38 protein-coding genes are annotated in these 54998 nt (G+C 69.1%); 22 read left to right on the top strand and 16 right to left on the bottom strand.

The features are described 5' to 3' along the window. A partial coding sequence (locus tag ACJ8AT_RS35890) for a PhzF family phenazine biosynthesis protein (protein WP_407742475.1) occupies positions 1-251 on the bottom strand: 251 nt, incomplete at its 3' end. Between ACJ8AT_RS35890 and ACJ8AT_RS35895 the strand changes: the two genes are divergently transcribed. Next, complete coding sequence (locus ACJ8AT_RS35895) at positions 250-1650, top strand: PLP-dependent aminotransferase family protein (RefSeq protein WP_407742476.1); 1401 nt, start codon at positions 250-252, stop codon at positions 1648-1650. The two genes, ACJ8AT_RS35890 and ACJ8AT_RS35895, sit on opposite strands and share 2 nt — an antisense overlap. 55 nt (positions 1651-1705) lie before the next feature. Here ACJ8AT_RS35895 and ACJ8AT_RS35900 read toward each other — a convergent pair whose 3' ends face one another. Together ACJ8AT_RS35900 and aspS are read right to left on the bottom strand one after the other, a co-directional pair. Continuing rightward, positions 1706-2491, bottom strand: a complete 786-nt coding sequence (locus tag ACJ8AT_RS35900; RefSeq protein WP_407742477.1) for a hypothetical protein — start codon at positions 2489-2491, stop codon at positions 1706-1708. A gap of 131 nt (positions 2492-2622) precedes the next feature. Continuing rightward, positions 2623-4446 (bottom strand): aspartate--tRNA ligase, encoded by a 1824-nt coding sequence (gene aspS, locus ACJ8AT_RS35905; protein WP_407742478.1) that lies wholly within the window; start codon positions 4444-4446, stop codon positions 2623-2625. A gap of 64 nt (positions 4447-4510) precedes the next feature. On the opposite strand from aspS, the gene ACJ8AT_RS35910 reads away from it, so the two are divergent. The 4 genes from ACJ8AT_RS35910 to ACJ8AT_RS35925 all read left to right on the top strand — a co-directional run bounded on the left by ACJ8AT_RS35910 (position 4511) and on the right by ACJ8AT_RS35925 (position 8080). After that, positions 4511-5590, top strand: coding sequence for a hypothetical protein (locus ACJ8AT_RS35910; protein WP_407742479.1), 1080 nt, complete (start codon positions 4511-4513; stop codon positions 5588-5590). 32 nt (positions 5591-5622) lie between these two features. Further along, positions 5623-6891, top strand: a complete 1269-nt coding sequence (locus ACJ8AT_RS35915; RefSeq protein WP_407742480.1) for a hypothetical protein — start codon at positions 5623-5625, stop codon at positions 6889-6891. An 11-nt stretch (positions 6892-6902) separates the two neighbouring features. Then, on the top strand, positions 6903-7649 hold the full coding sequence (locus ACJ8AT_RS35920) for a hypothetical protein (protein ID WP_407742481.1): 747 nt from the start codon (positions 6903-6905) through the stop codon (positions 7647-7649). 209 nt (positions 7650-7858) lie between these two features. Then, positions 7859-8080: a YHS domain-containing protein gene (locus ACJ8AT_RS35925; RefSeq protein WP_407742512.1), complete on the top strand. Its 222-nt coding sequence runs from the start codon at positions 7859-7861 to the stop codon at positions 8078-8080. A gap of 4 nt (positions 8081-8084) precedes the next feature. Here the strand turns inward: ACJ8AT_RS35925 and ACJ8AT_RS35930 are convergent, their stop codons facing one another. Next, complete coding sequence (locus ACJ8AT_RS35930; RefSeq protein WP_407742482.1) at positions 8085-8906, bottom strand: alpha/beta fold hydrolase; 822 nt, start codon at positions 8904-8906, stop codon at positions 8085-8087. A 270-nt stretch (positions 8907-9176) separates the two neighbouring features. Here ACJ8AT_RS35930 and ACJ8AT_RS35935 point away from each other — a divergent pair, with 270 nt between their 5' ends. Beyond that, on the top strand, positions 9177-10124 hold the full coding sequence (locus ACJ8AT_RS35935) for a threonine/serine dehydratase (protein WP_407742483.1): 948 nt from the start codon (positions 9177-9179) through the stop codon (positions 10122-10124). A gap of 38 nt (positions 10125-10162) precedes the next feature. Here the strand turns inward: ACJ8AT_RS35935 and recJ are convergent, their stop codons facing one another. Continuing rightward, positions 10163-11875 (bottom strand): single-stranded-DNA-specific exonuclease RecJ, encoded by a 1713-nt coding sequence (recJ, locus tag ACJ8AT_RS35940; RefSeq protein WP_407742484.1) that lies wholly within the window; start codon positions 11873-11875, stop codon positions 10163-10165. A gap of 227 nt (positions 11876-12102) precedes the next feature. On the opposite strand from recJ, the gene ACJ8AT_RS35945 reads away from it, so the two are divergent. From ACJ8AT_RS35945 to ACJ8AT_RS35960, 4 genes are all read left to right on the top strand, one after another. Further along, positions 12103-12678, top strand: a complete 576-nt coding sequence (locus ACJ8AT_RS35945) for an outer membrane beta-barrel protein (protein WP_407742485.1) — start codon at positions 12103-12105, stop codon at positions 12676-12678. Positions 12679-12879: 201 nt separating this feature from the next. Beyond that, on the top strand, positions 12880-13575 hold the full coding sequence (locus ACJ8AT_RS35950; RefSeq protein ID WP_407742486.1) for a LysM peptidoglycan-binding domain-containing protein: 696 nt from the start codon (positions 12880-12882) through the stop codon (positions 13573-13575). A 119-nt stretch (positions 13576-13694) separates the two neighbouring features. After that, a complete protein-coding gene (locus tag ACJ8AT_RS35955) occupies positions 13695-14609 on the top strand; it encodes an MYXO-CTERM-anchored inactivated metalloprotease (protein ID WP_407742487.1) in 915 nt (304 codons plus the stop codon). 11 nt (positions 14610-14620) lie between these two features. Further along, on the top strand, positions 14621-15403 hold the full coding sequence (locus tag ACJ8AT_RS35960) for an AAC(3) family N-acetyltransferase (protein ID WP_407742488.1): 783 nt from the start codon (positions 14621-14623) through the stop codon (positions 15401-15403). Positions 15404-15452: 49 nt separating this feature from the next. Here the strand turns inward: ACJ8AT_RS35960 and ACJ8AT_RS35965 are convergent, their stop codons facing one another. Beyond that, a complete protein-coding gene (locus ACJ8AT_RS35965) occupies positions 15453-18008 on the bottom strand; it encodes a DUF5916 domain-containing protein (RefSeq protein ID WP_407742489.1) in 2556 nt (851 codons plus the stop codon). Positions 18009-18159: 151 nt separating this feature from the next. On the opposite strand from ACJ8AT_RS35965, the gene ACJ8AT_RS35970 reads away from it, so the two are divergent. From ACJ8AT_RS35970 to ACJ8AT_RS35995, 6 genes are read left to right on the top strand one after another with little or no spacing between them, the layout of a single operon-like run. After that, the gene (locus tag ACJ8AT_RS35970) at positions 18160-23244 is read left to right on the top strand and encodes an amino acid adenylation domain-containing protein (RefSeq protein ID WP_407742490.1); all 5085 of its coding nucleotides are present in this window, start codon (positions 18160-18162) and stop codon (positions 23242-23244) included. Next, positions 23241-26225: a type I polyketide synthase gene (locus tag ACJ8AT_RS35975; RefSeq protein ID WP_407742491.1), complete on the top strand. Its 2985-nt coding sequence runs from the start codon at positions 23241-23243 to the stop codon at positions 26223-26225. The genes ACJ8AT_RS35970 and ACJ8AT_RS35975 overlap by 4 nt, the downstream gene beginning before the upstream one ends. A gap of 5 nt (positions 26226-26230) precedes the next feature. Then, positions 26231-26443: an MbtH family protein gene (locus tag ACJ8AT_RS35980; protein ID WP_407742492.1), complete on the top strand. Its 213-nt coding sequence runs from the start codon at positions 26231-26233 to the stop codon at positions 26441-26443. Beyond that, positions 26440-27741 carry an MFS transporter gene (locus ACJ8AT_RS35985; RefSeq protein ID WP_407742493.1) on the top strand — a complete coding sequence of 434 codons (1302 nt, stop codon included), beginning with the start codon at positions 26440-26442 and terminating at the stop codon, positions 27739-27741. The genes ACJ8AT_RS35980 and ACJ8AT_RS35985 overlap by 4 nt, the downstream gene beginning before the upstream one ends. Further along, on the top strand, positions 27734-28561 hold the full coding sequence (locus ACJ8AT_RS35990; protein ID WP_407742494.1) for a thioesterase II family protein: 828 nt from the start codon (positions 27734-27736) through the stop codon (positions 28559-28561). The genes ACJ8AT_RS35985 and ACJ8AT_RS35990 overlap by 8 nt, the downstream gene beginning before the upstream one ends. Next, the gene (locus ACJ8AT_RS35995) at positions 28558-30291 is read left to right on the top strand and encodes an acyl-CoA dehydrogenase family protein (protein WP_407742495.1); all 1734 of its coding nucleotides are present in this window, start codon (positions 28558-28560) and stop codon (positions 30289-30291) included. Before ACJ8AT_RS35990 ends, ACJ8AT_RS35995 begins: the two co-directional genes overlap by 4 nt. A gap of 80 nt (positions 30292-30371) precedes the next feature. Here the strand turns inward: ACJ8AT_RS35995 and ACJ8AT_RS36000 are convergent, their stop codons facing one another. Next, a complete protein-coding gene (locus tag ACJ8AT_RS36000) occupies positions 30372-31118 on the bottom strand; it encodes a hypothetical protein (protein WP_407742496.1) in 747 nt (248 codons plus the stop codon). A gap of 107 nt (positions 31119-31225) precedes the next feature. On the opposite strand from ACJ8AT_RS36000, the gene ACJ8AT_RS36005 reads away from it, so the two are divergent. Continuing rightward, positions 31226-31786 carry a sugar O-acetyltransferase gene (locus tag ACJ8AT_RS36005; protein ID WP_407742497.1) on the top strand — a complete coding sequence of 187 codons (561 nt, stop codon included), beginning with the start codon at positions 31226-31228 and terminating at the stop codon, positions 31784-31786. 6 nt (positions 31787-31792) lie between these two features. Here ACJ8AT_RS36005 and ACJ8AT_RS36010 read toward each other — a convergent pair whose 3' ends face one another. Further along, positions 31793-33055, bottom strand: a complete 1263-nt coding sequence (locus tag ACJ8AT_RS36010; RefSeq protein WP_407742498.1) for an RNA polymerase sigma factor — start codon at positions 33053-33055, stop codon at positions 31793-31795. Then, positions 33055-33450 (bottom strand): YciI family protein, encoded by a 396-nt coding sequence (locus ACJ8AT_RS36015; RefSeq protein WP_407742499.1) that lies wholly within the window; start codon positions 33448-33450, stop codon positions 33055-33057. Before ACJ8AT_RS36015 ends, ACJ8AT_RS36010 begins: the two co-directional genes overlap by 1 nt. Before the next feature lie 294 nt (positions 33451-33744). Here ACJ8AT_RS36015 and ACJ8AT_RS36020 point away from each other — a divergent pair, with 294 nt between their 5' ends. Continuing rightward, entirely contained in the window at positions 33745-34923 is a 1179-nt protein-coding gene (locus ACJ8AT_RS36020) for a hypothetical protein (RefSeq protein WP_407742500.1), read from the top strand. 125 nt (positions 34924-35048) lie between these two features. Next, positions 35049-36113 carry a hypothetical protein gene (locus ACJ8AT_RS36025; RefSeq protein ID WP_407742501.1) on the top strand — a complete coding sequence of 355 codons (1065 nt, stop codon included), beginning with the start codon at positions 35049-35051 and terminating at the stop codon, positions 36111-36113. Between the two features lie 3 nt (positions 36114-36116). On the opposite strand, the gene ACJ8AT_RS36030 is transcribed toward ACJ8AT_RS36025, so the two are convergent. The 3 genes from ACJ8AT_RS36030 to ACJ8AT_RS36040 are packed head-to-tail and all read right to left on the bottom strand — an operon-like array spanning position 36117 to position 40857. After that, complete coding sequence (locus tag ACJ8AT_RS36030; RefSeq protein WP_407742502.1) at positions 36117-39377, bottom strand: hypothetical protein; 3261 nt, start codon at positions 39375-39377, stop codon at positions 36117-36119. A gap of 32 nt (positions 39378-39409) precedes the next feature. Next, positions 39410-40015 carry a hypothetical protein gene (locus tag ACJ8AT_RS36035; RefSeq protein WP_407742503.1) on the bottom strand — a complete coding sequence of 202 codons (606 nt, stop codon included), beginning with the start codon at positions 40013-40015 and terminating at the stop codon, positions 39410-39412. A 53-nt stretch (positions 40016-40068) separates the two neighbouring features. Further along, a complete protein-coding gene (locus tag ACJ8AT_RS36040; RefSeq protein ID WP_407742504.1) occupies positions 40069-40857 on the bottom strand; it encodes a glutaminyl-peptide cyclotransferase in 789 nt (262 codons plus the stop codon). Between the two features lie 207 nt (positions 40858-41064). Between ACJ8AT_RS36040 and ACJ8AT_RS36045 the strand changes: the two genes are divergently transcribed. Both ACJ8AT_RS36045 and ACJ8AT_RS36050 read left to right on the top strand, forming a co-directional pair. Beyond that, positions 41065-41562, top strand: a complete 498-nt coding sequence (locus ACJ8AT_RS36045) for an RNA polymerase sigma factor (RefSeq protein WP_407742505.1) — start codon at positions 41065-41067, stop codon at positions 41560-41562. Continuing rightward, the gene (locus ACJ8AT_RS36050) at positions 41559-42113 is read left to right on the top strand and encodes a hypothetical protein (RefSeq protein ID WP_407742506.1); all 555 of its coding nucleotides are present in this window, start codon (positions 41559-41561) and stop codon (positions 42111-42113) included. The genes ACJ8AT_RS36045 and ACJ8AT_RS36050 overlap by 4 nt, the downstream gene beginning before the upstream one ends. A 22-nt stretch (positions 42114-42135) precedes the next feature. On the opposite strand, the gene ACJ8AT_RS36055 is transcribed toward ACJ8AT_RS36050, so the two are convergent. Further along, entirely contained in the window at positions 42136-42588 is a 453-nt protein-coding gene (locus ACJ8AT_RS36055; protein ID WP_407742507.1) for a DUF2267 domain-containing protein, read from the bottom strand. A 608-nt stretch (positions 42589-43196) separates the two neighbouring features. Here ACJ8AT_RS36055 and ACJ8AT_RS36060 point away from each other — a divergent pair. Next, positions 43197-43655, top strand: a complete 459-nt coding sequence (locus ACJ8AT_RS36060; protein WP_407742508.1) for an immunity 26/phosphotriesterase HocA family protein — start codon at positions 43197-43199, stop codon at positions 43653-43655. A gap of 6 nt (positions 43656-43661) precedes the next feature. Here ACJ8AT_RS36060 and pbpC read toward each other — a convergent pair whose 3' ends face one another. From pbpC to ACJ8AT_RS36075, 3 genes are all read right to left on the bottom strand, one after another. Beyond that, positions 43662-46001 carry a penicillin-binding protein 1C gene (gene pbpC, locus ACJ8AT_RS36065; protein ID WP_407742509.1) on the bottom strand — a complete coding sequence of 780 codons (2340 nt, stop codon included), beginning with the start codon at positions 45999-46001 and terminating at the stop codon, positions 43662-43664. Between the two features lie 55 nt (positions 46002-46056). Further along, the gene (locus tag ACJ8AT_RS36070; protein WP_407742510.1) at positions 46057-51804 is read right to left on the bottom strand and encodes an alpha-2-macroglobulin; all 5748 of its coding nucleotides are present in this window, start codon (positions 51802-51804) and stop codon (positions 46057-46059) included. Further along, the coding region (locus tag ACJ8AT_RS36075; protein ID WP_407742511.1) for a hypothetical protein at positions 51801-54998 on the bottom strand (3198 nt) is incomplete at its 5' end. The genes ACJ8AT_RS36070 and ACJ8AT_RS36075, both read right to left, overlap by 4 nt.

The raw sequence follows: 54998 nt of genomic DNA on the forward strand, positions 1-54998 counted from the left end.
ACCGCCGCGGCGATCCGCTGCATGGCCCCCGTGTCCAGGCCCGCGGCGTCCAGCACCACCCCCGCGCGGTTGCCGGCTCCAGGGGTCCGGGTAAAGGCATCGACGATCGAGACCTGCATGACGTGCTCCTTCCAAGGCTCAGGCAGGGCTCGGGCGCCCCGCCCAGATTGTCTCCACACAATCCAAAGATTCGACGGTGACAATAAATGAATTGCGGACAATCCGGCGTCAATTGTATTAATTGTCACCATGACAAACTGGACACCGGAGCTCCAGGGTCGGGACGGACCGCTCTACCGAGCCATCGCGGATGCGCTGGCGGTGGACATTGAAGAGGGGCGGTTGGCTCCGGGCACTCGGCTGCCCACGCACCGCGAGCTGGCCGAGCGGGTTGGAGTGACGGTGGGCACCGTCACTCGCGCCTACGCCGAGGCCGAGCGCCGAGGGCTCATCGGAGGCGAGGTGGGCCGAGGCACCTACGTGCGCCACCGCGAGGCGCCGCGCCACCTGCCCTCCCTGGCTGTCGAGCCCACGGATGACACGCTGATCGAGCTGGGCCTCAACTGGCCCGCGCCCCCCGAGGGAGATCCCGCCACCCAGGCGCTGCGAGGGACACTGGAGGCGCTCCAGCGCTCGGCGGAGCTCTCGGAGATGCTCGCGTACCAGCCCCACGCGGGGTTGCTGTCCCACCGCGAGGCGGGGGCGGCGTGGATCTCCCGGTTCGGGCACACGGTGCAGCCGGATCAGGTGGTGGTGTGCTCGGGCGGGCAGCACGCGATGGAGGTGGCGCTCCAGGCCCTCACGCGCCCCGGCGACACCGTGCTCACCGAGTCCCTCACCTACCCAGGCATGAAGGTGCTCGCCAGCCAGCACCACCTGCGGCTCCAAGGCGTGGCCATGGACGCGCAAGGGCTGGTCCCCGAGGCGCTGGAGGCGGCCTGCCGCGGCGGCGCGAAGCTCCTCTACTGCCTGCCCAACCTGCAGAACCCCACCGGCTCGGTGATGCCGCCCGAGCGGCGCGAGCGCATCGCCGCCATCGTGCGCGCGCAGGGGCTCACGCTCCTGGAGGATGACGCGTACGGGCTGCTGCTGGAGGACCGTCCCCCACCGCTGAGCTCGCTCGTGCCCGAGTCCAGCTACTTCATCGCGGGCGTCTCCAAGCTGCTCGCGCCCGGGCTGCGCATCGGCTACCTGGCGGCGCCTCGGCGAGGCGCGGAGCAGCTCGCGCAGAGCGCGGGCCTGGCCACGCGAATGACTCCACCGCTGACGGCGGAGATCTGCGCGCGGTGGATCCACGACGGCACCGGAGACGCGCTCGTGTCCCGCCGGCGCCAGGAGGCGCAAGCGCGGCTGGCCCTGGCGCGCGAGGTGCTCGGGGAGGCGGCGCTCCGAGGAGCGCACGGCCCCACCTACCACCTGTGGATGGAGCTGCCGGCGCCCTGGCGAAGCGAGGCCTTCAGCGCCCAGGCCCGGCGGCACGGAGTCTCCGTCACGCCGTCCGAGGTGTTCGCGGTGGGCCCCGCCGTGGCGCCCGGAGCGGTGCGCGTCTGCCTGGGGGCGCCTCGAACCCAGGCCCTGCTCGGCAAGGGGCTCCAGCGCCTGCGAGACACGCTCGCGGGCGGACCGGCGCCCCTGGCCACCATCGTCTGAGCCCGCTTCGCACGAACCTGTCCGACTGTCAGACAGGTTTGGCCAGACTCCGCGGTCAGGCCGGGCTGTCTCCGACGCGGCGCAGCCCTTCGGCCAGCCCCCTCACGATGGCGATGTACTGCACGACGATCTCATCGAGGCGCGTGCGGCGCTCGGCCAGATCCGGAACGTGCTGTCCCTCGAGCGCCTCCAAGCCCAGGTGCAAGGAGCGGCGGAGCTTCATGAACAGATCCGTCATGCTGGCATCGCTCACCACCTCCTTCGAGGTCACCTCGCGTGTGGAGACGATGGTGTGCCGGGTGTTCCGGAGATCATTGCCCATCACCCGCCACGTGCCCAGGCCATGCACCTCGACGAGGCGCCCATCCACCAGCAGGTAGGAGCCCTTGCTGGTGAACACCCCCGAGTCCCCATCCTGGGCATCGGTGAAGGCGCCCAGGTAGTTGGTCGCCCCATCCAACTGGAACGCAGGCAGGTCGAGCCAATCGGTCTGCCGGTAGCGCGCGGGAAGCGAGCCGCTGAGCGACTCGAGCTCGGCCTGGTTCTCGCTCGGCTCCGATTCGGTGAAGGCCGCGCGGATGGGCTTGGCCACGAGCTTGATCTCGGGCAGGACGATGGCGCACGCCTCTTCGAGGATCGCGGCCTCTTCCTGCAACCGGGCCTCATGCTGCTCGTAGAGCTCAAGGGTGGGATCAGGCGCTGCCGGATCAAACTCCTTGCTGAGGACGCTCGCATCCTTCAGCAACTGATCTATCTCGAGCGGGGTCTCGCCCCCCTGCTCGTCGACCGCCTTGCGCTCGGCTTCCTTCGCCTCGGGACTCTTCTGTTCGTCGTTGGCCACGTGAGGAGCCTATCGCGGGGGCCCGCTGATGGGGATCCTCCTCTCTCATCCCTGGGCGCCGGATCGTCGAGGCGGTGCCAGCAGCCCCCGAGTCGGAAGAGCGCTGGCACCGCGGGGCCTCGTACAGAGGCTTACTTCTGCGGCGCCTGAGGCAGCACGGCGCGGACGTGGATCTCCTTGAGCTGCCGCTCGTCCACCTCGCCCGGTGCGCCCGTCATCTGATCCGTGCCCGTCTTCGTCTTCGGGAAGGGGATCACATCGCGCAGGGACTCGGCGCCGGTGAGCAGGAACGCCAGCCGGTCCATGCCCAGGGCGATGCCACCGTGCGGCGGCGCGCCGAACTTGAGCGCGTCCAGCAGGAAGCCGAACTTCGTCCGAGCCTCCTCGTCGCTGATGCCCAGCGCGCGGAACACCTCGGCCTGGACCTTCGGATCATGCAGGCGGATGGAGCCGCCGCCGATCTCGAAGCCGTTGAGCACCACGTCGTAGCGGTGGCACTTCACGCGGCCCGGATCCGTCTGCAGGTACTGCACGTCCTCGTCGTGCGGCCGGGTGAAGGCGTGGTGCGCCGCCACCCACGTCTTGCTGTCCTCGTCGTACTCGAACAGCGGCGGGTTCACCACCCACAGGAACTTCCACTGGCCGCCGCTGCCGTACTCGGGGATCAGGCCCAGCTTCTTGGCCACGTGCACGCGCAGGTTCGCCATCACCGTGTGCACCAGCGACTCGCGGCCGAACTGGAAGAGGATCAGATCGCCCGTCTTCGCGCCCACCGCCTGGTTGATGGCCTGCCGCAGCGCGGGGCTGATGGTTTTCGCCAGCGGGGACTGCGTCCACTCACCGCCCTCGCCCACCTTGGCGCGCGCAAGGCCCCGGGCGCCCGCCTGCTTGGCGAACTCCTCCAGCTTGTCGGACTCGGCGCGGCTGAGCGCCTTCTCCGCCGGGATCACCATCGCCTTGACGAGGCCCTTGTGCTGCACCGCCTCGTACATGAGCGGCACGCCGCCGCCCTCGCCGTGCTCGCGGATGAGGTCCGTCAGCACCGTGTGCTCCAGCCCGAAGCGCAGGTCCGGCTTGTCGTTGCCGTACTTGGCCATGGACTCATCGAAGTTCATCCGCATGAACGGCGTGGGCACGTCGATGTCGAGGATCTCCTTCCACAGCCGCTTGATCAGCCCCTCGATGATGGTGAAGACGTCGTCCTGGGTGACGAAGCTCATCTCCACGTCGATCTGGGTGAACTCCGGCTGCCGGTCCAGGCGCAGATCCTCGTCCCGGAAGCACTTGACGATCTGGAAGTAGCGCTCGAAGCCCGCCACCATGAACAGCTGCTTGTAGAGCTGCGGGCTCTCGGCCAGGGCGTAGAACTTGCCCGGGTTGAGGCGGCTGGGCACCAGGAAGTTGCGCGCGCCGCCGGGCGTGTACTTGCCCATGAACGGCGTCTCCAGCTCCAGAAACCCGTTCTGCACCATGTGCGAGCGGGTGATGGAGTTCATCCGCGAGCGGGTGATCAGCGACTGCTGCAGCGGCCGGCGGCGCAGGTCCAGGTAGCGGTACGCCAGGCGCTTCTCCTCGCTCGTCTCGATGTTATCCTCGATGAGGAACGGCGTGGGCTCGGAGCGGTTGAAGATGGTGAGCGCGTCCGCCTTCACCTCGATCTCGCCCGTCTTCATCTTCGCGTTCACGTTCTTGCCGCGAGAGACAACCTTGCCCCGGATGCCGATGCAGTACTCCAGCCGCAGGTGCCCGGCCAGCTCGTGGGCTTCCTTGGCATCCGGCTCGAAGACGACCTGGGTGAGCCCCTCGCGATCCCTCAAGTCGATGAAGACCGCGCCGCCGTGGTCGCGCCGGTTCTGCACCCAGCCAAAGAGGACCACCTCCTGGCCGACATTCTGCTGGGTGAGTTGGCCACAGCTGTGGGTACGCTTGACCTCGGTAATGAACGGGACCGCCATGACACCGCCTGCGCTGTTGAGCGTTTCGAGAAGAAGGGGCGGCACATTACGGAGCGTGGAAACGATGCGTCAAGGAATCCGGAGAGGTGGCTGTCCGCTCCCGCCCTGGGGGCTCTGCCTGCTCGTGGCGCTGGGCGCCGTGTCCGCACCGGCCGCCACCCTGACCACCGAGCTGAGCGCCAGCCAGGACTCCCGCCTCCTGACGCTGCTGGGAGATGCGGAGCTGCGAGAGAACGAGACGTTCCTCACCTTCGGCTACAGCGGCCTGCGCCCCCAGTCCGGCACCGCCACCACCCACCAGCTCTCCGTGGGCTTGGATCAGGCCCTCAACGAGCACTGGCTCCTCTCGGGCTCCGTGCAGGTGGGCCTGCCCAATACGACTCGCACCCTGCTGGCCCAGGAGCGGCCCCGGCTCGAGCTGCCCGCCTTGTCCGCGCACACCTCCTCCAGCAGCCAGGGGCTCGTCCTCTCGGCGGGTTATGACTCGGGCGGGCTGTCGGAGGTGGAGTACGGCTTCGACGTGGGCCTGGGCCTCACCCGCTACCCCTTGAAGCGCGCGCTCGTCACCCACACCGCCGACACCGAGCCCACCATCATCTTCCGCCAGCAGGAGCGACTCGGAGTGCTGCGGCCCTCACTGGGAGCCCGGCTGACGCTGGGGGGAGACTGGGAGCTGGGCCTGCGAGGCGGGCTCTACCTCTACAGCGAGGATCCCCTGAGCGCCGGCCAGTTCACCGAGGAGGAGCAGCAGACGCTGACCGAGCGCTATACCCGGGTGGCCGAGGATCGCGGGCTGCAGAGCGCCTTCCTGAAGCGGCTGTACCAGCAGCTCGGCACCACGGTGGCCACCCGGCTGACGGACGTGAACGCCACCTCGGGCCTGCCCAGCGCCCCGGCCCAGTTCGACGTGAAGCCCTCGGTCACCTACCGCTTCAGCGCCAAGGTGCGAGGGCAGCTCTCCTACCTCTTCACCCGCTACGTGCCGGGCCAGGGCCACGGCCACGTGCTGGGCACCCGGTGGACGGTGCGCCTGGGCGAGCCGCTCCGGATGTGGGCCGCAGTGGCCGTGCAGGCGGACGTGCCCGAGGCCACCTCCCCCGTCTACACCGGGCTCGCCACGCTTGGGGCGGAGTACACCTTCTGAATGTCCCGGCGGACGTAGTAAAACCCCGGGTCATGCATCGAACAGTCCTTATCGCCGCGCTCGTCCTGCTGGCCTCGTGCGAGCCGCCGACACAAAACCCGGTGAAGATCCGGGCCCTGGTGCTCTCCGGCAACGGGAGCTTCGTGACGCAAGAGGTGACGCTCACCACCCTGGACGATCCGTTCCGCATGGAGGGCTCGGTCGCGAAGATCATTGGCGGGGCCCGCATCGTCTCGGACTCGCAGGATCCGGAGCTGCTGGCGGCCACCACGGAGGAGCAGGTCGCCAACGCGATGATCAAGTCCGCGGGCCGCCCCGTCACCGCCAGCTACATCGAGAAGGATGGGGTGCTGTGGCCGGCGGACTTCCACACCTGGAACATCGTCACCGCCTACTACAACTTCGAGCAGGCCTACACGTACTTCAACACGGTGGGCAACATCCCCAGCACGGACTTCGGCGGCCCGGCCACCGTCTACTACTTCCCCGAGTTCGTGCTGAAGGACACCAGCCCCGAGCCCCTCCAGGACAACGCGCTGTTCTTCGCGCCCACCCAGTCCTTCATGGTGGTGCCGTTCAATGAGCTGCAGAAGGCGCCGCTGGCCATCAACTCCGGCATCATGTCCCACGAGTACTCGCACCGGGTCTTCAACAAGAAGGTGTACGACGGGAGCCGGCTGCCCTTCCCGATCGTCGTGTGGGGCAGCGGGAGCGCCAGCCCCGGCGCCAACCTGATCAAGGCCCTGGACGAGGGGCTGGCGGATCTGCACGGCTACGGCGTCACCTGCCACACCGCCACCGGGTGCGATCCGCGCTTCCTGCGCACCTCCTTCGACGACAAGCTGAGCAACGATCGCGATCTGTCGAAGACGGACCGGTGCATGGACATCTTCCTGCGCGATCAGCTCAACAACGCCCCCCTGGCCCAGTTCTCCGGGCAGGGGCTGGAGTACAAGCTGGGCTCCATCCTGGCCAGCGCCCTCTACCAGGCGGGCGAGGGCACCGGGCAGCGGGACGTGCTGCTGCGCGCCATCGTCGCCTCCTACTCGGACGAGACGGCCAACAACCCGGGCCTCAAGCAGCTCATCACCCTCAGCCAGAATGATCAGACGAACTTCAACCTCGTCTCCGTGTCCTCGGTGATCATCAACCACATCACCGACAAGCCGCTGAAGACGGCGGTGTGCAACGAGATCATCGATCACCTCCAGGTCCCCGCCGCCCAGCTGGTGGGCCCTGGCCTGCCCTGCCCCGCCGCCGCGCAGGGCGGCACCACCTGCCCCCGGCTCCCCGAGCAATGAGGACTCACACCTTGCATCCCCGCCTTCTGCCCCTGCTGCTCGGGGCGCTCGCCTTCGCCGCTCCCGCGCTCGCCCAGGCTCAGGACGACGCGCCCATTGCCTACCCGGATGACGACACGCAGGAGGACGCGCCCCGGAAGCTGCCCCGCCGCAGCGAGGATCCCACCGCGGACTATGATCGGATGAAGGATCAGTCCGAGGCCGAGGGCGACTTCGAGCACCTGGCCAACTCGGACGATCCCAACAAGGGCTTCGCCGGCGAGCTCGTCCTGGGCACCATGCTGCTGGACAGCTCGCGCGGCCGGTTCGCCGATCCGACGTTCAGCGCCGGCGTGCGCTTCACCTGGGAGTACGGCCGCATCCTCGACAAGGAGCCGCTGCGCGAGACGCTCTGGGCGGACGTGCGCTGGATGACCGCGGGCGCCAGCGATGGCACGCAGCTCATCAACGATCACTTCCGCGTCCACTACCTCAGCATCGCTCCGGCGTACGAGTTCGTCTTCGGCGAGGCGAAGACCTTTGGCCTCTTCGGGCAGATCGGCGGCGGCTTCGCCTACCAGAGCACCTCGCTCAACATTGGCGACCAGGTGACGCCCATTACGGGCTTGAAGCCGCTGCTCCAGTACGGCGTGGGCTTCCGGGGCCGGCCCCGGCTCTCGGAGAAGCTGTGCCTGTCCTTCCGCTTGGAGCTGATGCGCTTCCGCCGCGGTTATCTGGACGACACCTTCCTGGGCGGCAGCCTCGGCACGGCCTTCTGAGGCCGCTCACGTCTTCTTGGAAGTTGGCACCGAGGCGGAAACTTTTTCCGCCTCGGGGTGGCGCGCCCGCCTCCCTGCCTGCCCGAAATCCCCCGCGATTCCTGCACCTGGGTGCGTCGAGCCTCTGGCATGCGGCGTGCTTAGCTTGGGCGTGGGTTGGGACGGATGCGCCTCACGAGGCCACTGTCCAAGGCGGGGAGGCGAGCATGATGAAGGGAGTCCAAGGCCGTCATCTGGATCCGGTGTGTGGCCGGCACCTGGAGGAGCCGGAGGGGCAACCGTCGACGGAGTACAAGAAGCGCCGGTACTTCTTCTGCTCGGAGCGGTGCCGCAGCGCCTTCGAGAAGCAGGCGGAGCGCTTCCGGCTGAACGAGCTGGCACGGGCCGGCGCGCTGCTGTCTCCCGGCCGCGTGCGCTGGGGCATCTCCTGAGCGGCTACCGGCACCGGGCCGCGAAGCGAGCCAGCTCCTGATCAAAGCGCGGCGCCTCCTCCCAGAAGAGCGAGTGCGCCGCCTCCGGGTAGAAGGACAGCTCCGCGTGCTTCACCAGCGAGCTGATGCGGCGGCTGTTCTCGGGCAGCACCAGCCGGTCCGCGAGCCCATGCGAGACGAGCACGGGGGCCTTCAGGGCGCTCAGCACGTCATCGCCCTCCTCCACGCGCAGGCCGACGCCCCCACGCACGTGGAGCGGCACGGCCTTGTTGTAGCCCAGCACCTCGGCCCTCAGCGCGGGAGCCGGGGGCTGGCGGAAGAGCAGGGCCACGAAGGCCTCCTGCGCCTGCTGCGTCTCCTCCGGCTCCGGTGAGAGCAGGCCCGGGATGATCCGCAGGAAGTCCGGCCCGAAGTCCGCGAAGAACTCGGGCTTGCCCAGCCGGGTGAGCGCGCTCACGAAGTGCACCCCGGCCACGTTCTCCTGGCCGTAGTGGCGCAGGTAGTCGGTGACGACCACGCCCCCGTAGGACCAGCCCACGATCAAGGGGCGCTTCAGCCCCAGCGTGGTGATCACGGCGTGCAGATCATCGGCCCACAGCCGGCCCTCGGCGTACCCGTCCTCGGGCTTGGCGGAGCGCCCATGCCCGCGCAGATCCAGCGCCACCAGGTGGAAGTCCTCGGCCAGCGGCCCCTGTAGCTGTTTCTGCCACGCCTGGTGGGACTGACAGAAGCCGTGGACGAAGAGCAGCGCGGGGCCTTGGGGATTGCCAGCCTCGGCTACGCACAATTCCAGTCCACCGCCCCCCTGGATCGTGTGCAGTCTCACGGGGCGGACAAAGGAAGCGTCTGGCATGCTCATGAAGTCGTGAAGTCCTCTCTGGCGATAGTGGCCAGGGCTCCCTGGAAGCTCCAGGTACCCTCAGTGCGAGAGCTGATCCTACAGGGGCCGGGGCGATTGCGATCCATCCCCCGCGGTTGCATCCACGTTCCCAGGACACGCCGGGCCTGCCCGGCCCGGTCTTCCCGAGCCCATCGCACAGGACTTTGCCAGCTCCGCCGCAAGAGATAGACAGGCGGCTCTCCCTCCGAGCGAGCCGTGACTCTTCCGATCTCCCGCGATGACATCCGCGCCGCCCACGAGCGCATCCGCCCTCACATCCGCCGCACGCCCGTCTGGACGCTGCCGCCTGGAGCCTTCGGGCATGACGGCCCGGTGAGCCTGAAGCTCGAGTTCCTCCAGCACGCGGGCACGTTCAAGCCCCGAGGGGCCTTCAATACCCTGCTGACGCAGCCGGTGCCCCAGGCGGGCGTCGCCGCGGCCTCGGGAGGCAATCACGGCGCGGCGGTCGCCTATGCCGCGAGACAGCTCGGCATCCCGGCCCGCATCTTCGTGCCGGAGATCTCCAGCCCCGCGAAGGTGGAGATCATCCGCCGGCTGGGCGCCGAGGTCGTCATCGGCGGCCAGCGCTACGCCGACGCGCTCAGCGCCTGCAACGCGCACGTCACCCAGACGGGCGCGCTGTCCATCCACGCCTATGACTCGGGGCCCACCATCCAGGGCCAGGGCACCGTGGCGCTCGAGTGGGAGGAGGATGGCCCCGGGCTCGACACGGTGCTCGTGGCCGTGGGCGGAGGCGGGCTGATCGCCGGCATCGCGAGCTGGTGGGCCGGGCGCGGCGTCAAGATCGTCGGAGTCGAGCCCGAAGGCTCGCGGGCCTTGCACGCATCATTGGAGGCAGGGCGCCCGGTGGACGTGACGGTGGAGTCCGTCGCGGCGGACTCGCTCGGCGCGCGCAACACCGGAGAGCTCGTCCTCTCCATCGCCCGGGCCGCCGTGGACCATGTCGCGCTGGTCACCGATGCCGCCATCCGCGAAGCCCAGCGCACGCTCTGGCGAGACTGGCGCATCGCCTCCGAGCCCGGGGGGGCGGCGGCGCTCGCAGCGCTGCTCTCGAAGGCCTACCGGCCCCAGCCGGGCGAGCGGGTCGGAGTCCTCCTCTGCGGAGCCAACGTGGAGCTGAGCAAGCTCGCCGAGCTCTTCTGATCAGGGACCAGCTCTACCTCACGCGCTGAGGCCACCCCTCAGGCCGCGGTGCGCAGATCCTTGAGCCGCAGGGACACGCGGCGCTGGCCGCGGAAGGTGTCCACGCCCACCTGGAAGGCCAGATCCACGGGGCCTTCCACCAAGGTGAGCCGGTCCGCCATGCCGAAGCCGATGGCATCCACCTGGGGAGCGTCCACCAGGGCGAGCTTGAGGTGAGCCGAGCCATAGCCCGTCTTCGGCGTCACCACGCGCGGGCGAGCCATCTGCCGGCGCAGCACCAGCACCGGCTCCGGGTTGCCCTGGCCGAAGGGCCCCAGCTTCTGCAAGGCCTCCACGGCGCTCTCGTCCAAGTCCCGAGGCGTCACCACCGCATCCACCTTGCAGCGGGGGATCATGTCCTCGGGCGTGAGGCGCTGGGCGGCGATGCGCTCGAAGGCCTCGCGGAAGGCGGGCAGCTTGCCGGCCTCGATGGTGAGCCCGGCGGCGTACTTGTGCCCGCCGAAGCGCGCCAGCATGTCCGAGCACCCACTGAGCGCATCGAACAGGTGGAAGGCCTCGATGCTGCGCGCCGAGCCCTTCCCCACCCCATCATTCACGCCCACCATCACCGTGGGCCGGTGGAAGCGCTCCACCACGCGCGAGGCGACAATGCCGATCACTCCCGGGTGCCAGCCCTCCGCATAGAGCACGAAGCCCCGCGCGTCCTTGCGAGTCTCGGCCTGCTTGAGCGCCTCGGTGAGGATGGTGCTCTCGATGCCCTGGCGCTCGGCGTTGGCGCGATCCAGGAGCTGGGCCAGGCTCCGCGCCTCCTCGAGCGACTCGGAGGTCAGCATCTGAAGCCCGAGCGACGCGTCATGCAGACGGCCCGCGGCGTTCACGCGCGGCCCCAGGCGGAAGCCAATCTGCCCGGCCGTGATGGGAGCAGCCGCCTCCATGCCCGCCGCTTCCTTGAGCGCCCGGATACCCGGGCGGCGAGCGGCGGTGAGCTCCTGGACCCCATGGGCCACGAGGATGCGGTTGGCGCCGGTGAGGGGCACCACATCCGCCACGGTGGCCATGGCCACCAGATCCATGAGGGCGCGGAGGTTGGGCTCCTTGCGAGTGGCGAAGAAGCCATCGTCGCGCAGGCGCTTGCGCAGGCCCATGCAGAGGTTGAAGGCCACGCCCGCCGCACACAGCGTCTTGGTGGGGTACTCGCAGCCCGGCTGGTGCGGGTTGAGCACGGCCACCGCCGGAGGCAACGTGGCAGGTACGGTGTGGTGGTCCACGATCACCACGTCCACGCCCAAGTCCCGGGCGCGGGAAATCTCGGCGGTGGCCGTGATTCCGCAGTCCAAGGTGACCAGCACCTTGGTGCCCTCGGCGGCGAGCTTCTCGATGGCCTGGATGTTGAGGCCGTAGCCCTCGCCCAACCTGTGAGGGATGTAGGTTCCGGGGCGGGCGCCCAACTCCCGAAGGAAGAGGGTCATCAACGCGGTGGAGCACACCCCGTCCACATCGTAGTCGCCGTACAGGGTCATCTTCTCGCCCAGGCGCAGGGCGCGGGTGAGACGCTCGGTGGCGGCAGCCATGCCCTTCATGCGGAAGGGATCGGGCAGATCCGCGAGTTTGTCCGAGAGGAAGGCGTGGGCGGCTTCGGGAGTGCTGTAGCCGCGGTGCAGGAGGATGCGAGCAGGCAGCGGATGCAGGCCCAACTCCCCCGCGAGGGAGGCCGCCTGTTGATCAACCGTCTCGGGTAACACCCACCGCACCGAAGGCTCCTCTCCCGGGTAGGACCGCCCGACCCCGGGATTATACCTCTGAACAGGCATGACATTACCTGAATGGTCTGACTAGCAAAGGCCAACCCGCAGAATGACATTTCCCTTCCTGAACATGGGTTCAGGCAAGCGCTCGGCGCCCTGCTTGGGCGGGCGCGAACCCCAGACCGAGTGAGCAGGTTGAGCGCACACTCACCAACTGACTCAAGGAGGCTGGGATGAAGCGCAATGGACTTCGAGTGCTGGCGGTGGTGCTGGGGCTGGGGGTTGCAGGCACGGCACTGGCCATGGACGACCATCAGCGAGGAGGCGTGAAGGTGTTCGCCAGTGGCGGCGTGAGTGACTTCACCGGCGACGTGGGCCGGGACGTCAACGCGGGCCCGTCGTGGGGCCTGACGCTCAACCTGCAACCCACGCATATCCTCGGCTTCGAGCTGGGCTACGACGGCTCGCGCAATACCATCGACAACGGGGTGCTGCCGGATGCCTCGCTGACGCGCAACGGCGCCACGGGCCTGATCAAGCTGGCTCCGCCCTTCCTCGAGGTGGTGAAGCCCTTCGTGGGGGCGGGCCTGGGCGCCTCGTACGTGTCGGCGCGCGGGGCCCTGGGGACGTACAACTCGGACATGATGGAGGAGGTGCCGCTGGCCGCCGGCATCGAGTTCAACAAGGGCGCTGTAACCGCGGGCCTGCGCGCCACGTACCGGCTGCTGCTGGACGAGAACTTCTCGCCGCTGACGCGCGATGAGGGGGGACTCCTGGACGGCTCGCTCACGCTGGGCGGCCGGTTCTAGCGATCAACTTCCAGGATTTCTCTGAATTAGAGAATCATTAGAGGGGCCCTGCCAGGGCATCCCATCGGGGCCGGAAGCTGCTGAAATCTCAGCGGTTTCTGGCCCCGGTGCGTTCAGGCCCCTGCTGGCCGCAACTTCCGCCGCGTGGAGGAGACAATGTGTTCGTACTCCTTACTCTCTCAAACTTCGAGGCTGCCCCCCATGAGCTACTCCGTCAAGCGCGGCGACACCCTTTCCGGCATCGCGGCCCGCTACCACGTCTCCCTGTCGAAGCTGGAGTCGGCCAACAAGCAGATCAAGAACCCCAACCTCATCCTGGTGGGGCAGAAGATCAACATCCCCGGCAAGAGCGACACGTTCGAGCCTGGCAAGCCCGGCAAGCCCGGCAGCGGCAGCGGCAGCGGCTCGACCACGGGCACCGGCGGTAGCGGCTCGACCACGGGCACCGGCGGCACGAGCGCGGCCGGCAGCGGCAAGACCGGCGCGGCGGTGGATCTGGCCAAGTCGTACCTGGGCCGCTACGAGAGCGACCTGCAGGCCCACGGCGTCACCCAGCGCTGCCCGACCAACGAGTCCTGCGCCAACTTCGTGACCTCGATGCTGAACAAGACCGGCGCGATCAACTTCCGCACCCTGGGCGTGTCGGACCTGAACAACAAGCTGCGTGGGCAGGGCTGGCACCAAGTGAGCCTGAAGGACGCCAAGCCCGGCGACGTGTGGATCTGCAACGGCGCCCACGGCGAGTCCCACACCGAGATCGTGGCCAGCAACGTCAACGGCAAGGTGACGCTGATCGGCTCGAACAACCACCCGCGCCCGAACGACCAGCAGATCAACTACGACGCCTACTCGGCGAACATCTCGGGCTCGTTCATCCTCGCGCCCCCGGGCCGGTAGTCCGCAGCAGCTTCGAGCAGACCGGCGCCGCGCAGGGTCCCTTCGGGGGCTCGCGCGGCGTTCGTGTTTCCAGGGCCCGGAATGCCTCACGGGGAACCATCGCCTAGAGTGCGCAGGCCATGTCCCCGCACAGCCCCATCCTCCTGAGCCTCTTCGTCCTGTTCTTCGGCGTCTCCAGCGCCCACGCCCAAGCGTACGAGCGCGCACGCACGCATCAGCCGGACGGGCACGTCCTCTGCCGGAGCTCCAGGACCTTCACCTATTCCCTGGCCACCTCCGCGGACCACCCGACCGCCCAGGAGCGGGCCGCGATCACGGCCGCGTTCAACACCTGGCAACAGGCGGCGAGTACCTGCTCGGACCTCGTGTTCCAACAGGCCGCGGACGTGCCCAATGGGACGCCACTCCTCCACGACGAGAAGACCCTGGTGACCTTCCGCAAGGCGCAGTGCAGGGACGTCGTTCCCCCAGAAGATGCCTGCTGGAACGATGACTCCTGTGGCGACAAGTACGACTGTTGGGCGCGCGCCTCCTCGGACGTCGTCTTTGCCACGGTGACCTACCTGGAGACCAACGGCGCGATTGCCGATGCCAACATCGAGCTCAATGCCAGTCTCGGCACGCTCACCACGGCGGACGGCCCCCCCTGTGCGCGGGGGGTCGTCGCCCCCGGCTGTGTCGCCGGAGATGTCCAGAGTCTCGTGACGCGGTCCATCGGCGAGACGCTGGGGCTCGCGCTGGTACAGCGCACGGACTCCACCATGTCGCTCGCCCTGCCCTGGGGCGATACCCAGAAGCGCGTCATCGATCCTGGCACGCTCCAGGGGCTGTGCACGCTCTACCCGCGGGGGCAACCAACGCCGGAGTGCGAGGACAGTCACCTCCCGGATGCGGGAACGCCGGGAGACACGGAGCCCCCACCCTCCAACAAGTCTGGCTGCAGCGCCACCACCTCGGCGCCGCTGCTCGGGGCGCTGGTGCTCCTGCTGGGAGCTCGCCGCCGCCGGGGCTCTCCCTCCCGCGGCAACGCCTAGTGCCTCCTGGGATGACGACCCCCGCGCGGTTGGTGGAGCAGCTGCGAGCGCTCGGAGTCCGCCAGGGCGGGGTTCTGCTCGTCCACACGTCGTTCAAGGCTGTTCGCCCCGTCGAGGGAGGCCCCTTGGGGCTGATCGCCGCGCTGAGAGCCGCGGTTGGCCCTCGAGGCACGCTGGTGATGCCCACCATGACGGACGGCGAGACGGTGTTCGATCCCAGGTCCACGCCGACCGTCAGCATGGGGATCACCGCCGAGCTCTTCTGGCGGCAGCCCGGTGTCGTGCGGAGCACCCATCCGGGCGGCTCGTTCGCCGCCGAAGGGCCCCTGGCCGAAGAGCTCTGCCGCCCCCAGCCGCTCTCGCCGCCTCATGGTCTCGACAGCCCGGTGGGCCGCGTGTACGAGCGCGACGGTCAGGTGCTGCTGCTCGGGGTGACCCATAGCGAGGACACCACGCTGCACCTCGCCGAGTCGATCGCGCGGGTGCCGTACTCCGTCTCCCATCCGTGCGTGGTCAAGGCCGACGGGGTTGCGAGCACGGTGATGATCGCGGAGACGGACCACTGCTGCACGCGCTTCAACCTCGCGGACGACTGGCTGCGTGCGCGCGGCCTTCAGCGAATGGGTCCGGTGGGGAGCGCCACCGCGCGGCTGTGCAACGCTCGGGACGTCGTGGCCATCGCGGTGGAGCACCTCGCGGCAGACCCGCTCGTCTTCCTCTGCCCTCCGTCCGCGGGCTGCGAGGAGTGCGATCTGGCGCGTGCGAGCCTCCAGGCCGAGCGCGGGCCCGAATAGGCCAGCTCATGAGAAGCTCGCCCATCACCCGGACGATGCACGCTGCGGATCAGCCCCACCAGTAGGACCACTTCACCAGGAGCCCATCGGTGGCACGCCCCTGCAGCAGCCGCTGCGGCAGGAGCGTCATCCGTGCGCGCTCGCCATTCAGCGTGGGCAGCTCGGTCTGCTCGCGTGTGTAGACGAGGAAGAGCGCAGAGCCCAGGCTGTACTCCCAGCGCAGCACCACGTTGAGGTTGAGCGCGGAGGTGCGAAAGCTCGGGTCACCTGCCTCATAGGATGTGGGGATCAGCGCGCTCAGGCGAATAGGGGCCCCGGCTTCCTCCATTGCCGGGGGCGCCCAGAAGGGCCCATACCGCCCGAATGCGCTGAAGAACTGCGCGTACGCCTGGAGCGTCAGCTTGGGAGTGAGCACCAGCAGTTGGCGCAGGGTGAGCGAGAGGACGTACGCGTCCAGATCCCCAAAGATGGGCGACCGCGTGCCTGAGTCCTCCACCCACCGCGGGCCGTGCGGCGTGAAGTCCAGGCTGAGCGCCAGCAGGGTCTCCAGCCTCGCCTGCGGGCGCAGGGTGAAGTCCAGCGCGCCGCCGTAGCCCAGGCGCGCCCCCGAGAGCGCCGAGTGCCGCCTCAGGGAGAGGGAGCCGCTCACGGCCACCGCCCGCTTGGGATCCGTCCCCCCATAGGCCGTCAGGTTCCAGGCGTGGGTTCGCTGGAAGGGCACCCCCGCGCCGTCAAGCTCGCGCAGATCAAACTGCGGATCATCCACCCCGAGGCTGAGCCCCACGGAGTCAAAGGAGCGCAGCAACCCTTCCGCGAAGTAGGAGGCGCCGCGGCCTCGCTGCGTCCACCGCCCGTCCGTCGAGAGGCTCGCGTTGAGGTTCAGCCCCGTGGTGAAGCTGTGCCAGGGCCCCACTCCGTTCGGGCGCACGTACTTGAGGCTGAGCCGGGCGCCCTGGAGGTTCTGGTCCTGCTGGAAGCCGGCGGCGTTGAGGTCCAGCCTGGGCATCGAGTACTCGTAGCTGAAGTCGAAGCGGAACGGCTCTCCGCCCGGCTTGCCTGCGTACAGGTACCCCCCCGCCCCAATGTCTCCGCGGCGGAGCACGGTGCCGTCGCGCAGCGTGCGCTCGGGCGGGCCGCCCAGCACCTGGGACGCCGACAGCTGGCCGAGGAAGGCCCAGACGCGATCCGCCGATCCGAAGTCCCACTCCACCGCGCCCGCGTTGCCGCCGCGCGCGTCGCAGCGGGTGGGCCGGGCGCCGTCCCCCAGCACCGCCTCCTCGTCCGTGCACGGGCCAGAGAGCGGGAGCGCGGAGGTGAAGCGAGCGCCCACGGTGGACATCCCGGACACCCGCTTGCGCGCCGCCGCCACGAAGTAGTTCTCCGCCGCCGGCGCGAGCGCGGGCAGCTCGCGATCGAGTCCCACGTGCAGCGGACGCGGCAGGTGGAAGGAGAGCCGGCGGTCCGGGGAGTCCTCATTGGCCGCCGGGGAGGAGGCCCCCGTGACGAGCGCGTTCAAGAGGCCAACGTCGACGCCATCCACCACCTGTCCCGTCAGCTTCGCGGCCCCGAGGATGGGCGTGCCCAGCCCGATCCGCCGCGAGTAGAAGAGCATCTGCGGTGAGCGGCCGTTCTGCGCGCCCACGGGCTGGAACAGGTCCATCCCCTGCGTGAAGAAGGGCCGCTTCTCCGGGAAGAACGGCTCGGCGTTCGTGAGGTTGGCGATGATCTCATCGGCCTCCACCTGGCCGAAGTCCGGGTTGAGGGTGGCGTTGAGCTGGAGCCCGCTGTTGATCCCCGCCTTGAGATCCACCCCCACATCCCCGGAGGGATTCCACAGGCGCGGCCAGGGCCGAGCCGCGTCCGAGAACCGCGGCCGGCTCACCACGCGGGCGGCGGCGTAGGCCGTCAGCTCGGCATTCCTCCGAGGCTGCAAGGCCTTCAGGCCCGTGAGGTGGCCGAACCGCGAGACCACCCCCTGCGCTTCCCGAGGGATGAAGACCGTGAGCACGTCCTCATGCTTGCGGCTGATGTGGCGCTGCACGCTGATGCCCCAGGTCTGCACCGGAGCGGCGGGGAAGCGCAGGACGCTGAGCGGGATGAGCATCTCCAAGGACCAGCCATCCGCCCGCTCCGCCACCGCGGCATCCCACACGGCATCCCACTCGTCGGTGTACTTGTTGTCCGCGTAGAACAACGTGTCCAGCAGCACGCCGCCCGCGGTGACCTGGAAGGCGAAGGCGGTGAGGTGATCATGCGCCGAGTCGATCCCCACCAGCACGAAGTCCGAGTTGGGCGGCGGCTTGTCGCGGCGCCCCAGGGGGCGGGCGATCAGCTCCGGCTGCGAGTCGTGGCAGATGACGCCGACGTAGAGGTTCTGATCGTCGTAGAGGAACCGTAGCTCCGTGCGCTCGGTGGGCGCCGCGCCTTCATCCGGGAAGAGCTGGACGAAGGAGTCGAACAGCGGGGCGGCCTGCCAGCCCGGCTCGTCCAGCAGGCCATCCAGTTGGACCGGTGCGGGGGTGCGCTCAGCCTGAAGGAACTGGTTGATTCCAGGGCCCTCGATCGCGGCGAACACCGGCGCGCTGGCCATGAGGAGGGCTGTCACCACAAGCCCTCGGGAGACGCGAAATGCCCCCCCCTTGCGGCCCAAACCCTTGTTTCTCGCCGGGAAAAAGCCCCCGTTATGATCTAGTTGATTATCATGCACAACCTGTTTTATATGATAATCCGCAAACATCTGACAACGGTGGAATCGAATGTTTCCTGGTGCTAACGGGCATTCCCTGGTTGACGGCTCTGTCGCTTCTCTCTTTAATAGAAGTGTAGAGACCACACCGGAAGCACGGTGCATTCGGTCTGGGTCCCAGTCGTGGACCTATGAGGAGCTCCGGGGGCGTGCCGAGGCCGTAGCCAGTGAGCTGGCGGCGTGCGGGATGGGTCTTGAGACCGTGGTCGGAGTGTTCCTGCCCCGAGGCGCGCACCTGGCCTCAGCGCTCCTGGGGACACTCCAGGCGGGCGCGGCCTACCTGCCGATCGACATCACCGCGCCCGCGGCACGGATCGCGGGGCTGCTGCGCGATGCCAACGTCCGCCTCGTGCTGACCGACGCCGCGCACGCCAGGCGGCTGCCGGCGGGCGAGCATGCCGTGCTCGATGTGACCACGGTCACCGCGCGCCCCCAGAGCGCGGGGGCCCCACCCGCGCCAGCCCGGCTGGACAACCTGGCCTACGTCATCTTCACCTCGGGCTCGACCGGCCGGCCCAAGCCGGTGGCGGTCTCCCACCGATCGCTGGCCAACCATGCCCGCGCCATCCAGGAGCGGTACCGGCTGCACGCCGGCGATCGGGTGCTGCAGTTCGCCAACCCGGCCTTCGATGTGCTTGCCGAGGAGCTGTACCCGACGCTGTGCGCGGGGGCTGAAGTCATCGTCATCCCCGATCCGACGATGCCCTCCGAAGAGTTCAGCCGCTTCCTCGACGAGCAGGGCGTGACCGTGGTCAACCTGCCCACCTCGTACTGGGCCCAGTGGACGCGCGACCTGGACGCAGGGAGCGCCGCCGTGCCCAAGTCCCTGCGGCTGCTCGTCGTTGGCAGTGAGCCGGCCTACCAGGAGACGCTGGTGCGCTGGCGCCGCCATTCGGCGGTTCCCGTGATCAACGCGTACGGGCTGACCGAGGCGACCGTGACGGTCACCACCGAGACGTTCGAGGCGACCCTGCCCGGCAGCGCCGAGACGCTGCCGATTGGCCGTCCGCTGGCCGGTTGCACCGTCCACCTCCTGGATGCCGATCTGGCGCCAGTCCCCGCGGGGAGCCCCGGAGAGTTGTACCTGGGCGGAGAGTGCCTGGCCCGGGGGTACCTGGGGCTGCCGGCGCAGACCGCGGACCGGTTCGTCCCGCATCCCGACCCGAGCAAGCCCGGGGCCCGGCTCTACCGCACCGGCGACCAGGCCCGGCTCCGCGCGGATGGGGCCTTGGAGTTCCTCGGCCGGCTCGACGGCCAGATCAAGCTGCGCGGCCACCGAATCGAGCCTGTGGAGGTCGAGGCCGCGCTGACCAGCCACCCCCTGGTCGCGCAGGCCCATGTCTGCACCGATCGCGACGCGCAGGGGGCCGTCCGGCTCATCGGCTACGTGGTGCCCAGCGACTCCCGGAGCGTCCCCAGCGGCGCCATGCTTCGCGCCCACCTGAGCGAGCGGATCCCCTCCTACATGGTGCCCCAGGCGTACGTGGTCCTCGACGCGTTGCCCCTGGGTCCCAATGGCAAGGTCGACCCACGGGCCCTGCCACCTCCACGGGCCTTGCAGTCCTCCGTGCCGTACGTGGCCCCGGCCGGTGCGCTGGAGGAGCGGCTGGCCGCGATCTGGCAAGAGGTGCTCGGCCTTGCGCGGGTGGGCCGCGACGATGATCTGTTCGATCTGGGCGGCCACTCGCTGACGGTGGCACGCATCGCCGCCCGGATCCGGGCCGAGCTCGGCATCGAGATCAGCGTACCGGAGGTCTTCGAGCACCCGAACCTCGCGGTGCTGGCGGCGCGGCTCGCCCAGGACGATGGCTCTCGGCCGACGCTGCCCGCCATCACGCCGCACCCCGGTGAGGACAGCGCTCCGCTGTCGTACCAGCAGCTTCAGATGTGGTTCCTGACCAAGCTGGCTCCGGACAGCATCGCCTACCACGCGCAGACGACCCTCCGCGTGCTCGGACAGCTCGACCTGGACGTGCTCGATCGCGTGGTGACGGAGATGGGCCGCCGGCACGAGATCCTGCGGACCACCTATCATGAGCAGGACGGCGAGCCGCGGCAGCGCGTCCAGCCGGCCGGCCCGGTCCGGGTCCGCCGGATCGATCTGACCCACCTCCCCGCCACCGAGCGGGCCGCGCGCGCCGAGGAGCTGGTCCAGGAGGAGCTGCACGAGCCCTTCGATCTGGCGCGGCTGCCGCTGCTGCGCTGGACGGCCATCCGGCTCGCCCCAGAGGAGTACGAGCTGGTCCTCGTGGAACATCACCTGGTCCACGACGGCTGGTCGTTCGCCCTGCTCATGCGGGAGCTGCGAGAGCTGTACCGCGCCTTCTCGGAAGGCCGGGACTCGCCGCTGCCTGAACTCTCCGTGCAATACCGGGACTTCGCCCGCTGGCAGCGCGAGGTGATGGACTCGCCGGTCATGCGGGCCCAGTTGGAGTACTGGCGCCAGCAGCTGGCCCAGCTGCCGGCGGCCCCCGCGCTGCCGCAGGATCGGCCCCGGCCAGCGGTGCAGACCTACCGCGGAGAGACGCTGCGCATCGAGCTGCCGCCCACCCTCCCCGCCGCGCTGCGGGCCTTCTGCCGCAGCGAGCGAGTCACGCTGTACACCGCGATGTACGCCGCCTTCACGCTCTTGCTGCGGCGCTACACCGGCGTGCATGACGTGTGCATCGGCTCGGCCTACGCCAATCGCCAGTCCCACCAGGTCCAGGATCTCATTGGCATGCTGGTGAACCCCGTAGTGCTGCGGCTGCAGGTGGAGGATGGGCAGACCTTCCGGCACCTGGCCCAGCAGGCCCGCGAGAAGATCCTGGGGGCCTCCAAGAACCAGGAGCTGCCGTTCCCGTTCCTCGTCCGCGAGCTCAACCCCCACCGCGACATCTCCGGCAACCCGCTGATCCAGATCCTCTTCAGCGCCAATGACTCGCCGCTGCCCCAGCTGGAGCTGGGGCGCGCGACCGGGACGGTGTTCGAGCGCGGCAACGGCTCGGCCAAGATGGATCTCGACGTGGTGGTGATCCCGCGCGCGGAGAGCCAGATGGGCGACGCCGGGCACACCGACGACCGCATCCTGCTGCTGTGGGAGTACAACGCCGATCTGTTCGAGCCAGAGACCATGCGCCAGATGGCCGATGCGTACCTGCGGCTGCTGGAGGATGCCGTCAGCCGCCCGGACGCCGCGCTGGGGGAGCTGCGGCTGCTCACCGAGCGTGAGCAGGAGCGGATCCTCCGCACCTTCAACCCGGAGCCCGCCGCGGACGCCGGGCCGCCGGTGCATCTGGCGGTCGCCGCGCACGCGCAGGCCCGCCCGGAGGCCCCCGCGGTGGTCACCGCGTCCGGGCAGCTCAGCTATGCGGAGCTGGACCGGCGCGCCAACTGGCTGGCCAGCTGGCTGCGGGCGCGGGGCGCCGGAGCCGAGCGCATTGTCGGGATCTGCTTGCCGCGGGGCGCTGACCTGATCGTGGCCCAGCTCGGGATCCTCCGCGCCGGGGCGGCGTTCCTCCCGCTGGATCCGGAGAACCCGGATGACCGGCTGGCATACATATGTGCCGACGCGCGGGCGGACGTGGTGGTGAGCACGGGGCCGTACGCAGGAAAGGTCCCCGCGGCCAGCCAGGTGGTGCGGCTCGAGGACCTGCCCGCGGGGCCTCCACCGGCCGACCCGCCTTCCCCCGTGGGCGCGCACGAGCTGGCCTACGTCATCTACACCTCCGGATCGACCGGGCAGCCCAAGGGTGTGCTCATCCACCACGGGGCGCTGTCGAACATGGTCCGCTGGCACCGGGCGGATTTCCAGCTCACCCCGGCGGATCGGATCACCCTGGTGGCCTCCCCTGGCTTCGACGCCTCGATCGGCGAGATCTGGCCAGCGCTCGCCGCGGGAGCGGCGCTGCACGTCCCCGAGCCCGACGTCCGGCTATCCCCGCGCCGCCTGCAGGAATGGATGCTGGAGCAGCGGATCACCCTCAGCGATCTGCCGACACCGCTCGCCGAGGCGGTGCTCACCTTGCCGTGGCCGGACGACACCGCCCTCCGGGTCATGCTGACCGGCGGCGACCGGCTGCACCTCCGGCCCCCCGCGGAGCTGCCCTTCCCGCTCATCAACACCTACGGGCCCACCGAGAGCACCGTCATGGTCACCTCCGGTCCCGTGGCGCCCGCGGACAGCCAGGCCGGGCCGCCGGACATCGGCCGCCCCATCCCCGCGACCACGGCGTACGTGCTGGACACGGAGCTGCGGCCGGTGCCGGCCGGCGTGCCCGGCGAGCTGCACCTCGGGGGCGCCGGGTTGGCCCGCGGGTACCTGGGGCAGCCCGGCCTCACCGCCCAGCGGTTCGTCCCGGACCCGTTCACCCCCGGCGCCCGCTTGTACCGTACCGGCGACCTGGTGCGGCACCTCCCGGACGGCACCCTCGAGTTCCTCGGCCGTACCGACGCGCAGCTCAAGGTGCGCGGGTTCCGGATCGAGCCGGGCGAGGTCGTCGCGGCATTGCGCGCTCACCCGGCGGTCGCGGACGCGCACGTCACCGCGCGGCCCCTCGCCGGGTCCCCGGGTCCGCAGCTGGTGGCCTATCTCGTGGCGGCGCAAGGGGCGGTGCAGCCCACCCCGGCGCAGCTGCGAGAGCACCTGGTCTCGACGTTGCCCGCCTACATGGTGCCCAGCCGGTACGCCTGGCTGCCGGAGCTGCCGCTGACTCGCAACGGTAAGATCGACGAGCGAGCCTTGCCGGAACCCCCGGCCCCCGCACCGATCACCGGGGACGGCGCGCCCGATACCGCGCTGGAGCGCCAGCTGGCCGCCATCTGGCGCCAGGTGCTGGGCCTCGAGCAGGTGGGCGTGCACGACAACTTCTTTGATCTGGGCGGCCACTCGCTTCAGCTCGGCCAGGTCCATCACCGGCTGATCAGCGAGCTGCAGCGGGAGCTGCCGCTGCTCGAGCTCTTCCACTTCCCCACGATCCACGCGCTCGCCCGGCGCCTGGAGGCGGGCGCCAACACGCCCTCGCCAGACCGAGGGGCTGAGCTGGCCGCCCGGCGCACCGACGCCCGGAGCCGGCTGGCCCGCCGCCGCGACAGCCTTCCTCGGACACACAAGTGAACGCGAGGACCGAACAGGAGCAGGAGGTAGACGTCAGCGCCGACAGCCCGTGGCTCGCCGTCGTGGGGATGGCCTGCCGGTTTCCTGGCGCGGCCAGCCCCGAGGAGTTCTGGGAGAAGCTGGCCGCCGGGGTGGAGTCCATCTCCGCGCTGGGGAGCCCGGACTCCAACGGGTACCAGGCCGCCTGCGGCGTGATCGAGAACGCGGACCGGTTCGACGCGGCCTTCTTCGGCTACTCGCCCCGCGAGGCCCTGCTGCTCGACCCGCAGCACCGCGTCTTCCTCGAGTGCGCGTGGGCCGGGCTGGAGGACGCCGGGTATGATCCGTCCCGGTACCCGGGCGCGATCGGCGTGTACGCAGGGAGCAGCGAGACCCGCTACGCGCGCGCGCTGATGGCCCAGCGGCACCGGCTCGGGGGGACGTCCGAGTTCCAGATCCGGCTCGCCACCGGGATGGACTTCCTCACCACCCGGGTGGCGTACAAACTGGGGCTGACTGGCCCGGCGATCACGGTGCAGACCGGCTGCTCCACCTCGCTGGTGGCCATCCACCTGGCCGCCCAGGCGCTGCTGACGGGCGACTGCGACATGGCCCTGGCTGGGGGAGTGACCGTCCACGTGCCGGCGGACCCCGGGGAATACACCGAGGGAGGGATCCTCTCGCTGGATGGGCATTGCCGGGCCTTCGACGCCGCGGCGAACGGCACGGTCGGCGGTGATGGGGCCGGGGTGGTGGTGCTGCGCCGGCTCGCCGACGCGCTGGCCGACGGCGACACGATCCGCGCCGTCCTGCGCGGCTCCGCCGTGAACAATGATGGCTTCGACAAGATCGGATACACCGCGCCAAGCATCGAGGGGCAGGCGCGCGTCATCCGGGCGGCGCAGCTCATCGCCGAGGCCGCCCCCGAGACGATCAGCTACATCGAGGCGCACGGGACGGGGACCCCGCTCGGAGACCCGATCGAGCTCGCCGCGCTGACCCAGGCTTTCCGGCATGGAACCGATCGCCGGGGGTTCTGCCGGATCGGCTCCGTCAAGACCAACATCGGCCACACCGACGCGGCGGCGGGCGTCGCCGGGTTCATCAAGACGGTGCTCGCCCTGCAGCACCGGGAGGTGCCGCCCAGCCTGCACTTCACCGCGCCGAACCCGCAGATCGATCTGGCCGCGAGCCCCTTCGTGGTCCCTGTGCGCCGGACCCCGTGGGAGGCCACGGGAACGCCGCGCCGGGCCGGGGTCAGCTCGCTGGGCATTGGAGGCACGAACGCGCACGCCGTGCTGGAGGAGGCGCCCGCCATGCCGCCCACCGGCCCTGGACGCCCGTGCCAGCTGCTGGTCCTGTCCGCCAAGACGCGCAGCGCGTTGGATGCAGCGAGCGGCCGGTTGCTCGAGCAGCTGAACCGCAATCCCAGCATGGCGCTGGCCGACGCCGCGTGGACGTTGCAGACCGGCCGCAAGGAGCAGCGGCACCGGCGGTTCGTGGTCGCGGAGCGGGCCCCGGACGCGGCCGCGAGGCTGGCCGAGGCGATCTCCACAGGACTGGCCGGCGACGCGGCGGAGGAGCGGCGCCCCCAGGTGGTGTTCCTGTTTCCCGGCCAGGGCGGTCAGCACATCGGGATGGCGGAGGAGCTGTACCGGCACGAGCCCGCGTTCGCCGCGGCCGTCGACGAGTGCGCCGAGCTGGCCCGGGCCCCGCTCGGGCTCGACCTGCGGAGCGTGCTGTACCCGGCCGGCGATCCCGGGCGCGCGGCGCAGCGCCTGAACTCGATGACGGTGGGCCAGGTGAGCATCTTCGTCGTGGAGTACGCCCTGGCCCGCCTGTGGACAGCGTGGGGCGTGCGGCCTGATGCGGTGCTGGGACACAGCCTGGGCGCATACGCGGCGGCTTGTACCGCCGGGGTGTTCTCCCTGCCTGACGCGGTGCGCCTGGTCGTGGCGCGTGGCCAGTTGCTGGACACCCTCTCCGAGGGCGCCATGCTCGCCGTGCCACTGCCCGAGCAGGAGGTCCGCGGGCTGCTTGGGGATGAGCTCTCCGTGGCGGCCATCAACGCCGCCGCCCAGTGCGTGATCTCCGGCCCGGCCGCCCGGATCGATGCGCTGGCCGCCGCGCTGAGCGCACGCGGCGTCGACGCGCGGCGGCTGCACATCCCCGCCGGCGCGCACTCGACGCTGGTCGAGCCGATCCTGGCTGAGTTCGAGAGGCGGGTGTCCGAGCTGCGCCTGCAGGCTCCGTCGATTCCCTGGGTCTCAGAGACGACAGGCACCTGGGTCACCGGCGAGGAGGTGACCCGCCCCAGCTACTGGACGGCGCACCTGCGCCAGCCCGTGCGGTTCGCGGATGCGCTGACCACGGTGCTCAGGCGCCCCGGACAGGGGCTCGTCGAGGTTGGCCCCGGCCGTACCTTGATCACGCTGGCCCGCCAGCACCCAGGCATCGGGAGCACGCTGACGGTGCCGACGCTCTCCCACGCCGCCGAGTCCGTCTCGGATCTCTCCGTCGCGCTCACGGCGGCCGGGCGGCTCTGGGCGGCGGGAGTGCCGCTCCACTGGGCCGGGTTGCACGAAGGTGAGCGGCGCCGCCGCGTCTCTCTGCCGACCTACCCGTTCCAGGGCCAGCGCTACCGGGTGGAAGCGCCCGAGAGCGCGCAGGCCGCTCCGGCCGAAGCCGAGCCGATCCGGCCCCCGGAGCCACCACGGGACGACGAGAGGCCGCACGGCTTGCGGCAACTGACCGAGCGCGAGCACGCGGTCTGCAAGGCCTTCGCCGAGATCCTCGGCGTCACCGGAGTCGGCCCCTCCGACAACTTCTTCGATCTGGGCGGTGACTCGTTGATAGCGACCCAGCTCACCGCCTGGGTCCGGCGCGCATTCCAGGTGACGGTGTCGGTCCGGGAGGTGCTCACCCGGCCCACTCCCGGCGCGCTGGCCGCCCTGCTCGACAGCCGTCTGTCCACCCCATCCCTGCCTCAAAAGGAGTCCTGACACCCATGTTTGAAGATCTCACCGATCGTCAGTACTGCGTGGTCCGCAATGCCGAGGAGCAGTACTCGATCTGGCCGGCCGATCGAGCGCTCCCAGCCGGCTGGGCCGCGCAGGGCGTCACCGGGACGAAGGCCGAGTGCCTGGCCTACATCGAACGCACCTGGACGGATCTCCGCCCCCTCAGCGCCCGGACCCGCGGGCCGGTGCAGCCGCGATGAGCACGCCCACGCCAGAAGAGCGCCCGTCCAGCCTGTGGCGGCACCGCGATTTCATGCTGCTCTGGAGCGCCCAGTCCACCAGCCTGGTGGGCTCGCAGGTGACCCTCATGGCGCTCCCGCTGACCGCGATCCTGCTGCTGCAGGCCACGCCCATGCAGGTCGGCCTGCTCACCGCGGCGGGGTATCTGCCCTTCCTGCTGGTCGGCTTGCCGGCCGGCGTGTGGGTGGATCGGATGCGCCGCCGTCCGATCCTGATCGCGGCCGACGTGGGCCGGACGGTGTTGCTGTTGGCGATTCCAGCCGCGTACGCACTGGGCGTGCTGCGGTTGTGGATGCTGTACCCGATCGCGTTCTTCACCGGGATCCTGTCCCTGTTCTTCGACGTCGCCCATCAGTCCTACCTGCCCTCGCTGGTGTCGCGTGACCAGCTCGCGGAGGGCAATGCCAAGCTGGAACTCTCCTTCTCGGGGGCCCAGTTGTTCGGCCCGGGCCTCGGTGGCGTGCTGGTCCAGCTCCTGACCGCGCCGTTCGCCATCCTGGGCGATGCGATCAGCTACCTGGTGTCCGCCGTCCTCATCCTGGCCATCCGCCGTACCGAGCCTCCACCGGCCAGCGACGAGGGGACAGCGGCCAGCCTCGGCGAGCAGATCAAGGAGGGGCTGCGCTACGTGCTGGGCCACAAGCTGCTGCGGCCCATCGCGCTGACCACCGGCATTGGCAACCTCTTCGATCTCTACGGCATGGTCGCGGCCATCCTCACGCTCTACGCGGTGCGCGAGCTGGGGCTGTCACCCGCCGCGCTGGGGGGGGTGCTGGCGGCGGCCAACGCGGGCTCTCTGCTCGCGGCCACTCTCAACGGCCGGCTCGTTCAGCGCTTTGGGGTCGGCCCTGTGCTCGCGGCCTCCTCGGTCGTCCCTGGGCTCGCCGTCCTGCTGTTGCCGCTGGCGACGCCCGTGACCGCGGTGCCCGTCCTGGTGATCTCGCTCGGGTTGGCGGGCTTTGCCATCGCCCTCTACAACGTCAACCAGATCACCCTGCGGCAGACCGTGACGCCCGACGCGATGCAGGGCCGCATGAACGCGACGATCCGCTTCCTCATCTGGGGCACCCTGCCGATCGGCACCTTCCTGGGAGGCCTGCTCGGCGGCACCATCGGGCTGCGCCCCACCCTGGTCATCGCCGGGATTGGGAGCACCGTGGCAAGCCTTCCGCTGATCCTGTCCTCGATTCGCTCCTTGCGGAGTGTGCCTTCCGCCGAGCTCGAGCCGGTGGCAACGGTGGTGAGCGCCAATGGCTGACACCGATCCGAAGGGGCCACGCGAGCGGCCGGGCCACACGGGGGCTGACCGGGAGGCTGGCGCCGCATGGCTGGCCTGCCGGCAACGCCGCCCTGAAGCCACCGCGCGCATGTACTGCTTTCCCCACAGCGGCGGCTCCCCGGGTGAGTACCTGCGCTGGTCGGACGGGCTGCCTGGGCTCGAGCTCTGGGGGGTGAATCTACCGGGCCGAGGGCGGAGGATGTCCGAGGAGCCCTACCGGCGTCTGGAGGATCTGGTCGGCGCCATCGCCGACGCTGTCGACTTCCGGCCCCCCTTCGCGCTCTTCGGTCACAGCCTGGGCGCGGTCGTGGCGTTCGAGGTGGCGCGCGCCCTGCGTGACCGGGGTGGACCGGAGCCACGGGCGCTGCTCCTCTCCTCCTATCAGGCGCCGCACCTGCCTCGCACCGACCCTGACGTGCACGGGCTGCCGGACGAGCAGCTCCTGCCCATCGTGGAGCGGCAGTACGGCGAGCTGTCCACGGCGCTGCGTGACGATCCGGACTTCCGGCAGTTCACGCTGGCCTACCACCGGGCCGACTTTGAGATGATAGAGACCTACCGCTATGCCGAGGGGCGGCCGCTGTCCGTGCCGTTGACCGTTGTGGGCGGGACGGAGGACTACCCCAAGGAAGCGCTGGAGGCCTGGGGGCGGCACACCACCGGCCCGTTCTCCGTGCGGCTGTTCCCCGGCGATCACTTCTACCTGCGAGCGCAGCGCGAGGGCCTGCTGCGCCTCATCACGTCCACCCTGACGCCCAGGCCCGCGGCCCCGGTGCCTTCACCCCAGAGGGTCGCATGACAGACGGCGGGGTGAGCGGCCAGCCCGGCTTCCTGGCGGAGCTCTTTCTGGGGCGCCTTCGCTGCGACCTGCTCCAGCCGTTCCCGGAGCAGGATTTGGAGGAGCGGGCGGCGGGCGACGCAGCCGTCGCCGAGCTGTCGGAGTTCCTTCAGCGGCACGTCGATCCGACCGAGCTCGACGAGACCCGCAAGCTCCCCGACGGCCTCCTCGGCCAGCTCCAGGAGCGCGGGTTCCTGCGGCTGCCAGTGGAGCGGCGGCTGGGGGGCCTGGCGCTGTCGCCCTACAACACCTTCCGCGCCATCCAGGTGGCCGCGAGCTGGTCACCCCCGGTGGCGCTGATCCTGGCCCTGAGCAATGGGCTCGGCTCGGCCGCCTACCTTCCATTCCTTCCCGAAGGGCCGTTGCGCGAGATGATCGCCGCGCGGGTGGCAGAAGGCATCGTGTCCGGGGGCGCGGACACCGAGCCCGCAGGGGCGGCCAACCGCTTGCGTACGACCACCGCGACGCCGGTGGAGAACGGCGCGGCGTACCTGCTCAACGGCGAGAAGATCTACATCGGCAATGGGCCGGTGGCCGACCTCATCGATGTGTCGGCGACCCTGCGTGAGGGCGGGCGGGAGCAGGTGCGGCTGTTCTTCGTGGACTCGCGCAGCCCGGGCTTCCAGGTCGCCGAGCGGCATGAGTTCCTCGGCCTGCGTGGCGCGCCCAACGCCCGGCTGGTGCTGCGCAACGTGCGGGTCCCCCGCGAGCACATGCTGGCCGGAGACGAGGACGAGTGGCGGCTGTCGCCCCAGATCGCCTCGATGGCCGCTACCGCACGGATCTACATCATCGGCGCTCCGTCGCTGGCGATCGCGAAGCTCTGCGCTCACTGGTCGCGCGACTTCCTCTCCCGCCGGAGCGTGGACGGCCGCCCGCTCGGCGGGTACGAGCAGATCCAGCGCATGCTGGCCGAGTCGTTGGCCGAGACCTTCGCCATGGACAGCGTTGTGGCCTGGGCGCTGCTCGGGGCGAAGCGCGCGGACACCCGGTACGAGCGGGTCGCGGCCAAGAACATCACCTCGTTGACCAGCTGGCGGATCATCGAGCGGACCCTGTCGCTGCTGGGCGCTGAGGGGTACGAGACGGGGCCCAGCAAGGCTCGCAGGGGGGTACCGGGGCTGCCGGTCGAGCGGTTCCTGCGTGACGCCCGAGGTCTGCGCATCGCCGGTGGGGTGGACTTCCAGGTCGACTTCTGGGCAGCCCAAGCGGGCCTGCTCGCCTGCTACTACCCGGCGGATGGCCGGGTGCCGGAGCTCGAGACGGCCGGGCCAGGCCTGACGATGCCTGGACTGGACGCCCGTAACTCCGATCACCTGGCGTATACCGGAGCTCAGGTCACCCGGCTGGCACAGACCTGCCTGGAGCTGGCTCGGCGGTATCCGGATCCGGAGGCGCTGTACGCCCAGGAGTCCGTGGTGGTGGCGTTGGGACAGCTCACCCGGGAGCTGTTCACCATGGCGATCGTCCTCGCGCGGGCCGCGCACCTGGCACAGCAAGGCCAGGCCGAGGCGGGGGATCTCGCCGACATCTACTGCTGTGCGGCGCGGCATCGCGTCGAGGGCACCTGGCTTGGCCTGTCCGCCAGCCCGGAGCCTGACTATGCCGGCGTCAGCCACCGGTGGTTGACCCGCCGCGCCTACGACTCCCTGGCGCAGGATGTCCTCAGCAAGGTGCCGGGGCTCGCATGAGCCACCCCGGGGCCCTTTTCCTTGGGCAAGGCCGTGTCAGCCGGCCTCCTCGCGGAGGAGGAGGCCGATCCGAATGAGCTCTACCCGCCGCAGCCGATCCGCTGCGTCCCGATGATGATGTCGTCGTACCAGAGCTCGTCCTGCTCGCTGTGGTAGGTCTCGAAGCCGAACCAGGCCTTGGCGTACTGCGGTGACCACTTCGACAGGTTCGCGTTCCAGTTCGTCGCGTGCAGGCCCGTCACCTCGACGTTGTCGAACCACACGCGCAGCTCGTGCTGGGCCCCGTCGAAGAAGGCCTCCACGCAGTGCCACTCCCCCTCCTTGAGCTGGACGCCTTGGGCCGGCTGCCCCCAAGGCCCGGAGAGCTGCTCGTACTCGTTGTTCGGCTGGATGAGGTTCGTCTCGAGCACGTACTGCTGGAAGCCGATGCGCACCATGCGCTGGTTGTCCGCCGAGCCCGCGCCGAAGTAGGTGCTGTGGCCCTCGCCCATCGGGTTCTTCGAGCGCATGAAGACGCGCGCATAGAAGCTGTTGTGCTGGGGCGGGAAGGGCCGGGTGGTGGTGAACAGCACGGAGCGGAAGCTCTCCTGCCCGGTGCCCACCACGTGCACCGACTTCGTGCCCGAGTGCGCCTGGGTGCCGTCAATGGAGATGCTGCCCAGCTGGTTGAAGACCTGGACCTGCCACGACACCGGGTCGGGTGCTCCGCCCACGGTGGCCTGCTCGAAGTCGTCACAGAGCAGCACTCCGTTGGCTCCGCACGCGCTCACTCCCGGCCCGGTGCCGAGGAGATCGGAGTCGGGCGCGCTCGAGTCGCCGCAACCCATGGCCACACCCAGGACACAGCAGAACAACCACCCGAATCCATGTCGTCGATGCACGGTCACCATGCCTTTGAAATAGGGGGGGCTCCAGCGTAACCTGAGTTTCGGGCATGGCACGGACCGAGAAGGAGCAGATGCTCGCGGGCGAGCTGTACGACGCGATGGATCCAGAGCTGGTGGCTGGACGCGCCCGGGCACGCAAGCTGCTGCGCGCCTACAACCAGTCCACCGAGGACGAGCCGAAGCTGCGCGAGAGCCTGCTCTCCCAACTCCTGGGCGCGATGGGGACGGGGGTGTGGATCGAGCCCCCGTTCTTCTGTGACTACGGCGAGCACATCCGGCTGGGTGCACGCGTGTTCATGAACTTCCAGTGCGTCATCCTCGACTGCAATTCGGTGACGCTGGGAGATGACGTGTCCCTGGGGCCCGGCGTGCATATCTACGCGGCCACGCACCCGCTGGACCCGGACGAACGAATCAAAGGCCCCGAGCTGGCGCGCCCCGTCACCATCGGCGCCAAGGTGTGGATTGGCGGCGGGGCCATCATCTGCCCGGGAGTCACCATCGGTGAGGGCTCGACCATTGGGGCCGGGAGCGTGGTCGTGCGGGACATTCCTCCGTACGTCTTCGCAGCCGGCAACCCCTGCCGCGTCATCCGGAAGCTGCGCTGAACGCCCTCACGGGGCCTTGCGCGGCTCGCGCAGCTGGGCCGCGTGCGTCAGCAGGTAGTTCCGCTCGGACAGGCTCGCCGTGCGCTCCGCCGCGCGCTGGTAGTGCGCGATGGCGCCCTCGAGATCGCCCGCCCGCTCCAGCAGATGCGCGCGCACCGCGTCGAGGCGATGGTGCTCCTTCATGCGCGGGTCCTCGGCGAGCGCATCGAGGAGCTCGAGCCCCGCGGCCGGGCCGTGAACCATCGCCGTCGCGATCGCGTGGTTGAGCGTCACCATCGGGTTGTCGGACATGCGCTGCAAGAGGCCGTACAAGCCCAGGATCTGCGCCCAGTCCGTGTCCTCGGCGGTTGCCGCCTCGTCGTGTACCGCCGCGATCGCCGCTTGCAGTTGATACGGGCCGACCGAGCCCCGCGGCAACGTCGCCGTGAGGAGCGCTACGCCCTCGGCGATGGCGCTCGGGTCCCACAGGGTCCGGTCCTGCTGATCGAGCGGGATGAGCTCGCCCGAAGGCCCGGTCCTCGCGGCGCGCCGCGCGTCCGTCAGCAACATCAGCGCGAGGAGCCCCGCGACCTCCGCGTCATCGGGGACGAGGCGATGGAGCATGCGCGTAAGGCGGAGGGCCTCGCCCGAGAGATCGCCGCGGTAGAGCTCCGGGCCCGACGTCGCCGTGTAACCCTCGCTGAAGATCAGATACAGCACGTGCATCACGGCCCCGAGGCGTGCGGCGCGCTCCTCGGCCGTGGGCAGCTGGAAGGGCACCCCCGAGTCCTTGATGCTCTGCTTGGCCCGGCTGATCCGCTGCGCCAGGGTCGCCTCCGGCACCAGGAAGGCCTTGGCAATCTCGAAGGTCGTCAACCCCCCGACGGCGCGGAGCGTGAGCGCGATCGCGGACGCGGGCGAGAGCACCGGGTGGCAGCACATGAAGAGCAGGTCCAGGGTGTCGTCCCGCTCCACCGCGGCCTCATCCGCGGCGAGGGCGAGCTGCTCCTCCGGAGGCACCAGGCTGACCACGAGCGACTCGCGGTGGCGGCGGGCGGTCTCGGCGCGGACATGATCGGTGATACGTCGCGCGGCGATCCGGATCAGCCAGGCACGCGGGTTGTCGGGCAGGCCATCGCGCGGCCACTGTGCCGCCGCCGCGATGAGGGCCTCCTGGACCGCATCCTCCGAAGCGGCGAAGTCGCGGAACCGCCGAGTGACAGCACCCAACACCTGCGGCGCCAGCTCGCGCAACAGGTGCTGGGTACGGATGTCCAGGGATGGGGTCATCAGAGCAGGTCAGGGGGCGGCCCGCTCAGCACCTGCCGCACCTCGATGGGCATGTTGAGGGGTGCACCGCCGGGGCCAGGAGCGGCGGAGGCCTGCGCGGCGATCTCGTAGGCGCGCTCGGGGCTCTCGACGTCCACGATCCAGTACCCGGCGAGGAACTCCTTCGACTCGGGGAACACGCCGTCGGTGATCGGCTTGCCGTCCTTTCCGGCGCGCACCCGCTTGGCCTGGTCGGGGCCGGCCAGCCCCTCGGCGGCCACCAGCTCGCCCGACGCCCGGAGCTTCTTGTCGAAGTTCACCATGAACGCGATGTGCGCCTTGAGGTCCTGCTGCGGCCACTTGGCGATCTGGTAGGGGCCTCCGCCCGGGGTGTTCATCATCAGGATGTACTTCATGATTGGCTCCTTGAGTACGGGCGCACCTCCGTGGAGCGCGCGTTCACCCAGTAGTCGAAGCCCACCGGCGGTTCTCTACATGGGCATGCACATCTTTTTTTGCTCTTTTCCTGGCCACCGCAAGTCCTCGGAAAGACTGTGCTTTCCGGCGAGCGGCGGGGGGATTCCGCCCGGCTGGGCCGCCATCATCGTTTCCCGCCGTCCCCCGGACTCCCGCCCTAGAATGCATGGGTTGGCAGCAGTCCGGGCGCCACCTCCGCCGAGTCATCGGGCAGGACCATGAGCCGATATCCTATGAAGCCGTCTCTCGCCTGCCTCCTCCTCGCGCTGGGGATGGCGCTCCTGGCTCCGCGCGCCGCACACGCCGAGCCCACTTGTCCCAAGACCACCGAGGCGGCCCTGCCGGACGTGCCCGAGGGGCTCAAGCCCGGCACCTGGTTGGCCAAAGACACTTCGATCACCGCGGAGCGAGGGAGCCCCCTGCCCTCCTTCCACCCTGCTTTCGAGCAACAGCTCACGGCGGCGCGTGAGACGTTGGAGATCCGAGGCTTCATCGAGGCCGAGAACCGTGGCGGGCGGGCCGCCGTGGTGCTCATGACGCGGGCACCAGAAGGCTTCTGCGTGCTCAACGCCTGGATGTCTCCCGCTGGCGAGCACTTCACCCGGCTTGTGCTCGTCTCCATGTGGCGCTCCAAGGACAGCCAGCGCGCCGTGATCCTGGCCGAAGCTTCTGCTCCCCCAACCAATGACTCGAAATCCAGCGCGCGAGCCGTGGTGCTGGGCACCAACGCTCAGCGAGTCTGGACGGCGTTCGAGGCAACCAGTACGGGCCTGGCGTTCGATCCGCAACCTGGCACCGTGGCGCTCCTGGGAGCAGGGGCCCCGCTGTTCCTCGACGCCACAGGCCAGTTCCAGGCCCGGCCTGCCCCCAAGAGCGCCGTTGCCGCGGAAGGCACACCCCCCTCCTGCCCCAAGACCGGCAATAAACCGCTCGGCAAGCTCGAATCGGATCCCCTCGGCGAAGACTCGCAGCTGAAGATCGATCAGTGGGTCCCGACCGACGCAGCCTCCCAGTTCTATGAACTCTGGGACAGCGACCCCCTGGCCCAGGTGGCCTTTCGCAAGCTGCTCACCGTGGGAGGGAAGGAAGTCGAGGCCGTGGGAATCACTGGCAATGACGCCGTGGTGGTGTTCCTGGCTCGGGCCTCCAAGGGGTTCTGCGTGCTGAACTCCCGGTCTTGGGCGTTCGGTGGCAATGGAGTGCACGCCTCGTCGTCGTGGTGGCTCCCCAAGAACCAGAAGCTCGCCGTGCTCCTCTTCAGCCTCACGTTTGAGTACCACCACGGTGTAGGGCCCGAGGATCCCCGGGAGGAATCCGGAGGCGTCGCTCTGACCCTCGACGGCCTGCGCGTGAGGCTCGCCTCCAAAAACGAGATGACCTTGGCGCAAGCGAGTCATCGGGCAGGACCATGAGCCGATACCCTATGAAGCCCTCTCTCGCCTGCCTCACCCTCGCGCTGAGCCTGTGGCTCCTGACTCCGCTCGCCGCACACGCGGCTCCCACCTGTCCGCAGACCGCCGAGGCGCCTCTGCCGGACGTGCCCGAGGGGCTCAAGCCCGGTACCTGGCTGACAACAGAAGCCTCGATGACCGAGCAAGAGACGAGCCCTCTGCCGACGTTTCATCCGGTCTTCGAGAAACAGCTCGCGGTGGCGCATGAGATGTTGGAGATCCGTGGCTTCTTCGACTCTCGCGGCGGGCGAGCAGCCGTGGTGCTCATGACGCGGGCCCAGGAAGGCTTCTGCGTGCTCAACGCCTGGATGTCCCCCGCCAACGAGTCTTTGACCCACATTGAGCTCGTCTCCATGTGGCGCGCCAGGGACGGGCAGCGCGCCATGCTCCTGGTCGAGACCTCCAGCACCCGCAGCGAGATCGCGAGCCAGCCCGCTGCATCCCACGCCGTGGTGCTGGGCACCAACGCCCAGCGGGTCTGGAAGGCGTTCGAGTCCAACAGCATGGGCCTGGCGTTCGACCCGCAACCCAACACCGTGGCGCTGCTGGGAGCCGGCGAGCCATTGTTCCTGGACTCCACAGGCCAGTTTCATGCACGGCCCGCCCCCAAGGACAGTGCCACGGGCCCAGAAGGCACTCCCCCTGCCTGTCCCAAGACTCCTAACAAGCCACTCGGCGAGATCAAATCGGATCCCAATGGCGATGACTCGGATTTGGCAATTGGCCAGTGGATTCCCACCGACGAAGCCTCAAAGCTCTATCGCTACTGGGACACGGACGACCGAGCCAAGGTGGTCTTTCGCAAGCTATTGACCGTGGACGGGCAAGAAGTCGAAGCCGCGGGAATCGCAGGGATGGACGCGGTGGTAGTGTTCCTGTCCCCGGCCTCGAAGGGGTTCTGCGTGCTGAACTCCCGATATTGGGCGTGGGGTGGCAATGGAGTATATGCTTCGTCGTCGTGGTGGCTCCCCAAGAACCAGAAGCTCGCCGTGCTCCTCCTGGGGCTCACGTTCGAGTACCACCACGGTGTAGCGCCCGAGGATCCCCGGGAGGAATCCGGAGGCATTGCGCTGACTCTCGACGGCCTGCGCGTGAGACGCGCCTCCGAGAAGGAGCTGGCCTTGGCGCAAGCGAGTCAAACGCCCAAGTGAAGCTCACTCCGGAAGAATGAACTGCGTGAACTCGATGGGCTCGGGGCTGCTGTAGTTGACGTTCGTGTTCAGGGCCATGTTGGGATAGTTGTTCTTCGTCGTAGGGCTGATGACCCAGCTCATGGGCGGTGGAGCCTCAGGGGGCTCTGGAGGAACGTACCCATGGGGGTGACCCCAGATGAACTCCTCTCCACCGTTGTAGCGCTTCACCGCGCCCCGCAGCAGGGCCTCGCGGTGCTTGCGAATCGTCAGATTGAGGCTCGCCGCAGGATCCTGATCCTGAGGAGTGACGGTTCCATTGGCCACCTTGGCCTGGTAGGCCGCATTGGCTTGGTTGGCGCGCTTGTTGAGATCGATCCGGGCCTGGTTCGCCTTGTCGAAGAGAACCTTGCTCCCCGCGCGGATGGCCTCCAGGTAGCTCCACATGGCGTCATGGTCCGGGTGAGGATCCACTTGAGCCATTGTGTAGCCATGGGGATGGCCATGCAGAGGCATTCCCTTCTCCTGGCCGTACGACCACACCATGTTTCCCTCCCAGTGACGGAAGTCCTCAAAGGCGCTGGAGTTGAACTGCTTGGCCCCCGACTCGTGCGTGACGATGCGCCGGTAGGCCAGCTTCCAGCCTGATACATCAATGTTTTTCGCCACGTGGTTGGCGGGCAGCTTCTCGTAGGACTCTCCCACCACCAGCTCGATGGTCTTGGCCAGAGGATCCTCAGCGTTATAGGGATTGGCGGCAAAGTTATCCCCCGCCACCCGGAAGGGCACCAGATGGAGGTCGGAAAGGGCGGAGGCCACGGTCGCTGAATTGCCACGATCAATCTGCTGCCCGTCGATCGTGAGGCTCTTCACGATGAGAGTCCCATCACCGCCTCGCACAATCTCAAGGTTCGAGGAGATATCAACCGTCGGTACCTGCCACTCGACCACCATGGCGGCCGCGCTCTTGGCGCCCGAGGCTCGTCCCCAAGCACGCTGGCGGTTGGCAATCGCCACGATGGGAGCCCGCCGCGTATCGACGGGGAACGGAAGCTTGACGGGCACCGGATCAAAGGCGTTCTTGACCGCATCGCCGTCGACCTTGAGGGTGTCGTCATCACCGATGCTGAGAATCACGGCTTGCGCGACATCCTTCAGCTTGTCCGCCGTCCAGATGCCACGAAACTCATGGTCTTTGAGCGTGTATCCAGCGGGGTGCTCATCGACAAAGCCAACGGGAGGAGAGGCTGGAGCTTCGGTGTCTGGCCCCTTCCAGTTGAAGACAAGCCTCCAGTTGACCTCCAGGCGAAGCGAGTGCGTCAGGCCCGAGATGGCGGGAACGCTCCTCTTGCGGCGCTGCAGCAGTTCCTCGAGCGGGGCTTTCTGGACGCCGAAGACGTGCAGCTCCGCCATGAACATGGGCATTTGGGGATGAGGCACCAGGGGCCCGGTTCCCTTGAACTTGCGCGTCTGGTCGCCCCGGATCACGTAGCGGACCATGCGCCGGGCCCGGCGCTGCTTCACGAGCTCGATGTTGGCTTTCGCCCTCGCATCCGCGAGCAATGGCGGTTTTCGCGCCTCGCCGTGCTGCAGCGCCATCTTGGCCGCCTCACTCTCTGGGGCCAGGAGATCGCGCGCCGCCGTTGACGCCGTCACGCCAGCAGCCCGCGCCGTCTCGACAGCCTGAAGCTGCGTGGTGGCCGTAGCTGTGGCCGCGACCCGCGCCTCATTCGCGGCAGTCTTGGCCGCTGGGGTGGCCGTCGGAGAGAGTTCGGTGCCAACCTGGGTGAGGGCCTCGTCGACCTGTTGCACCGCCGTCGTGAGCGCCGTCGTCAGCGCGGTCAACGCGTTGGTGCACCCGGGAGAGAGCTGCTCATTGATCGCGGTGAAAGCGGTAGCGAGTTCCTGCAAAGCAGCGTTGAAGCCCGCGTCCGCACACGCGGAGGCCGGGGCACTGATCGCGGCTGCGTACTGCTGAATGGCGGCGGAAATGGCCGCATTGGCCGGTGAAGGTGGGTTTGGGTTGTTATTGAGCGCCTCGGTGATCTTAGCGACCAACCCTGCGTTGGTCACAGCGGTCTTCAGTGCCGCGAGCTTGGTCTTGGCCGCCGTGAGCTTCGCCTTGGCCTGTGCAGCCGTGGTCTGCGTCGCCACTGCGGCCAGGGCCGTGGTGGCCGTTTCCCGCGGCTTCTTCAGGTTGGTGAAAGCCTTCATGACCGCTTCGATGCGCGGCTGCTTGGCTTTGACCGCGGCGGCCGCCTGCTGCTTCACCTTGTAGACAAACACGAAGAGGTTGCTCGAGGCGACGTCGCGCACGGGCGACTTCTTGTAGTCGAGGACGATCCTCTCCTGCGGCTGGTTGAGCAGCGGCCCCGCCGAGGAGCCATTCAGGTTGGCCGACGCGTCGTCCACCATGGCCAATTGCAGCCCCACCAGGAAGACCGTGAACGAGTCGAGCAGGTGCCGCGAGTCAGCGGTATCGCTCGAGTCGATGATCACATGGGCGAGCCCGAACGCCTGGGTGGGATCATCGAACCAGACCTTGGCCTCGAAGGCCCGCTCGGACCCCGAGACCGTCGTCGCCACGACGATCTCCTCCACGCGGCTTCCGGTGGCCGAGGTCCGAAGGCCGACGGCAGCCCCCGTGGGACCGGCGATCCGGACGCGCACGTGCTGGGCGTTGTTGCCCACGGTTCCCTTGAAGCGCACCCCGCGCTCGTGGACGACGACAGCGCCTGGAGGGGCCGCGGGCGGAGCGCCCTCGGCGGGCGTCTCGTCCGCCTGTTTGAGGCCGGCACGCAGGTAGTCCTTGCTGTCCTCGGTGGCATGCTCCGGCTCGTGATCCCAGAGCACCGGGCAGAGCGACAGCTCCCTCGGCTGACTCAGCGCCACGGGGACCGGGGGCACTGTGACTTCGGCCACGCTGATCGCCACCACCGTGGCATCCGTCGCCGCGATGGGGACCGGCGCCGTGGTCTCGGGTAGGGCGATGGTGCGCTCTACGAAGAGCGCGCTGTCGAGCATGCTCGCCGGAATGGGCCGAGCCCCCTTGCTGGTATAGAGGCGTACCTTCTTGGGCACATCGATCACCGCCTTGGTCTCGAACTTCCAGGGGCGCGTCCCATCGGCTTCCGGGGCGCCGGGGGCGAGCTTGCGCAGCCGGCCGTTCGGCGCCGTGCGATAGGTGGTGGTCGTGCTGCCTTCCTGGATGTACACCCACGTCGACGCCAGCGGCGCCGCGGAGGGAGTCCCTTCGACCTTGACGAGGATCTCGCAGCTAGGCATCGCTCTTCCTCACTCTCAGGCGACCAGAGCCCTCAGCTCTTGCTTTGCTCATACAGCGCGTCGCGGATCTTCTCGGCGTCGGTGCCTTCCGGCAGCTCCTGATCACGCGCGAACTCCGCTAGCCCCTCCTCGTTGCTGTCATAGCCCAGGTTGGCCAGCCGCTGGCGCCAGCCGGACTCGTCGTGGTGCGGATCGAGGTGCCCGATGAGGAGCGTACGCTTGATCCCCAGGTCCGTCAGCTCGATCTCCGCCCGGGTCTCGCCGGGATGAAAGCCCTTCTCGCGGACCGCGCCGTCAGCGCCGGTCTGCCCCTGCCGCTCGTCGTCCCCGACTCGCAGCACGTAGGGTGAGTTGGCGATGGGCTCTCCATCCGCGTCCTTGAAGACCACATGCACATCGCGCGTGGCGAACCGGAGCCTGAACTTGTGGTTCTTCCCGGTCGCGCACTCGGCGACCTTCTTCTTCAAGTCCGGGATGTGGACGACGTCCCCAGGCGCGAGGACGTTCGGGCTCTTCCGCCGGTTGCGCAGCTCCTGGTTGCTGGGATGGTTCCAGATTGCCATCGCGTCCGCGAAGCCATGCCGACGGGCTATCGTCTGCATGCATTCGCCCTGGGTGACAATGTGGGAGTTCGCCATGGGGTTCCCAGAGGATACCTCAGGCTCCGAGTACAGAGGGAGCCTGGGCCCCTTCACCTGGGAACGACGCGAATCTCGAACAGCCGCGGCCACAGCTTTCCTGTCACCCACAGCCGGTCCGTGGCCGCGTCGTAGGCGATCCCGTTCAGCACGTCCTCGTTCCCGCTGCGCTCGCTGGGCGCCAGCAGTCCCGTGAGATCAACCCACCCCGTCACGTGTCCCGTGACTGGATCGATCCGCGCGATGAGGTTGGTCCGCCACACGTTCGCGTAGATCTCTCCCTTCACGTACTCCAGCTCGTTCAGCTGCGTCACCTCGCGGCCCTCGTCCGTCACCTTGAGGGTGCGCTGGACGGCGAGCGTGGCCGGATCCAGGAAGCGCAGCGTGCTGGTGCCGTCGCTCATGATCAGCGACGTGCCGTCATCCGTCAGCCCCCAGCCTTCCCCGGTGTAGCTGAACTGCCCCGTGGGCTGGAACGTCGCGGCGTCGTAGGTGAAGCCCACCTGGGAGCGCCAGGTGAGCTGGTAGAGCTTGCCTCCGAAGAGCGCGAGCCCTTCACCGAAGTACTTCTGATCCAGCTCCCGGCTGCGCAGCACCTGCCCCGTCTCGAGGTCCACCTCGCGGAAGTCCGAGGACCCGTTGAGGCCCGTGCTCTCGTACAGCCGGCCGTCCCGGTAGAGGAGTCCCTCGGTGAAGGCCTTGGGATCATGCGGCCAGCGCTGGACGATCTCGAAGCCGGAGACCGGCGCGCCTTGTGAGACCCCGTGCGCGCCGCTGCAGCCCAGGATGCCAAGAGGCAGGAGGGACAACCACCACGCGAACAGCACGGGCCGAATCTGCACGGGGAACGGACTCCAAGAAGGCAACGGATGGCCTCTCCTATCTATCGCTTTGCCGCGCCTGTGTCCGGCTGCCCATGGCCGGAGCGCGCGTAACCTGAGGTTACCAGAGCAATTAGACAACGAAACGCCCAAGAGAGATCGCGGGGTTCGTGGGTCTGGCCGTTCTGCTCGTAAGGTTTGCCCGGGTCCTGGGACTCATCTCTGTGCATGATCGAGAGCCGCCAAACGCGCTACGAGCGCATCCGCAACGAGTACGGGCCCGCGCTCGCGCGAGTGATTCGCAGCTATGCCCGGTCCGGCTCGGATGAGGAGGATCTCGCCCAGGACATCGCGCTGGCGCTCTGGAATGCGCTCCCCCGCTTCCGGGGCGAGTGCTCCGAGCGCGCCTTCGTGCTGCGCGTGGCCCACAACCGCGGGCTGAACCACCTCTGGCGGCGCCGGAACCCGGAGAGCCTGCCCGACGAGCTGGTGGATCCCGCTCCGCACCCGGACGCGCAGACGCAGCAGCGCGAGGACGTGGACCGGCTCTTCACCGCGATTCGGAGCCTGTCTCCCCCGCTGCGGCAGGTGCTGACGCTGGCGCTGGAGGAGCTTCCGCACGCGGAGATCGCCGCGGCGCTGGGGATCTCCGAGGGAAACGTGGCGGTGCGGTTGACCCGAGCGCGCTCCGCGCTGCGCTCTTTACTGAAGGAGGATGTGCCATGAGTGACGACGAACTGAAGCGATGGCAGGCGGGATTTCGTGGCGTGACGCAAGTGCCTGAGGCGCTCCGCGTGGATCTGGATCGGCAAGCCCGCCGGCATCGGCTGCTCGGCGCGGGGCTCTTCGTGGTGGTGGCCGGCGAGTCCGCTGTCGGCATCGCACTGTTGGCCACGGACTCGAGCCCGCATGCACGCGCGATGGCCCTGTTCCTCATTGGGGTGTCGGTGGTGCTGGGCGCGCTGTTCCTGCGGCTGCGGCGCATGGCCTCGGCCAGGGTGGCGCTCACGCCGGATGAGATCGTCGCGCTGCTCGATCGCCGGCTGCTGGCGAGCAAGCTGGCCGCTCGGTGGGCTCCGTGGCTTGCGTCGCTGGGCGCCCTGGGCGTGGCACTGCTCGTGGTGACGGCCGAGGCCCCCATCGAGACGAAGATCTCGGGGGTTGCTGCCTGTGCGGTCCAGGTGGCTGCGGCGTGGCTGCTGCCTCGGTGGCTGAAGCCACGGCTGGAGCGGCGGGCGGAGATGATCGCGCAGTGGCGGCGCGACCTCGTGGGCTAGCGGCGCCGCTCTCGGCCGGTGCTCAGTACGGCCTGTCGACCCATCGGCGCGCATCCTGCCAGGTGCCCTTCACGAAGTCGGGGAGTTGGCTGGCCACCTTCTCGGACTCGGCCTCCGTGATCTGCGATTGCAGCGCCGAGAAGACGGTGAAGAGCACGAGCCGCACGTTCTCCGGCTCGGCGTTCAGGTGGTTGGCCACGTGCAGGTAGAAGTCGTCCTTGTCGATCTTCTCCGGCCCCGCCTCGATGCGCTTCTGACAGCGTCCCACGATGTCGCGCACATCGGGGCTGAGCTGCTCGAAGAGTTGCTGGACGATGCCGCCGGGCAAGCGCTCGGTCAGCGCGCAGAACACAGCCTCGACGGCCTGCGCCGGATCATATTCCGGGAGTTGCTCGGCGATCTTGCGCAGGAAGGTCTGCCGATCCGTGCCGACCCCCAGCCCGGACCAGGACTGGGTCGTGTCTTGAGTTTGCATGGTGGTTCTCCTTGCTCTCCTTTCATCCTGGGGGTCCTCCGGTGGAGGAGCAGCAGGCAGGAGGCCGGGGGGCTGGGTGGACGTCACCAAGCCCTCTTTGGAGGGGTTGCGCGGGGCCGAGGTCAGGCCCGTCTGCCTGGCCGGCCGCCAGGTGGCCCTGCATGTTTATGGCCGGTCGCTTTGTGCAATACTCTCTCTTCTCCATAGCCCATGAGCACAAAACACCTCGTCTGCGGCTTCTTGCTATTGACGCTGAGCACGGCGCCCACGCTGTCGACACACGGAATTCGAATCATCAGCCCGATGAAAATGATGAGCCGAGCAACCCCACGTTCGACTTCGCTGTGCTTGACCAATACGATGTCGGGACCGCGACCGACTACGGAAACAGGTACCGGGACATCGCCTACCTGCGAATCCGTGGAAGAGAGCAACAACTGATTGACTCCCACGGAGGTGCCCAATCCGACACCCGGAAAAAGGGACAGCCGGATCGAACCGAGAATGCTATACGCGCCGTGGCACGAGACCATAAACAGGGCAGGCAATTCCACGAGGCCGCAACCGCCAAATGGGGCATGCTGGCCCCGTACACGGGAGATTGAGAGATGGGCAAACAACTCCAGAAGCCAGGGACGTTTGTCAGAATCGCCCTGAGCGATGGTTCTTTCGGCTACGGAAGGTTGCTGGAAGCGCCGTATGCCGCCTTCTACAACTACAGGACCTTGGAGCCAGACTCCGATCTGGACCGGATCGCGTCAAAGCCTGTCCTCTTCAAGACAGCCTTCCGCCACCTGGCCTTGAACGTATGGGAAATCATCGGGCGGCGAGAGTTGGAAGACCACCTCGCTCAACCGGTGGTTCAATTCACGCAAGACATCGGGGACTTCCGTAAATGCGTTATCTGGGACACAGCGGGGAATGAGAGAGACGCTGAACCTCATGAGTGTATCGGTCTCGAGCGAGCGGCCGTCTGGGAACAACACGGCATTGAGGAACGGTTGCTCGATGCCTTCATGGGCCGACCGAACGGCTCCGTAGAGCACCTGAAGGTCCGCTTAAAGTAAGCTGTCTCAGTCCTCGACCACCACGGTGAGCGGGGGGCTCACCTCCGCGTGCCGGGACATCGCAGCGGTGATGATGTGTTTCCCCGGCGTCACGCTCCAGCGGTACTCGTAGGGATAGGACACGGTCGCCACTGGCACCCCGTCCACGAGCCATACGATTGGCTCCGTGCTGGGCGTCACCTCCGCCGTCAGCCGCAGCGTGGAGGCCGAGGCCGGTGTGTCTGGATCAAAGAGCAAGCGCACCGTGCCTCGCGGCTCTCGGATGACCACCTTCGGCTGCATGGACTCTTCACGGCTCGGGCACAGCGGGCTCTCCTGCTGCGGCGCCACGTCCAGGTGCTGGCTTCGCGCCCACTGCGTATACGTGTCCGGCAGATCCAGCATCACCCGCGTGATGACATCCGAGGCCGGGCAGGTGGCGCTCGCTCGGAGCCCGTTGCGACGATCCAGCTTCACCTTCGTATGGAATGGGCAGCTCTCCGTGGGCGCGCTGCCCGGCAAGAACCACTCGCTCTTGCGGTGCGGACAGTCCGCGCTCGCGAGCCTCCCCGACAATGGGCAAACATCCACCGCCACCGCTCCCTCCGGCGGCGGGAATGAGTCCAGGATCGGCTGCCACGGGCGGTGCTCCGCCATCACCAGATCCATGATCCGGTGCGCCGCGGCGGCGGCTCCATTGGCTCCTCCCACGCCTCGCATCCGCCTCCAGTCGTGATTGCCCACCCACACCGCCACGAGGAGCCGATCGCTGAACGCCACCGTCCACGCGTCCCGGTAGCCCTGGCTCGTGCCCGTCTTCACCGCCACCGCGTAGGGAAAGTCCAGCGCTCCGCCCACGGGGAACATCGGCCGGCGCGCCAGCGGATCCGAGAGGATGTGCCTCACCAGCTGCGCGGCCTCCCGGTTCAGCAGCCGCTTCGGCGCCACCGGGGGCTCGTCCACGAAGCGGCGCAGGGGCAGGCTCTCGCCCTCTCGCGCGAGCACCCCGTACAGCCCGGCCAGCTCCTCCAGCGTCACCGGCAGGTTTCCAATCGCGAGCCCCAGCCCGTAGCTGTCCGGCTCCCAGCTGATCTCCCCTACCCCCGCCTTCTCGAAGAAGCGCAGCGCGGGCTCCACTCCCACCTCCGAGAGCACTCGCAGCGCGGGGATGTTGCGCGAGTTCGCCAGCGCCTCTCGCAACAGCATGGGCCCCATGAAGGTGTGGTTGATGTTCTCCGGCATGTATGCGCCGCCCGTGTCGCTCCGCACGTCCATCGGCGTGTCCGGCAGCTCCGACGCGGCGGTGAACGAACCCTTCTCCAGCCCCAGCGCGTACAGGAACGGCTTGAGCGCCGAGCCCGGAGAACGCCTCGTGCGCACGAAGTCGATCGCCCCCTTGTGCTCCTCCGAGAAGAAGTCCCGCGAGCCCACCCACGCCAGGATGTCTCCGGTGATCGTGTCCACCACCAGCGCCGAGGTGTTGCCCGCTCCCGACTCTTCAATGCGCGCCAGGTTGTCCCTCAGGATTGCCGCCGCCTTCTCCTGGAGCTCCAGATCGAGCGTCGCCACCGAGATGGGACTGTTCCGGCGCTTCGCCTGCGCGCTCCACTCGAGGACCGCGTGCATCGCCTCGGGCCGACGCCGGGGGCGCGGCACCAGCCCCAGGTCCTCGTGGAGCGACTGCTCCAGCTCGTCGGCCGACAGCAAGCCCTGCGCGTGGAGCGCTCGGAGGATCCGGTGGCTGCGCTTCTTCGCTCGCCGCAGCCCATCCGGCGTGTACGGGCTCATGCGGCCCGGCATCTGCGGCAGCCCGGCCAGGAAGGCCGCCTGCGCCCACGAGAGATCCTCCACCGGCTTGTCGAAGTACAGCCGCGCCGCCCGGACCACCCCGTGCGCCCGGTTCCCGTAGGGCGCCAGCGTCAGGTACTGCCGCAGCACCTGCTCGTGCCCGTGCTTGCGGATCAGCAGCAGCGCCTCCAGCGCCTCGGTGACCTTCCGGAACAGCGTGCGCCCTCCCGGCTCCTGCATGCGCGCCACCTGCATCGCGATTGTCGACGCGCCCGAGATGACTCGAACGTTCTTCACGTTCTGCAGCACCGCCCGCGCCACCGACGGCAGGTAGACGCCCGAGTGCTCGTGGAAGTGCCGATCCTCGGTGACGAGCGTCGCCGCCACCACCTTCTCGGGCATCACGTACGGCAACGGCCAGTAGCCCAGCTCCCCGTCCCCCGCGGGCACCTCACCCAGGTACCGGCCCCGGCGATCGACGACCAGCCGCGAGGGCTCGAGGGTGCGGAGCCCGTCCTTCAAGGTGTGCACGTACAGCGCTCCGGCGCCCACCAGCAGCACCGCGAGCGCCAGCCACATACGCCTCGAGCGGAGTCGAGGGGCAAGACGCCTCCAGGCGTCCGCCGCTGTCCTCCTAACGCTCATGATCCCCCTGGATCACGATCCGCATGCCCTCGCCGCGGCCTCGCACCTCCTGGCGGTACATCTGCTCGGCGTACGGCGCCGGGTGCACGAAGGAGCCCTCCGTCGCCGCGCGGACCCGGAAGTGGAACGTGTGCGTCCCCTGCGGTAGTTGCAGGAAGTAGTAGCGCACCTCGTTGTCCAGCCGCTGCACGTACGCCGGCGCGATCGAGTCCTCCTGCGAGGGCTTCGCGTCCGAGCCCGCGTTCTCCAGCGCCGGGTTGAGCGGCTCCAGGCCCGCGGCGAACGGCACCACCAGCGCCACGTGCGGCCGCACCTGGTCGTTCACCAGCTGCACGTGGAGCTCCAGGATGTCGCCCAGCTTCAGCGCCTCCGTCTGCCCCGCCTTGTCCTGGAAGCGCGTCTGGTCCGAGCCATCCGCGTGCAGGTGGGTGGCGCTGCGCGAGACGAGGAACCCTCGCTGCGTCGACGTCACCTGATCTCCCGGCGCGGCGGGCACGTACTTGTAGGCCACGCGCACGCCCACCGGCCCGCCCGTCACCGTCGCCTCCTGCGGCTTGTCCGTGGCCAGCGTCACCCTCGCCGTCTTGGTGTCCCCGTTCACCGTGAGCGTCTTGCCCGAGGTGAGCGCCACCGTGGAGTTCGGCACGTTCGGCTTCGCGCGATCCAGGTAGAGCGACAGCGCGGCGATGGCTCGCCGGTTCTCGTAGGTGCTCTGGAAGCCCTGCGTCGCGTTCGCGTACGACAGGAGCGCATCCCGCATCAGCTCGTGCCGGCTGTCATCCGGATCCAAGCGCAGCAGCGCCTCGAAGATGGAGGCCACCATGGACGGCTGGGACGACAGGAAGCCATAGCCCCAGTAGCTGCGCCCCTCCTGGATGCCCTCGAACGTCGGCTTGCCCTTGTTGAGCTTGATGATCACCCGATCCCACAGCTCGCCCTTCAGCGCCTCCAGGTTCGTCCGGTAAGCCTTTGGATCCCTCGACATGGTGCTCGCCAGGTCCGCGAGCGCCATCACATCCATCCGCTCCCGCTGGTGGAACAAGTCGATGAGGTAGCTCTCGTCCAGCGCGCCCACGCCCCCGAGCGCCCGGAGCGCCGCCACCTGCTGGTTGTACCGCCACTCCGGCAGCAGCCCGGCGTAGTCGCTGCGCAGCACGCGCTTGAGCGCCTCGGTGGCGCGATCCAGCAGCTTGGCCTCCACCGGCATCCCCGCCTTCTTCGCGGACTCGAGGAACTCCACCGCCTGCGCCGTCACCTGCACGTCGCCCGGCCCGCCCGGCCAGAAGGCGAACAGGCCGCTCGGATCCTGGTACGTGGGCATCTCCTCCTGAAGCCGCTTCACGTGCACGCTCACCTGCTTCGAGAAGACCGTCTCCAACCCCATCTTCTGGAAGAACACGCTCTGCACCACGTCCGGGTAGAGCTGCGACAGCTTCTGCTCGAGGCAGCCGTGCGGGTATGAGCCCAGGTAGTCCAGGCCCGCGAACAGCTCGAGCACTCCGGGCATGGACGCGGCCAGCACCTCCTGCGAGGCCGTGCCCGGGCGCACCGGCTCGGGGATGGGCTTGAGCGCCGTCTTCCCCGCCTTCAGCGTGTCGAAGTACGCGAACGACTCCGCCACTCGATCCGGCAGCACCGGGAGCTGCACCTCGAAGGCGTCTCCCGCCTTGTCGGCCTTGCGCTCCATGTCCACGCGCACGGTGAGCGACTGCGGCTTCGACACGTCCGCCTCCTTCACCTGGATGGGCGTGACGAACGACATCGCCTTGTTGAGCTGCAGCTCCACGCCCTGGCTGAACGGCCGGGCCTCGGCTGGCCCCGAGAGCTGGATGCTCACCGCGCCCGGCCCCCCGTTGCCCTCCACCACGCGGCCCACCGCTCCGCCCCAGAACCGATCGCCCTGGCGCACGAAGCGCGGCAGCTGTGGCTGCACCAGCACCGGCAGCCGCACCTTCAGCGTCTGCTGCTTGAAGCCGAACCGCTGGGCCCCGGACGCCGCCACCGCGCGCACCCGGAAGTTGGTCAGATCGTCCGACAGCGGCACCTCCACCGTGAGCCGCCCCGACGCGGGCACCAACACCGTCGCCTGGTAGTAGGGCACCGTCTGGAAGTTCTTCCGGACGATGCGCTTGCCCGTCATCGCCTTGGACTCTTCCTCGTCTCCGTCACCGCCCGGCTCCTCCTGCTCGAAGAGCTTGCCCACCAGGCTGTTGCGCGTGTCCCGCAGCGTGGTGCCCCGCGCGTTCCGGGTGATGAACGCGCTCAGCGGATCCAGCGGACCCTCCGGCGCCAGCGAGAGCACCGCCTCGTCCACCAGCCACAGCGTCACCTCGCCCGCCAGCGGCGCGCCCTTCTCGTCCTTGAGCGCGATCTCCACCGGGATCTTCGTCCCCGGCCTCGCCGCCTCCGGGTGCTTGAGCTCCACCGTCACCTGGTTGCGCACCGGCTCCACCTCGACGTCGATCGAGGCTCCCAGCGTCTGCGGCCGGTAGCGCGTGTCCTCCGTCTTCCCCTCTCCCAACCGTCCGCGCATCAACGCCACGTGCACCGGGATGTTCGGCACGTGCGTGCCCTTGATGGGCAGCTCGTACACCGCCTTGCCGCCGGACACCTCGCGCCACGTGTACGTGTTGCCGCCCGGCTCCTCGACCACCACCAGCGCCCGGCCCTGCTGGAACGGGCTCTGGATGATGATGCGCGCGGTGTCTCCCGGCCGGTACTTCGGCTTGTCCGTGGCCAGCTCGAACACGCCCTGGCGCGGCTTCTTCCACGCCATCGGCGTCTGCCCGCCCACGTACAGGTCCGCGTTCAACGTCTGCACCCGGCCCAGCTTGTCGCGAGCGATCAGCTCCACCACGTACACGCCCGCCTCCTTCAGCGCGAAGGCGGGCAACACCGGCTGCATGTCCGTGGTGACCACCTGCTCGCTCAGCTTCACGTCCTCCTGCTCCGTCACGTACTTGGCGTCGCCCGTGGCGAAGTGCGTCTCCCGGAGCTGGCTGTGCCAGACCCGGCGGTACAGCCGCACCGTCACCTCCTGGCCCTTCACCGCCTTGTCATCCACTCCCACCGCGACGATCTCCGGCTTGAGCTCGAAGGGCTTCTCCGAGTACCGCGGCAGCTTCATCCCGAGCACGAACGGCGGCAGCGCCTTCACCTCGGTGACGGCGGAGACCGGCTGGTTGTCCGCGCCCGTCACCGTCGCCTCGAAGTGGTAGACGCGCGCGCTCCCGTCGAGATCCAACGCCGGGTTCACCTGGAGCTCATCCGCGCCGCCGTCGTCCAGCTCCGCGTTGCGGCGGATCGTCTCCGGCGCGCGGCTCTGGCCCTCGCGGGCGAACTGGGTGCTGGAGGCGAAGAGGAACCCCTCGCGGCCCTTCGGCACGTAGTAGTAGGGCCGGCGCGTCACCGTCCACGCCACGGGCTGGCCGGACACGTTGCCGCCCGCGTAGTAGCGCGCCACCGCCTTCACCTTGAATGGCCCGTCCAGCCGCACCGTGCCCGCGGACGACAGCTGCACCTCGAACTGGGGGACGCGGTACGCCTCGATCTGGAACGAGCGGCGGGCCACCTCGGCCCCTCCGTTCTTCACCGCGATAATGGCTTGGAACTCGCCCGTGGGCACATCCTTCTCGGTGAACTCCGCCGAGAACCCGAGCGCGGTGAACTTCGTAGGCAGCGTCCAGCGCTGGTTGCCTGGCCCTTCCACCCGGACCTCGTAGGTGTTGGCGTCGCCGGTGAGCTGCAGCTCACCTCCGCTCTTGTCGCGCAGATAGCCCTTGATGAAGACCTTCTCGCCGGGCTTGTAGATGGGCCGCTCGGTGAAGACGAACCCGAGCAGCGCATCGTTCTTGGGCGAGGGGATCGTCTGGCCGATCCACTCCAGGAAGCTCGACGACGGAGACCAGTGGTTCTGGGCGAATGTGGCGGGCGGAGCGCGCGGATCCAGCACGAGGATGTCATCCCCGCTCTGGACCGAGATGCGCTTGATGCTCCGCCAGTCCGGCTGAGGCCCGAGCGTCGCCCGGCCCCCATCGTCCGTGGTGAGCGTGTGCGTGAACGGCGCGGAGATCGTCGACCCGGGATGCTTGGGATCCGGCACCAGGTGCTGGCCCTCGATCACGATCTTCGCGCCGCGCAGCTCCTTGGCATCATCCAGCGAGCGGACGAAGAACACCGCCCGATCCCGCTCCTCCACCGCCGTGAGCGACAGGTTCGTCACCTGCACGCGGACATAGGCGCGCTCGGGCGCCCCCGTGAGCCGGCGCAGGCCCACCAGGTACGAGCCCGGACGCTGGCGGCCCACCGCCTCGTCCAGCAGCGGCCCGAGATCCAACCCGAAGGTGGTGGAGCCGCTCTTGTTCGCCAGCGGCAGCTCCACCACGCGCGAGATCAGCGGCGAGCCCAGCAGCCGGATGTGTTGCTGGAGCTGATGCGCGTCGATGTAGCCCGCGGTGTTCGCGGGCGTGGAAGGCTCCTCACCCGGGAAGGGCGGAGCGCTCTCCTCGTTGATGACGACCGGGCTCTCGGGGAACGGCCAGACGCCCTCGTGCAGCGGATCGATCCGGTAGATGCGCACGTCCGCGCGTGCATCCCCGTAGCCCTGCAGCGGCAACATCCGCGGCCCCTTCGCCTCGACAATCGCGTTCGCCTGGCTCCAGCGCAGGAACGCCGTCTTCCAACCCAGGTGGAAGAACACCTGCACGTCCCCGGGATCGCGCAGCGGCCGGCCGCTGTCGTCCTTGATGGGCGCCGCGGAGATCCGCATCTGGTAGAGCGTGTCCGGGACGAACTTGCCCCGCAGCGCCACGCGGCTGCCGTAGCTCTCGAAGTGCATGTCCGGCACGGCGGGCTCCAGGCGCACCAGCTTCTTGAGCGCGGTGAGCGTCAAGTCCTGCACGTCCGCGGAGAAGACGAGCTGCGGCAGATCTCCCTGGTTGCCGCACGAGAGCGCCATGTCCCGAGGCACCGAGGCCCCGCCCACCAGCGGGAAGCTCGCCGCGCCGCACTGGATGGACTGCAGGTGGAAGGAGGGCCGCGTGGACAGCCGGCCCACCCACAGCGCCTTGTCCTCCTCTCCGAGCGCCAGGCTCACCGTCACCCGGAGCTGCTTGCCCTCGGGCACGTCCTCGTCGAGCGTGATCGCGTACACCGCCGGGCTGCGCTGGTTGTCGCGCGGGAGCTGCGAGAGGTTGAAGTCCTTCACCACCCGCGTGGGCGAGTCGGCCAGGCCCGGCAGATCCCGGATCTCCAGCGTGAGCATCTGCTTGAGCGCCGCCAGCGGCAGCGGCTGCGGGAAGGTGAGCGTCAGCGTGCGGAAGGGCCGCAGGTTCGTGCTGTCCGCGTACGGGCTCATCGCCGACGGCGCGGACATCATCGTCGTCAGCACCTTGCGCTCGCCGCGGGCCTCGAAGGCGAAGCGCTGCAGCGGCGGCCACGGCTCGGCGGGCCGGAACTGGAGTGTCTTCTTGTCCGCCCAGAAGTACTGGCCGGGCCAGGACGGGGTGATCTTCAGCAGCTTCTCGCCGTCATCCGCGGGCCGCTTGCCGGGGCCCTCGTTGCCGGAGAAGTACACGGTGACGGGATCAAACCCTCGCAGGAACTGCTCGGGGAGGATCCGGACCGAGCCGCCCTCGGGGCGCTGGCTCTCGTCCGCGGGGCGGTAGTCCTGGGCCGCGACCGGGAAGACCGCGAGCAATGCCAGGAGCGCGGTGGCTCTCGGGGAAACGTACTTCACGGGTTCTCTCCAATCCGCTGGAAGAAGTCGCGCAGGTATTCCTCGGGGATCTCGGCCTTGGCGCCGGCCAGGCCCACGAGGACAGGCTTGAACTTGAGGGGTTTCGCGTTGGCGGGCGCGTGGATCGCCAACAGGAAGGTGCCCTTGTCGAGCTGCAGGAACTGCTGGCAGCCCTCGCCGAGCACCTTTTGCTCCGGATCGAGCACGCTGCACTCGAGCAGCTCCGCCGGCACCTGGAGCCCCAGGCCGATCTGGCCCGGAGACTGCGTGGAGAACCGGAAGAAGCGCGTCTGCGAGGGAGTGATCCAGCTCTCCTCGCTGGCCACGCCCTCCTTCAGCTCCTTCACCGGCTCCTGCGTCCAGGTGGCGGCGCCCGAGAGCGCCCGGTCCGCGAAGCCCCGAACCACCAGACGGTAGCTGCCGGCCTTGAGCACCTGATCGAACGCGCAGCCCTTGTCGCTGCCCTGCACCCGGATCACCCCCGCCCCCTGGGCGAGGCCACACACGCCCGAGTCCGAGCGCACATGCACCACCGCATCCGAGGCGAGCGTGAAGGAGCGCTCCACTCTCGCGCCGCTCAGCTTGAGCGCCCGGGACGCCGGGAGATCCGCTCCCGCCTGGGCCACGAGCGTGCCGAGCGCCGCGCTGCGCGGCTCCGTGGGAGGCGTGAGCACGGCGCGGACTCCGCCGACGCCCAGATCCAGCACCACCTCGCCCGAGCGGCCCGCCGGGACCTTGGCGTCGCAGCCCTCCAGCCGCGTGCCGTCATCGAGCGTCGTCACGCAGCGCAGCGCCCCGGAGACCGTCAACTGCCGGGGAGCAGCCTGGGCGGTGAAGACCAGGGACTGCTGGCCGGGCGTGGGGCTCACCGCCTCGTACAGGCGCTCCAGGTTCTCGCGGCGCGGCGTCGGATCGATCGCTATCACCTCCGCCTGCGTGCGGGGCTCCTCGGGGGAGTACACGAAGACGGAGCCTCCCTTGCCCGTGAGCACGCAGGCCGTCAGGGCCTGGGCCGGCGCGCAGAGATCAACCGCCGTGCCCGACTCGTCCACCTGCACGGCCCACGCGTTGCGCGGCAGGGCGAGCTGCACGCGGGTGGGGTTCGAGGGCATCCGGAGCTGGAGCGCCGTGCCCTGCGACCAGACCAGGTTCTGCAACCCCGGCTGCAGGGAGCCCGCCGCCGAGGGCACCGGCACGGCCAGCCGCGTCACCGTCGCCTCGGCGGCGCTGAGCGCGGGAGTCCACCAGCGAGCCAGGGAGTGCTGGGTGGGGCCGGTGGCCGCCACGCACATGAAGTCATCCTGCCGCGCCGTTCCGCCCACGAGCTCGCAAGCGGGGTTGCTCCGCTCTCCCACCTGCACGGTGGCCTTGAAGAGGTGAAGCTCCGGGGAGCGCGTGGACTGCCGCAGCAGCGCCACGTCCCGGGTGAGGCGCACGCGCTCGGTCTTCGGTCCGTCCAGCGCATCCACCACCTCGTTGAGCTTCAGCGAGGCCTCCTGCCCACCCGCGCCGCTGAAGATCCAGTCCCCGGCCTCCAGCGAGACTTCTCCCGAGCAGCTCGCGAGCGGCCCCTTCCGCCCGGCGGGCAGGCAGTAGAGCCCCGCGCCCGTCTGGTACCGGCCGGCCTGCGGAACCTTGGTCAGCGCCGCCACCGTAGGAGCCAGGCCCCCGCCCGAGGACGGCGCCACCGTGTGCGTCACCAGCGCCGTGCTCACCTGGGCGCTGCTGGCCAGCGTCCACACCCGCACCCGCCACGTGGCGCCACCCGGGCGCACGAGCAGCATGCACTCGCGCGTGTCGAGCTGCCGCGTGACGACCGCGCCCTTGTCATCCTCGAGCGCGCACGAGATGGGCGTCTTGCTCCGCAGCGCCACCTCCTGCACCACGGTGTCGCCCTGCGGGGGGAGCGTGGCGCGCTGCACGCCCGCATCCAGCTTGAGCGTGGCCTTGTCCGCGAGCACGCCCGCATCCGTCACCTTCGCCACCGCCACGGAGATGCGCGTGGGGCCGGGCTGCTGCGTCTGGCTCTCGAGCACCAGCGTGTAGTCTCCCGCGGCGAACGGCTCGGCGATGGCGCAGTTCCAGTCCGCGCCGCGATCCGAGTTCTCCACCACCAACCGTCCCTCGCTGTCGAAGACGCGGCAGCGCACGTCCGTGTCGCCCTTCGACGAGAGCCGCAGCGTGCCCTCCGCGGGCAGGCGCAGGGGGATGCGGTCTGGCGCGTTCACCGCGCGGACGATCCCCGGAGCCAGCGTGTCCACGCGCAGGTAGAGGGCGTAGGTGATCGCCACATCCCCGCGGCTGTGCTCGGTGATCAGCCGATAGCGCCCAGGCTCGAGTGACAGCGCCCGGCCCACCGGAGCAGGAGCGTCCGTCTCCGGCAACGGCTCGGCGGGGGCGGCGGCCTGCTCGGAGTCAGAGGACTCCTCGCTCTGCTCGGGCGGCTCGGGCGGCTCTTCGTCCTGGTAGTTCCTGCCTGGGGGGCCCTCGTCTTCGCTGTTCGCGTTCTCGCCTTCCTCGCCGCTGCTCTCCGTGCCGCTGCTCTCCGTCTCCTCGGGCGGCGGTGGAGGCGGCGGCACGGACGCGCGCACCTTGGGCACGCTGCTCGCCTGGGGGCGCGTCAGCTCCGGAGTCATCGCCGCGATCGTCTCCACCGGCTTGAGCTGGTTGTCCGCGCCCACCAGGTAGAGCCGCCCCTGCATCCCGTGGGTCAGCGCGAAGGCCACGTCCACCTTCGCGGGCACCTCGAACGAGAACTCGTCCTTGCCGTCCTGGCCCAGCGCCGCGCGGGCCCAGGCGTTGAATTGCAGCGGGTGCACCGCGTTGCCCTTCAGGGTGACGGTGGGCCGCACCCGCTCGAGCGACGTGCGGCGCATGCTCTCCACCGTGAGCGGCAGCTGCGTCCACAGGTAGCCCCCGGACGCCAGCGTCATCGTGCTGGTGCAGGGCGCCGGGATCCTCACCACGGGCCAGCCCTGCGGATCATCCAACCGGCACTGGAGCGCGCCGCTCTGCGCCGCGGTGCTCAGCGTGTACTCGCCTCGCTTGGGCACGCGCAGCTTCTGCTGGATGAGATCTCCCGCATCCGCGCGGAAGAAGACCTCGGCATCGCCGCTCACCCCCTCGGCGGGCTTGACCGCGCGCTGCTCGAGCAGCACCGCGCCACGGCCCCGGCTCTTCCCCACCGTGCGCAC

Source organism: Hyalangium sp. (genome assembly GCF_045802625.1).
GTDB lineage: Bacteria > Myxococcota > Myxococcia > Myxococcales > Myxococcaceae > Hyalangium.

Excerpts from the sequence above, each read along its gene's own strand:
- ACJ8AT_RS35895 (WP_407742476.1), top strand. The coding sequence starts at position 250 with ATGACAAACTGGACACCGGAGCTCCAGGGTCGGGACGGACCGCTCTAC.
- aspS (WP_407742478.1), bottom strand. The coding sequence starts at position 4,446 with ATGGCGGTCCCGTTCATTACCGAGGTCAAGCGTACCCACAGCTGTGGC.
- ACJ8AT_RS35910 (WP_407742479.1), top strand. The coding sequence starts at position 4,511 with ATGCGTCAAGGAATCCGGAGAGGTGGCTGTCCGCTCCCGCCCTGGGGG.
- ACJ8AT_RS35915 (WP_407742480.1), top strand. The coding sequence starts at position 5,623 with ATGCATCGAACAGTCCTTATCGCCGCGCTCGTCCTGCTGGCCTCGTGC.
- ACJ8AT_RS35925 (WP_407742512.1), top strand. The coding sequence starts at position 7,859 with ATGAAGGGAGTCCAAGGCCGTCATCTGGATCCGGTGTGTGGCCGGCAC.
- ACJ8AT_RS35945 (WP_407742485.1), top strand. The coding sequence starts at position 12,103 with ATGAAGCGCAATGGACTTCGAGTGCTGGCGGTGGTGCTGGGGCTGGGG.
- ACJ8AT_RS35950 (WP_407742486.1), top strand. The coding sequence starts at position 12,880 with ATGAGCTACTCCGTCAAGCGCGGCGACACCCTTTCCGGCATCGCGGCC.
- ACJ8AT_RS35955 (WP_407742487.1), top strand. The coding sequence starts at position 13,695 with ATGTCCCCGCACAGCCCCATCCTCCTGAGCCTCTTCGTCCTGTTCTTC.
- ACJ8AT_RS35960 (WP_407742488.1), top strand. The coding sequence starts at position 14,621 with ATGACGACCCCCGCGCGGTTGGTGGAGCAGCTGCGAGCGCTCGGAGTC.
- ACJ8AT_RS35970 (WP_407742490.1), top strand. The coding sequence starts at position 18,160 with ATGTTTCCTGGTGCTAACGGGCATTCCCTGGTTGACGGCTCTGTCGCT.
- ACJ8AT_RS35980 (WP_407742492.1), top strand. The coding sequence starts at position 26,231 with ATGTTTGAAGATCTCACCGATCGTCAGTACTGCGTGGTCCGCAATGCC.
- ACJ8AT_RS35985 (WP_407742493.1), top strand. The coding sequence starts at position 26,440 with ATGAGCACGCCCACGCCAGAAGAGCGCCCGTCCAGCCTGTGGCGGCAC.
- ACJ8AT_RS35990 (WP_407742494.1), top strand. The coding sequence starts at position 27,734 with ATGGCTGACACCGATCCGAAGGGGCCACGCGAGCGGCCGGGCCACACG.
- ACJ8AT_RS35995 (WP_407742495.1), top strand. The coding sequence starts at position 28,558 with ATGACAGACGGCGGGGTGAGCGGCCAGCCCGGCTTCCTGGCGGAGCTC.
- ACJ8AT_RS36000 (WP_407742496.1), bottom strand. The coding sequence starts at position 31,118 with ATGGGTTGCGGCGACTCGAGCGCGCCCGACTCCGATCTCCTCGGCACC.
- ACJ8AT_RS36005 (WP_407742497.1), top strand. The coding sequence starts at position 31,226 with ATGGCACGGACCGAGAAGGAGCAGATGCTCGCGGGCGAGCTGTACGAC.
- ACJ8AT_RS36010 (WP_407742498.1), bottom strand. The coding sequence starts at position 33,055 with ATGACCCCATCCCTGGACATCCGTACCCAGCACCTGTTGCGCGAGCTG.
- ACJ8AT_RS36015 (WP_407742499.1), bottom strand. The coding sequence starts at position 33,450 with ATGAAGTACATCCTGATGATGAACACCCCGGGCGGAGGCCCCTACCAG.
- ACJ8AT_RS36020 (WP_407742500.1), top strand. The coding sequence starts at position 33,745 with ATGAAGCCGTCTCTCGCCTGCCTCCTCCTCGCGCTGGGGATGGCGCTC.
- ACJ8AT_RS36030 (WP_407742502.1), bottom strand. The coding sequence starts at position 39,377 with ATGCCTAGCTGCGAGATCCTCGTCAAGGTCGAAGGGACTCCCTCCGCG.
- ACJ8AT_RS36035 (WP_407742503.1), bottom strand. The coding sequence starts at position 40,015 with ATGGCGAACTCCCACATTGTCACCCAGGGCGAATGCATGCAGACGATA.
- ACJ8AT_RS36045 (WP_407742505.1), top strand. The coding sequence starts at position 41,065 with ATGATCGAGAGCCGCCAAACGCGCTACGAGCGCATCCGCAACGAGTAC.
- ACJ8AT_RS36050 (WP_407742506.1), top strand. The coding sequence starts at position 41,559 with ATGAGTGACGACGAACTGAAGCGATGGCAGGCGGGATTTCGTGGCGTG.
- ACJ8AT_RS36055 (WP_407742507.1), bottom strand. The coding sequence starts at position 42,588 with ATGCAAACTCAAGACACGACCCAGTCCTGGTCCGGGCTGGGGGTCGGC.
- ACJ8AT_RS36060 (WP_407742508.1), top strand. The coding sequence starts at position 43,197 with ATGGGCAAACAACTCCAGAAGCCAGGGACGTTTGTCAGAATCGCCCTG.
- pbpC (WP_407742509.1), bottom strand. The coding sequence starts at position 46,001 with ATGTGGCTGGCGCTCGCGGTGCTGCTGGTGGGCGCCGGAGCGCTGTAC.